Source organism: Acinetobacter sp. WCHAc060006 (genome assembly GCF_004209135.1).
In the GTDB taxonomy this organism is placed as follows: domain Bacteria; phylum Pseudomonadota; class Gammaproteobacteria; order Pseudomonadales; family Moraxellaceae; genus Acinetobacter; species Acinetobacter cumulans.
In genome coordinates this window covers 1-57,671 of record NZ_SGSS01000021.1, presented here as the reverse complement: position 1 = coordinate 57,671, position 57,671 = coordinate 1, and the positions used below count along the sequence as shown (strand labels likewise).

58 protein-coding genes, 3 tRNA genes and 2 pseudogenes (1 of these 63 running past the window's edge) are annotated in these 57,671 nt (G+C 39.9%); 21 read left to right on the top strand and 42 right to left on the bottom strand.

Annotated features, from left to right (window positions below; translation table 11 throughout):
• The 11 genes from EXE29_RS12530 to EXE29_RS12480 form a co-directional block, all read right to left on the bottom strand.
• Positions 1-189: the 5' portion of a hypothetical protein gene (locus EXE29_RS12530; RefSeq protein ID WP_106985315.1), read on the bottom strand. The gene continues 117 nt to the left of window position 1, outside the view; only the first 189 of its 306 coding nucleotides appear in the window; it begins with the start codon at positions 187-189; its stop codon lies off the left edge, out of view.
• 166 nt (positions 190-355) lie between these two features.
• Positions 356-775 (bottom strand): F0F1 ATP synthase subunit epsilon, encoded by a 420-nt coding sequence (locus tag EXE29_RS12525; RefSeq protein ID WP_120364769.1) that lies wholly within the window; start codon positions 773-775, stop codon positions 356-358.
• A gap of 26 nt (positions 776-801) precedes the next feature.
• A complete protein-coding gene (gene atpD, locus EXE29_RS12520; RefSeq protein WP_106985313.1) occupies positions 802-2,196 on the bottom strand; it encodes a F0F1 ATP synthase subunit beta in 1,395 nt (464 codons plus the stop codon).
• Positions 2,197-2,222: 26 nt separating this feature from the next.
• Complete coding sequence (gene atpG / locus EXE29_RS12515) at positions 2,223-3,092, bottom strand: F0F1 ATP synthase subunit gamma (RefSeq protein ID WP_106985312.1); 870 nt, start codon at positions 3,090-3,092, stop codon at positions 2,223-2,225.
• An 89-nt stretch (positions 3,093-3,181) separates the two neighbouring features.
• Positions 3,182-4,726, bottom strand: a complete 1,545-nt coding sequence (gene atpA, locus EXE29_RS12510; protein WP_117007815.1) for a F0F1 ATP synthase subunit alpha — start codon at positions 4,724-4,726, stop codon at positions 3,182-3,184.
• A gap of 60 nt (positions 4,727-4,786) precedes the next feature.
• Entirely contained in the window at positions 4,787-5,323 is a 537-nt protein-coding gene (locus EXE29_RS12505; protein WP_106985310.1) for a F0F1 ATP synthase subunit delta, read from the bottom strand.
• A 12-nt stretch (positions 5,324-5,335) separates the two neighbouring features.
• The gene (locus EXE29_RS12500; protein ID WP_106985309.1) at positions 5,336-5,806 is read right to left on the bottom strand and encodes a F0F1 ATP synthase subunit B; all 471 of its coding nucleotides are present in this window, start codon (positions 5,804-5,806) and stop codon (positions 5,336-5,338) included.
• Between the two features lie 38 nt (positions 5,807-5,844).
• Entirely contained in the window at positions 5,845-6,090 is a 246-nt protein-coding gene (gene atpE / locus EXE29_RS12495; protein ID WP_000424060.1) for a F0F1 ATP synthase subunit C, read from the bottom strand.
• A gap of 83 nt (positions 6,091-6,173) precedes the next feature.
• Positions 6,174-7,049 carry a F0F1 ATP synthase subunit A gene (atpB, locus tag EXE29_RS12490; protein ID WP_106985308.1) on the bottom strand — a complete coding sequence of 292 codons (876 nt, stop codon included), beginning with the start codon at positions 7,047-7,049 and terminating at the stop codon, positions 6,174-6,176.
• Positions 7,050-7,153: 104 nt separating this feature from the next.
• Positions 7,154-7,552, bottom strand: a complete 399-nt coding sequence (locus EXE29_RS12485) for an ATP synthase subunit I (RefSeq protein WP_106985339.1) — start codon at positions 7,550-7,552, stop codon at positions 7,154-7,156.
• Between the two features lie 171 nt (positions 7,553-7,723).
• Positions 7,724-8,563, bottom strand: coding sequence for a metal ABC transporter solute-binding protein, Zn/Mn family (locus EXE29_RS12480; protein ID WP_106985307.1), 840 nt, complete (start codon positions 8,561-8,563; stop codon positions 7,724-7,726).
• 137 nt (positions 8,564-8,700) lie between these two features.
• On the opposite strand from EXE29_RS12480, the gene EXE29_RS12475 reads away from it, so the two are divergent.
• The 4 genes from EXE29_RS12475 to EXE29_RS12460 all read left to right on the top strand — a co-directional run bounded on the left by EXE29_RS12475 (position 8,701) and on the right by EXE29_RS12460 (position 11,371).
• Positions 8,701-9,198, top strand: a complete 498-nt coding sequence (locus tag EXE29_RS12475; protein ID WP_106985306.1) for a transcriptional repressor — start codon at positions 8,701-8,703, stop codon at positions 9,196-9,198.
• Positions 9,180-9,962 carry a zinc ABC transporter ATP-binding protein ZnuC gene (gene znuC / locus EXE29_RS12470; RefSeq protein WP_106985305.1) on the top strand — a complete coding sequence of 261 codons (783 nt, stop codon included), beginning with the start codon at positions 9,180-9,182 and terminating at the stop codon, positions 9,960-9,962. The genes EXE29_RS12475 and znuC overlap by 19 nt, the downstream gene beginning before the upstream one ends.
• 3 nt (positions 9,963-9,965) lie before the next feature.
• Positions 9,966-10,766: a zinc ABC transporter permease subunit ZnuB gene (znuB, locus tag EXE29_RS12465; RefSeq protein ID WP_120364770.1), complete on the top strand. Its 801-nt coding sequence runs from the start codon at positions 9,966-9,968 to the stop codon at positions 10,764-10,766.
• Between the two features lie 92 nt (positions 10,767-10,858).
• Entirely contained in the window at positions 10,859-11,371 is a 513-nt protein-coding gene (locus tag EXE29_RS12460; protein ID WP_117007814.1) for a DinB family protein, read from the top strand.
• Positions 11,372-11,382: 11 nt separating this feature from the next.
• On the opposite strand, the gene EXE29_RS12455 is transcribed toward EXE29_RS12460, so the two are convergent.
• On the bottom strand, positions 11,383-11,637 hold the full coding sequence (locus EXE29_RS12455; RefSeq protein WP_120364771.1) for a hypothetical protein: 255 nt from the start codon (positions 11,635-11,637) through the stop codon (positions 11,383-11,385).
• Positions 11,638-11,731: 94 nt separating this feature from the next.
• The gene (locus EXE29_RS12450; protein WP_117007813.1) at positions 11,732-12,352 is read right to left on the bottom strand and encodes a LysE family transporter; all 621 of its coding nucleotides are present in this window, start codon (positions 12,350-12,352) and stop codon (positions 11,732-11,734) included.
• Between the two features lie 161 nt (positions 12,353-12,513).
• Here EXE29_RS12450 and EXE29_RS12445 point away from each other — a divergent pair, with 161 nt between their 5' ends.
• On the top strand, positions 12,514-13,434 hold the full coding sequence (locus EXE29_RS12445; protein WP_120364772.1) for a Dyp-type peroxidase: 921 nt from the start codon (positions 12,514-12,516) through the stop codon (positions 13,432-13,434).
• 66 nt (positions 13,435-13,500) lie between these two features.
• On the opposite strand, the gene EXE29_RS12440 is transcribed toward EXE29_RS12445, so the two are convergent.
• The 3 genes from EXE29_RS12440 to EXE29_RS12430 all read right to left on the bottom strand — a co-directional run bounded on the left by EXE29_RS12440 (position 13,501) and on the right by EXE29_RS12430 (position 16,138).
• Entirely contained in the window at positions 13,501-14,208 is a 708-nt protein-coding gene (locus tag EXE29_RS12440) for a hypothetical protein (protein ID WP_120364773.1), read from the bottom strand.
• Between the two features lie 603 nt (positions 14,209-14,811).
• The gene (locus EXE29_RS12435; protein ID WP_120364774.1) at positions 14,812-15,711 is read right to left on the bottom strand and encodes a hypothetical protein; all 900 of its coding nucleotides are present in this window, start codon (positions 15,709-15,711) and stop codon (positions 14,812-14,814) included.
• A 1-nt stretch (position 15,712) separates the two neighbouring features.
• Positions 15,713-16,138, bottom strand: a complete 426-nt coding sequence (locus EXE29_RS12430) for a hypothetical protein (protein ID WP_120364775.1) — start codon at positions 16,136-16,138, stop codon at positions 15,713-15,715.
• 76 nt (positions 16,139-16,214) lie between these two features.
• Between EXE29_RS12430 and EXE29_RS12425 the strand changes: the two are divergent.
• A pseudogene (locus EXE29_RS12425) lies at positions 16,215-16,364 on the top strand (Dyp-type peroxidase); the annotation flags it as partial.
• Between the two features lie 38 nt (positions 16,365-16,402).
• On the opposite strand, the gene EXE29_RS12420 reads toward EXE29_RS12425, so the two are convergent.
• From EXE29_RS12420 to EXE29_RS12410, 3 genes are read right to left on the bottom strand one after another with little or no spacing between them, the layout of a single operon-like run.
• Entirely contained in the window at positions 16,403-17,293 is an 891-nt protein-coding gene (locus tag EXE29_RS12420; RefSeq protein WP_120364776.1) for a hypothetical protein, read from the bottom strand.
• 9 nt (positions 17,294-17,302) lie between these two features.
• Positions 17,303-19,489 (bottom strand): LysM peptidoglycan-binding domain-containing protein, encoded by a 2,187-nt coding sequence (locus tag EXE29_RS12415; protein WP_120364777.1) that lies wholly within the window; start codon positions 19,487-19,489, stop codon positions 17,303-17,305.
• Positions 19,490-19,500: 11 nt separating this feature from the next.
• Positions 19,501-22,761, bottom strand: coding sequence for a type VI secretion system Vgr family protein (locus tag EXE29_RS12410; RefSeq protein ID WP_120364792.1), 3,261 nt, complete (start codon positions 22,759-22,761; stop codon positions 19,501-19,503).
• A gap of 200 nt (positions 22,762-22,961) precedes the next feature.
• Here EXE29_RS12410 and EXE29_RS12405 point away from each other — a divergent pair, with 200 nt between their 5' ends.
• The 3 genes from EXE29_RS12405 (at position 22,962) to EXE29_RS12395 (ending at position 27,146) form a co-directional block, all read left to right on the top strand.
• On the top strand, positions 22,962-24,116 hold the full coding sequence (locus tag EXE29_RS12405) for a methionine aminotransferase (protein ID WP_120364778.1): 1,155 nt from the start codon (positions 22,962-22,964) through the stop codon (positions 24,114-24,116).
• 124 nt (positions 24,117-24,240) lie between these two features.
• Positions 24,241-25,608 carry an MATE family efflux transporter gene (locus EXE29_RS12400; protein WP_106985293.1) on the top strand — a complete coding sequence of 456 codons (1,368 nt, stop codon included), beginning with the start codon at positions 24,241-24,243 and terminating at the stop codon, positions 25,606-25,608.
• A 167-nt stretch (positions 25,609-25,775) separates the two neighbouring features.
• Positions 25,776-27,146 carry an LLM class flavin-dependent oxidoreductase gene (locus tag EXE29_RS12395; RefSeq protein WP_120364779.1) on the top strand — a complete coding sequence of 457 codons (1,371 nt, stop codon included), beginning with the start codon at positions 25,776-25,778 and terminating at the stop codon, positions 27,144-27,146.
• Between the two features lie 105 nt (positions 27,147-27,251).
• Here the strand turns inward: EXE29_RS12395 and EXE29_RS12390 are convergent, their stop codons facing one another.
• From EXE29_RS12390 to EXE29_RS12350, 9 genes are all read right to left on the bottom strand, one after another.
• Positions 27,252-28,088 (bottom strand): ABC transporter ATP-binding protein, encoded by an 837-nt coding sequence (locus EXE29_RS12390; protein WP_120364780.1) that lies wholly within the window; start codon positions 28,086-28,088, stop codon positions 27,252-27,254.
• Between the two features lie 18 nt (positions 28,089-28,106).
• Positions 28,107-28,868 (bottom strand): ABC transporter permease, encoded by a 762-nt coding sequence (locus EXE29_RS12385; protein WP_106985290.1) that lies wholly within the window; start codon positions 28,866-28,868, stop codon positions 28,107-28,109.
• Between the two features lie 14 nt (positions 28,869-28,882).
• Entirely contained in the window at positions 28,883-29,734 is an 852-nt protein-coding gene (locus EXE29_RS12380) for an ABC transporter permease (protein WP_228198800.1), read from the bottom strand.
• 25 nt (positions 29,735-29,759) lie between these two features.
• A complete protein-coding gene (locus tag EXE29_RS12375; RefSeq protein ID WP_106985289.1) occupies positions 29,760-30,809 on the bottom strand; it encodes an ABC transporter substrate-binding protein in 1,050 nt (349 codons plus the stop codon).
• Positions 30,810-30,838: 29 nt separating this feature from the next.
• Positions 30,839-32,350, bottom strand: coding sequence for a putative porin (locus EXE29_RS12370; RefSeq protein ID WP_120364781.1), 1,512 nt, complete (start codon positions 32,348-32,350; stop codon positions 30,839-30,841).
• Between the two features lie 13 nt (positions 32,351-32,363).
• Complete coding sequence (locus EXE29_RS12365) at positions 32,364-32,579, bottom strand: TOBE domain-containing protein (protein ID WP_106985287.1); 216 nt, start codon at positions 32,577-32,579, stop codon at positions 32,364-32,366.
• Positions 32,580-32,681: 102 nt separating this feature from the next.
• Positions 32,682-33,386 carry a Crp/Fnr family transcriptional regulator gene (locus EXE29_RS12360; RefSeq protein ID WP_106985286.1) on the bottom strand — a complete coding sequence of 235 codons (705 nt, stop codon included), beginning with the start codon at positions 33,384-33,386 and terminating at the stop codon, positions 32,682-32,684.
• A gap of 120 nt (positions 33,387-33,506) precedes the next feature.
• Positions 33,507-34,448, bottom strand: a complete 942-nt coding sequence (locus EXE29_RS12355) for a TauD/TfdA dioxygenase family protein (RefSeq protein ID WP_106985285.1) — start codon at positions 34,446-34,448, stop codon at positions 33,507-33,509.
• A gap of 219 nt (positions 34,449-34,667) precedes the next feature.
• On the bottom strand, positions 34,668-35,504 hold the full coding sequence (locus EXE29_RS12350) for an SDR family NAD(P)-dependent oxidoreductase (RefSeq protein WP_106985284.1): 837 nt from the start codon (positions 35,502-35,504) through the stop codon (positions 34,668-34,670).
• Between the two features lie 214 nt (positions 35,505-35,718).
• On the opposite strand from EXE29_RS12350, the gene EXE29_RS12345 reads away from it, so the two are divergent.
• The 3 genes from EXE29_RS12345 to phoR all read left to right on the top strand — a co-directional run bounded on the left by EXE29_RS12345 (position 35,719) and on the right by phoR (position 38,724).
• Positions 35,719-36,426 (top strand): TetR/AcrR family transcriptional regulator, encoded by a 708-nt coding sequence (locus tag EXE29_RS12345; RefSeq protein WP_120364794.1) that lies wholly within the window; start codon positions 35,719-35,721, stop codon positions 36,424-36,426.
• A gap of 219 nt (positions 36,427-36,645) precedes the next feature.
• On the top strand, positions 36,646-37,356 hold the full coding sequence (phoB, locus tag EXE29_RS12340) for a phosphate regulon transcriptional regulator PhoB (protein WP_106985283.1): 711 nt from the start codon (positions 36,646-36,648) through the stop codon (positions 37,354-37,356).
• Between the two features lie 9 nt (positions 37,357-37,365).
• Positions 37,366-38,724: a phosphate regulon sensor histidine kinase PhoR gene (phoR, locus tag EXE29_RS12335; protein WP_106985282.1), complete on the top strand. Its 1,359-nt coding sequence runs from the start codon at positions 37,366-37,368 to the stop codon at positions 38,722-38,724.
• Between the two features lie 83 nt (positions 38,725-38,807).
• Here phoR and EXE29_RS12330 read toward each other — a convergent pair whose 3' ends face one another.
• The 3 genes from EXE29_RS12330 to EXE29_RS12320 form a co-directional block, all read right to left on the bottom strand.
• Entirely contained in the window at positions 38,808-39,470 is a 663-nt protein-coding gene (locus EXE29_RS12330; RefSeq protein WP_117007800.1) for a glutathione S-transferase family protein, read from the bottom strand.
• Between the two features lie 97 nt (positions 39,471-39,567).
• Complete coding sequence (locus tag EXE29_RS12325) at positions 39,568-39,966, bottom strand: OsmC family protein (RefSeq protein WP_120364782.1); 399 nt, start codon at positions 39,964-39,966, stop codon at positions 39,568-39,570.
• Between the two features lie 76 nt (positions 39,967-40,042).
• Positions 40,043-40,990, bottom strand: coding sequence for a pirin family protein (locus EXE29_RS12320; RefSeq protein WP_117007799.1), 948 nt, complete (start codon positions 40,988-40,990; stop codon positions 40,043-40,045).
• A 393-nt stretch (positions 40,991-41,383) separates the two neighbouring features.
• On the opposite strand from EXE29_RS12320, the gene EXE29_RS12315 reads away from it, so the two are divergent.
• The 3 genes from EXE29_RS12315 (at position 41,384) to EXE29_RS12305 (ending at position 45,557) form a co-directional block, all read left to right on the top strand.
• Positions 41,384-42,724: a GGDEF domain-containing protein gene (locus EXE29_RS12315; RefSeq protein WP_120364783.1), complete on the top strand. Its 1,341-nt coding sequence runs from the start codon at positions 41,384-41,386 to the stop codon at positions 42,722-42,724.
• A gap of 81 nt (positions 42,725-42,805) precedes the next feature.
• Positions 42,806-43,807 (top strand): DNA cytosine methyltransferase, encoded by a 1,002-nt coding sequence (locus tag EXE29_RS12310; protein ID WP_120364784.1) that lies wholly within the window; start codon positions 42,806-42,808, stop codon positions 43,805-43,807.
• 121 nt (positions 43,808-43,928) lie between these two features.
• Positions 43,929-45,557: a hypothetical protein gene (locus tag EXE29_RS12305; RefSeq protein ID WP_213072633.1), complete on the top strand. Its 1,629-nt coding sequence runs from the start codon at positions 43,929-43,931 to the stop codon at positions 45,555-45,557.
• Between the two features lie 93 nt (positions 45,558-45,650).
• On the opposite strand, the gene guaA is transcribed toward EXE29_RS12305, so the two are convergent.
• The 3 genes from guaA to EXE29_RS12290 all read right to left on the bottom strand — a co-directional run bounded on the left by guaA (position 45,651) and on the right by EXE29_RS12290 (position 48,332).
• Complete coding sequence (gene guaA, locus EXE29_RS12300; RefSeq protein WP_120364786.1) at positions 45,651-47,219, bottom strand: glutamine-hydrolyzing GMP synthase; 1,569 nt, start codon at positions 47,217-47,219, stop codon at positions 45,651-45,653.
• Between the two features lie 185 nt (positions 47,220-47,404).
• Positions 47,405-47,770 (bottom strand): NirD/YgiW/YdeI family stress tolerance protein, encoded by a 366-nt coding sequence (locus EXE29_RS12295; RefSeq protein WP_120364787.1) that lies wholly within the window; start codon positions 47,768-47,770, stop codon positions 47,405-47,407.
• 142 nt (positions 47,771-47,912) lie between these two features.
• Positions 47,913-48,332 carry a DoxX family protein gene (locus EXE29_RS12290; protein WP_120364788.1) on the bottom strand — a complete coding sequence of 140 codons (420 nt, stop codon included), beginning with the start codon at positions 48,330-48,332 and terminating at the stop codon, positions 47,913-47,915.
• A gap of 193 nt (positions 48,333-48,525) precedes the next feature.
• Here EXE29_RS12290 and EXE29_RS12285 point away from each other — a divergent pair, with 193 nt between their 5' ends.
• The gene (locus EXE29_RS12285) at positions 48,526-49,167 is read left to right on the top strand and encodes a DedA family protein (RefSeq protein WP_106985272.1); all 642 of its coding nucleotides are present in this window, start codon (positions 48,526-48,528) and stop codon (positions 49,165-49,167) included.
• Positions 49,168-49,178: 11 nt separating this feature from the next.
• Here the strand turns inward: EXE29_RS12285 and EXE29_RS12280 are convergent, their stop codons facing one another.
• The 5 genes from EXE29_RS12280 to EXE29_RS12260 all read right to left on the bottom strand — a co-directional run bounded on the left by EXE29_RS12280 (position 49,179) and on the right by EXE29_RS12260 (position 52,150).
• Complete coding sequence (locus EXE29_RS12280) at positions 49,179-49,775, bottom strand: LysE family translocator (RefSeq protein WP_106985334.1); 597 nt, start codon at positions 49,773-49,775, stop codon at positions 49,179-49,181.
• Positions 49,776-50,105: 330 nt separating this feature from the next.
• Entirely contained in the window at positions 50,106-50,501 is a 396-nt protein-coding gene (locus tag EXE29_RS12275) for a hypothetical protein (RefSeq protein ID WP_106985271.1), read from the bottom strand.
• 12 nt (positions 50,502-50,513) lie between these two features.
• On the bottom strand, positions 50,514-51,350 hold the full coding sequence (locus EXE29_RS12270; RefSeq protein ID WP_120364789.1) for a ParA family protein: 837 nt from the start codon (positions 51,348-51,350) through the stop codon (positions 50,514-50,516).
• Positions 51,351-51,439: 89 nt separating this feature from the next.
• On the bottom strand, positions 51,440-51,832 hold the full coding sequence (locus EXE29_RS12265; protein WP_117007789.1) for a SirB2 family protein: 393 nt from the start codon (positions 51,830-51,832) through the stop codon (positions 51,440-51,442).
• Between the two features lie 6 nt (positions 51,833-51,838).
• On the bottom strand, positions 51,839-52,150 hold the full coding sequence (locus EXE29_RS12260; protein ID WP_106985333.1) for a BolA family protein: 312 nt from the start codon (positions 52,148-52,150) through the stop codon (positions 51,839-51,841).
• A gap of 203 nt (positions 52,151-52,353) precedes the next feature.
• On the opposite strand from EXE29_RS12260, the gene EXE29_RS12255 reads away from it, so the two are divergent.
• From EXE29_RS12255 to EXE29_RS12240, 4 genes and pseudogenes are all read left to right on the top strand, one after another.
• Positions 52,354-52,426, top strand: a tRNA-Gly gene (locus tag EXE29_RS12255).
• Positions 52,427-52,473: 47 nt separating this feature from the next.
• Positions 52,474-52,549 (top strand) — tRNA-Gly (locus EXE29_RS12250).
• 46 nt (positions 52,550-52,595) lie between these two features.
• A tRNA-Gly gene (locus EXE29_RS12245) sits at positions 52,596-52,671 on the top strand.
• A gap of 84 nt (positions 52,672-52,755) precedes the next feature.
• Positions 52,756-54,831, top strand: a pseudogene (locus tag EXE29_RS12240) (tyrosine-type recombinase/integrase); the annotation flags it as partial.
• 236 nt (positions 54,832-55,067) lie between these two features.
• Here the strand turns inward: EXE29_RS12240 and EXE29_RS12235 are convergent.
• From EXE29_RS12235 to EXE29_RS12225, 3 genes are all read right to left on the bottom strand, one after another.
• A complete protein-coding gene (locus EXE29_RS12235; RefSeq protein WP_117007787.1) occupies positions 55,068-55,382 on the bottom strand; it encodes a BrnA antitoxin family protein in 315 nt (104 codons plus the stop codon).
• A complete protein-coding gene (locus tag EXE29_RS12230) occupies positions 55,369-55,656 on the bottom strand; it encodes a BrnT family toxin (protein WP_117007786.1) in 288 nt (95 codons plus the stop codon). The genes EXE29_RS12235 and EXE29_RS12230 overlap by 14 nt, the downstream gene beginning before the upstream one ends.
• 261 nt (positions 55,657-55,917) lie before the next feature.
• Positions 55,918-57,240: an ISNCY family transposase gene (locus EXE29_RS12225; RefSeq protein WP_120364791.1), complete on the bottom strand. Its 1,323-nt coding sequence runs from the start codon at positions 57,238-57,240 to the stop codon at positions 55,918-55,920.
• Between EXE29_RS12225 and EXE29_RS12220 the strand changes: the two genes are divergently transcribed.
• A partial coding sequence (locus tag EXE29_RS12220) for an IS5 family transposase (protein ID WP_130125660.1) occupies positions 57,239-57,671 on the top strand: 433 nt, incomplete at its 3' end. The two genes, EXE29_RS12225 and EXE29_RS12220, sit on opposite strands and share 2 nt — an antisense overlap.

Genomic DNA, 57,671 nt, shown 5'->3' with positions numbered 1-57,671 from the left:
AATCATTCGCTTTGCCAATTCCTGAATACTGACACGACCACGGTGTTCATAAGCTTGTATTTCATCTTGGTTCAAAACTAAATCCCAACAAGACACTACGGAGCTCATATCCATCGCAATACTGAGATAATAGCGTTCATCATCTCGATACAGTTCCCAACTTTGAGCTTCATACGCAATCAAATTCATACTGTGCTACTTAGATGCTAAATAATTGACCGAACATACTCCAATTATTGCATAAAATATATGCAACTTTAGCCATAAAAAATAACCTTAAAGCTTTAGATAAACATTTAATTTATAGCAAAAAAAACCGCCCTTTCGGACGGTTTCTTCAATCTCAAACTGCGTCTTATTGAGCGCGGTTTTTGATTTTGCGGATTGTTTCCAACTGAGCAGCAGTTTCTGCAAGAGCAGCCAAAGCAGCAGCAGCGTCCAAATCGCTCTTTTGATTTGCTAGCAAGTTTTCAGCGTTTTTACGCGCTTCAAGAATTGCAGCTTCATCTAAGTTGTCGGCACGGATTGCAGTATCTGCAAGAACCGTAACAACGTGCGGTTGAACTTCTAGAACACCACCAGATACATAGATTAACTCTTCTGTACCATTCTCAAGCAGAACGCGGATCGCGCCCGGCTTAAGTAAAGTTACTAGTGGCGCATGGCCAGGCATAATACCTAACTCACCACCAGCACCTTTAGCAATTAGCATCGTTACAGTGCCAGAGTACAAAGACTCTTGAACACTTACAACATCACACTGCATAGTCGCCATGAGAATCTCCTAAATTAGGTCACTAATTAAAGTTTCTCAGCTTTAGCAATAACTTCGTCAATACCACCAACCATGTAGAACGCTTGTTCTGGGATATGGTCGTATTCACCAGCTAAAAGACCTTTAAAGCCACGGATTGTGTCTTTAAGAGATACTAATTTACCAGGCGCGCCAGTAAATACTTCAGCTACGTGGAACGGTTGAGAGAAGAAACGTTGGATCTTACGTGCACGGTATACAGTAAGTTTGTCTTCTTCTGCCAATTCGTCCATACCAAGAATTGCGATAATGTCTTTCAATTCTTTATAACGTTGAAGAACGTTTTGAACTGAACGAGCGATTTCGTAATGCTCTTGGCCAACTACAAGTGGATCTAACTGACGTGAAGTTGAGTCAAGTGGATCGATCGCTGGGTAAATACCAGAAGATGCGATGTCACGGCTCAATACTACAGTTGCGTCCAAGTGAGCGAAGGTAGTCGCAGGCGATGGATCTGTTAAGTCATCGGCAGGTACGTATACCGCTTGAATTGACGTAATAGAACCAGACTTAGTAGAAGTAATACGTTCTTGTAGAACACCCATCTCTTCTGCAAGAGTTGGTTGGTAACCTACAGCAGACGGCATACGACCTAACAATGCTGATACTTCAGTACCCGCAAGTGTATAACGGTAGATGTTGTCTACGAACAATAATACGTCACGGCCTTTACCGTTTTCGTCTTTCTCATCACGGAAGTACTCAGCCATAGTAAGACCAGTCAACGCTACGCGTAAACGGTTACCTGGTGGCTCGTTCATCTGACCGTAGACCATTGCTACTTTGTCTAGAACGTTAGAGTCTTTCATTTCGTGATAGAAGTCATTACCTTCACGAGTACGCTCACCAACACCAGCAAACACAGATAAACCTGAGTGAGCTTTCGCGATGTTGTTGATCAACTCCATCATGTTTACAGTTTTACCAACACCGGCACCACCGAACAGACCAACTTTACCACCTTTAGCGAACGGGCAAAGTAAGTCAATTACTTTAATACCAGTTTCTAAAAGGTCAGTAGAAGCCGCTTGTTCTGCATAAGAAGGCGCTTGACGGTGAATTGGTAAACGCGCTTCAGTCGCAACAGGACCAGCTTCGTCGATCGGGCGACCAAGAACGTCCATGATACGGCCAAGAGTCGCTGTACCAACTGGTACAGAGATAGGCGCGTTAGTATTCGTTACGTTCAAACCACGCTTAAGGCCTTCAGTAGAACCCATTGCAATAGTACGAACTACGCCATCACCAAGTTGTTGCTGAACTTCTAATGTAGTTTCAGTGCCATCAACTTGTAGAGCGTCATAGATCTTAGGAACGCTGTTGCGTTCAAACTCGACGTCGATTACCGCGCCGATGATCTGAATGATACGACCGCCAGTCATTGCTGTCTCCTCAATTCAAAATAATGTTAAACGGCAGCGGCACCACCAACGATCTCAGAAATTTCCTGAGTAATCGCGGCTTGACGCAGCTTGTTATAAATAAGTTGTAGGCTCTTGATGATTTCACCAGCGTTATCAGTTGCAGCTTTCATTGCAACCATACGAGCAGACTGCTCACACGCGATGTTTTCAATCACACCTTGATACACCACAGACTCAATGTAACGAACCAACAAGCCATTTAAAAGCTCTTCAGCTTCTGGCTCGTATAAGTAATCCCAACCGTATTGACGGTTAAGAGTCTTGTCTTCTTCAGCAGCAGCTAAAGGAACAAGTTGTTCGATTTTTTGGTTTTGAGTCATGGCGTTGACAAAGCCGTTAGACACTAGATAAATACGATCTAACTCGCCTTTATCAAATGCATCTAACATCACCTGTACAGAACCAGATAACTGTTCAAGACTCGGTGTATCGCCTACATTCGTAGTCGCACCAAGCACTTTACCGCCGTAGTTTTTAAAAAACGAAACCGCTTTTTGACCAATCAAAGCAAATTGAACTTCAATTGACTGCTCTTGTTGCTGTTGTACGTGTTTTACCACTTTTTTGAACAAGTTAATGTTCAAACCACCAGCAAGGCCGCGATCTGATGACACAATGATATAGCCAACGCGCTTAACTGGGCGTTCAACCATATAACGGTGTTTGTATTCAGGGTTCGCTTGTACCAAATGAGCAATTACACGGTGCATATTTTCGGCATACGGACGGCCTTGAGCCATGCGCTCTTGCGCACGACGCATCTTAGAAGCTGCTACCATTTGCATCGCGCGAGTAATTTTCTGCGTGCTTTTGATACTAGCTACTTTGGCGCGAATTTCTTTTAAATTTGCCATACGCTTAACCTAGTATTCGAAGGCCCTTTCGAGCCCTCGAAGGTTGATTCCGTGAACCAAACCAGAACTAAATCCAACTCAGTTGAATATTAGTAAGTTTGAGTCGCTTTGAACTTCTCAATACCTGCTTTAAATTCAGCTTCGATGTCTTTGTTGTAATCACCAGTTTCATCGATTTTTTGCATTAACGCAGCATGTTCTGAACGGAAGTAAGAAATAAGCGCAGCGTCAAAGTCTACGATTTTCTTAACGTCAACGTCAGTCATATAACCTTCGTTAGATGCATATACTGATACAGCTTGGTCAGCGATTGAGTAAGGAGCATATTGTTTTTGCTTCATTAACTCAGTAACACGTTGACCGTGTTCTAATTGCTTACGAGTTGCTTCGTCAAGGTCAGAAGCGAACTGAGCAAACGCTGCCAATTCACGGTATTGTGCAAGTGCAGTACGGATACCGCCAGACAATTTTTTGATGATCTTAGTTTGCGCAGAACCACCAACACGAGATACAGAGATACCCGCGTTCACAGCAGGACGAATACCTGCGTTGAATAATGATGTTTCAAGGAAGATCTGACCATCAGTAATCGAAATTACGTTCGTTGGTACGAATGCAGATACGTCACCCGCTTGAGTTTCAATGATTGGCAATGCAGTCAAAGAACCAGTTTGGCCTTTAACTTCACCATTCGTGAATTTCTCAACGTAGTCAGCAGAAACGCGCGAAGCACGTTCAAGAAGACGAGAGTGAAGATAGAATACGTCACCTGGGTACGCTTCACGACCTGGTGGACGACGTAATAACAATGAAATTTGACGGTAAGCAACTGCTTGCTTAGACAAATCATCGTAAATGATAAGTGCGTCTTCACCGCGGTCACGGAAGTATTCGCCCATTGTACAGCCTGAGTAAGGAGCAAGGAAAAGCATTGCTGCTGGATCCGCTGCCGCTGCTGCTACAACAGTTGTATACGCCATAGCGCCAGTTTCTTCTAGCTTACGTACAACGTTAGCGATAGTTGATTGTTTTTGACCAACTGCTACGTATACACATTTAATGCCAGAGTTTTTCTGAGCGATGATCGCATCGATCGCCATAGCTGTTTTACCAGTTTGACGGTCACCAATGATCAACTCACGCTGACCACGGCCTACTGGAATCATTGTATCTACTGATTTATAACCAGTTTGTACAGGTTCATCCACTGATTGACGCCAAATTACGCCTGGTGCTACTTTTTCAACAGCATCAGTAAGTTTTGCATCAATTGGGCCTTTACCGTCAATTGGGTTACCCAAAGCATCTACTACACGGCCTAAAAGTTCTGGACCAACCGGAACTTCTAATACACGACCTGTGCAACGAGCTTTTTGACCTTCTTGAAGGCTTAAGTAGTTACCTAAAACAACGACGCCCACTGAATCCTGTTCTAGGTTCAGTGCCATACCGTAAAGGCCGCCGTCGAATTCGATCATTTCACCGTACATTGCATCAGCAAGACCGTGAATGCGCACAATACCGTCAGATACCATAACAATGGTACCTTCGTTTTTAGCGGTTGCGCTGGTGTCCAGATCGCCGATACGCTGTTTAATGAGCGCACTGATCTCGGATGGATTCAGTTGTTGCATTGCGCTATACCTCAATCTTTATGTAAGTTCAGTCTTCTTACGCAGTAATTTTTAAAATAATTACGCTAGAAGACGAGTCCGCATTTTTTCAAGCTTATTAAGCGCAGAATCATCTATCACTTGGTCGCCTGCACGAATAACTACACCAGCAATTAACTCTGGTTTCACTTCAACAGTCACATTTACAGCTGCTTCGAATTTCTTCTCTAATGCATGTGTAAGTAATTGTTCCTGTACAGAAGTCAATGGGAATGCTGATTCAATCACAACATCCACAGTATTGTTATTCTGTGATTTGAGCTGTTCAAATTCCGCAGCAATCTCAGGAAGAAGTACCAAACGGTTGTTTTCAGCAAGCAATGTCAAAAAGTTTGACACTGCTGCAGTTTGGTCTTCACCTAAAACTTTTGCCAAAACAGACACCTGCTGTGCAGGAGTAAGCTCAGGACGATTTAAGTAAGCTGAAAATGCTTCGTCTTGTACTGTAGCACTGAGCAATTCAAGCGCAGTTGACCATGAGTCAGCTGCATTTTGCTCAGATGCGTAAGCAAATGCTGCTTTTGCATATGGGCGTGCCAACGTCAAGAGTTCAGCCATAATCTGCCTCTCTTAAAGTTTAGCAGCCAGCTGAGTCAGCATGGCATTGTGAGCTTCTGCATCAACTTGTTGGTTCAGAATTTTCTCTGCACCAGTAACTGCAAGAGCAGCAACATGTTGACGTAATTCTTCGCGTGCAGCATTGATATCTGTATCAACAGCTTCTTTCGCTTGTTGACGAATACGTTCACCTTCAGCAGATGCTTGAGTGCGAGCTTCTTCTACCAATTGTGCAGCGCGACGGTTCGCTTGTTCGATCAATTGAGCCGCTTGTGCTTTAGCAGCGTCTAATTCAGCTTTCACTTGAGCTTGCGCATCCGCAAGGTCAGCTTTTGCTTTTTCAGCCGCGTTTAAGCCATCAGCGATTTTACGCTGACGCTCACTAATCGCATTGATTAGTGGTGGCCATACAAACTTCATGCAGAATGCGACAAAAATCGCAAATGCAATCGCTTGGCCAATCAATGTGAGGTTGATATTCATTGCTATTCCTCAATAGTTTAATTTAGGAATTAAGCTGATTAACCTACAAATGGATTAGCGAAGATGAAGAACAAGCCAATACCAACACCGATCATAGGCACAGCATCAAGAAGACCCGCGATTAAGAACATACGAGTTTGAAGTTGTGGAGCCAATTCTGGTTGACGAGCAACAGCTTCTAAGAAACGGCCGCCTAGAAGACCAAAACCAATCGCAGTACCTAAAGCACCGAAAGCGATCAAGATAGCAGATGCAATTGCAACTAGACCTAAAGTGAGTTCCATGATAATTCCTCAGAGGTTAGGTTTATACCAAATTAAATTAAAAAATTGTGCGCCCAACTATCTTCGATAGTCAGGCAATACCATTAATGCTTTTCGCTAGCCATACTCATATATACGATAGTCAACATCATGAAAATGAATGCTTGTAACGTAATAACGAGAATATGGAAGATCGCCCAAGGCACAGACAACGCCCACTGGATCCAGAACGGTAGTAATGCGATTAAGATGAAGATTAACTCACCTGCATACATGTTACCGAACAGTCGAAGAGCCAATGAGATTGGACGTGCAATAAAAGTTACCAATTCAAGTAAAATGTTTACTGGAATCAGGATAGCTTTTAAAACTGGGTTACTTGGGTTAAATGGGTTAAGCGCAAATTCTGCACCAAATCCGACTAGACCTTTTTCACGGATACTATAGAAAATAGTTAACGCAAATACTGATAATGCCATACCAAGGGTAATGTTAGGATCAGTAGATGGAACGATTTTGAAGTAAACGTGGTGAGGGTCCATACCAAACACATTCGCGCCGATCAGTTGAGCTGTATAAGGAATCCAGTCAACAGGGATCAAGTCCATCAAGTTCATGAGGAAAATCCACACGAAGATGGTCAAAGCTAAAGGCGCAATCAAACGTGATTTGCCATGGAATGTGTCGCGGACACTTGAGTCAACAAACTCGATAATCATTTCGATTGCAGACTGGAACTTGGTTGGAACACCAGCGTTTGCAGCTTTCGCTACAATCCAGAACAACAAACAGAAAATAATACCAAGGCCGATCGACCAACCCATTGAATCCAAGTGAATAGCAGTGAACCCCATCTGTTGAGCTTCAGCGCCAGTCTCAGCCAACTTCCATGTACCGTCTGGCATTTTGCCATAGGTCATATTGGTCAAGTGGTGCTTGATATACTCGGTCGAAGTAAGGGCATGTTCTTCAGCAGCCATAAATCACACCTGGTCAATGTCAAAAAACTAATGGAAGTAACGAATATCGCGTGCTGCTTGATATCTCGTTAATTCCTGAAAAAACTTTTCAATTTCTACTGCGCTTAAACTCGTTTCTGTAGACGTGACGCCCAAAAAGGCGCAACCCACGACATGGCTTGAACGAGGATAAAACCACAAAACAATGCGGCCGGTGACAGTGGCTTTACATTGCTCAAAATCAAAATGAATCCAACAATCACTATTGCAAACTTGCCCATCATGCCACGATACATGTTGGACAGCACCTGCTTGGTTGCGCGGGCGCCAGCAGCTCTAAAAGACTGCCACGTAAAGTAGCAGCTAGCCAGCCAGCAGACCAGTGCACCCAAGGCTGCACTCAATGCCGCAGTAGAGTCTTTGAGGACCCACCCAATCAAGGCTGAAACAGGAATCATTACTGCTTGTAAGATGACTAAAGCTTTCGCTAATCGTCGATCAATCAAGCGACTAGTTCGGCTCATTTTTTGTACACTCACAGCAATTATGCTTGACAAGTTTAGCTGATGATTATTTTTAATCGCAGGCATTATAGAGTTACACCCTTGAACATGCAATCTTTTCCCGACCTAAGTCTGGTTTTTTTCAATCAATAATCCGCTTTTAATCTAATCAATAACTGATTATTTTTTGCATCATTTTCGTGCATTTAGCACACAATTTTGTGTTTGTTCTGCAAGTTGCTTCCAGGCGAGCAAGAAATCATTCTGACCAGCCATGCTTTCATCTACAGCCTCAAACACTGTCGCACCCAGCTTTTGGTATTGATTTTTACTGGCATGGCCTTCCGCTAGTAAGCACATTTTGCTTTGTGGTCGGCTATCGTTTAGAAATTTGATTTGTGCAAGTGTTGGCGCAATATGTGGATCATCGGTCATTGCACCCGAAAATTTTAAATTGAGTGAACGTTCGAGGTATTGATAAGCATCATGATAGGCCCAATACGGTTGAGCCTTAGCACTTTTGTTTAAACGTTGCGCATTCAAAAGCATTTCATGTGCAAAATTACGGGCATTGGCCCAATATTTTTCACGATTGGCAGGCTTCTGCTGTGAACGTAGTGCCGCAATAAAAAAGCCGATACGTACAGCGTTATTTGGCTCTAACCATACATGCGTATCAACCGTATTCGGCAATGCCTGTCCACGTGGATTTCGTAGCGGAAAAGTGGTGACTATGCCTGAATCGAGTATCGCAATACTTCGATCATTATTGGCAAGTAGTTTTTCTAAGGGCGCTTCATGTGCCTTACCTAACCAAAGCACCAATTCTGCATCTTGTACAATTTTACGGTGTGCTGGCGTTAAGCTGACATCATGACCTGTTTGGTTTTCTAATAATAAGGTTGGCTCCTCTACCCCTTGTGTGACTTCCTTTGCAATCAAATAAATTGGGTGTGTTGATACGACTAGGCCTTGAGCCCAGCTCATCGAACTAAAAAGTGCAACCGCACAAAATGCAAGGAAACGGGACATGAGGGAGACTACATAAAATCAGAAGTGTTATAATATAACAAAATTGTAAAAATACCTACGCCTGATCGTAAGTTGATGCGCTTCATGTTAAGATTTAATGTCTTTTTCAATTTTCAGTTTTGCACTTGAGGGTAGCTATGAGCACTTGTTCACACGAACATCACAATGCACTACATGGCGTTCATGACCACCATAACGTTGCACAACGTCTGGCTGAAGCTGAACAATTATGTGCTTCTACTGGTGCACGCCTCACCCCTTTGCGTAAGGAAGTGTTGGAACTGATTTTAAATGCGACTGCACCAATGGGCGCTTATGATTTATTGGCCAAAATAAAAAGTGAATCAGACCGGCCTGCTGCCCCACCAACGGTTTATCGCACCCTAGATTTTTTATTAGAAAAAGGCTTAATTCACCGTCTTACGTCAATTAATGCCTATATCCCCTGCTGTCATCCACGTGAAGGACATCAAGCTGCTTTTTTAATTTGCACCCAATGTAAAGTCGTTAAAGAAGCATCTGCTCAAGGTCTACTTCACCAATTAGAGCAATTGTCAGCATCGGACGAATTTACTGCTCACCACAGCATTATTGAAATTTCAGGACTTTGTCAGCAGTGTCGTCTTCAACATTAAGCCCAGCTATTCTGGCAGAGCTCAATCAAGTTTCTGTTCGCATTGATGAACGCGATATTTTAAAACATGTCGATTTCACCTTGCATCAGGGTGAAATTGTGACCTTAATTGGTCCCAATGGCGCAGGAAAATCGACCTTAATTAAAGTACTTTTAGGGATTATTCAACCGAACTCAGGCAAGATTCATACACAGCCCAAGTTAAAATTTTCCTATGTACCCCAAAAATTTAACCCCTCTCATAGCCTCCCCTTGCGTGTTTGCGACCTACTTGCTTTAGAAAAATGTGACGCTACCACCAAGCAAGAGATTATTCGGGATACAGGCATCGCCAAGTTACAACAGTCCAAAGTTCAACAGCTCTCAGGTGGTGAACGTCAACGGGTGTTACTCGCACGTGCGCTCTTACGTCGTCCTGATGTATTGGTTTTAGATGAACCGATGCAAGGCTTAGATATTCAATCCGAAGCAGAACTCTATGACTATGTACGGAGTTTACCTGCTAAATATGGCTGTGCAGTGTTAATGGTCTCTCATGACCTACAATGGGTGATGCAAGGAACACATCGAGTTGTATGTTTAAACAAGCATATTTGCTGTAGCGGTCTCCCTGAGAATGTGCAACAACATCCTGAATATCAAGCGATCTTTGGCAACAACCGTGTGTTCTATCAACATCATCATGATCACTGCGCCCATGGTGATGCAGCAACGCCTTGTCAGCATGATGCGCGCCCACATATTCACCCTGAACCTGAGGCATAACCCATGATGGAATGGCTACAACTGCTTTTACCCGCATGGATGATGGGCACGCTTTTGGTGTTTTTAACCGCACCACTCGGATGTTTGATGCTGTGGCGTCGTATGTCCTTTTTTGCAGACACGATGGCGCATGGCACTTTATTAGGTGTTGCCATTGCAGGTGCATTAAGTTTACCCCTTTGGGTTGGTGTGGCTTTATTGGCAATGATGTTGGTCGGAATTTTATGGGTTTTGCATGATCCGCGCTTACCCAATGATGCCCTACTCGCTCTATGTTCTGCGACACTACTTTGTTCGGGGCTTTTGTTCATTCAACACCTGCCGAGCTTACGTCCAGAATTACTCAGCTATTTATTTGGCGACCTACTGACCATTGGCTGGTCAGATTTACCTGTATTTGCAGTTGTGATTAGTTTGGCTTTGGTGGTGTTATTCAAGCATTGGCAAGCACAAATCCAAATTGCGATTGATCCAGACATGGCAGTCAGTGAAGGTGTTAATGCAAAATGGCAACGCCTGATTTTTATGTTGTTACTGGCTTTATTTACCGTATTGGCCTTACGTGCTGTCGGCTCGTTATTAATGGGAGCACTCTTGGTGATCCCTGCCCTTACGGCACGTTTACTCGCACACTCACCTAAACAGATGGTGATTTGGGCATTTGGAATAGCGCAAGTTGGGGTGACTGTCGGCTTATGGTCGAGTGCGGGTTTAAACATCTCAACAGGTCTGAGCATTGTGCTGACCATGTCGATATTATTTGCACTTATTTTTGCGATGCAGAAAATAAAAAAAATCGCCTAAGCTTAAATCTAAAAAAACTGCTTTCGGGCAGTTTTTTTATACCTATATAAAGGCTATAACTCTATTTATTCAAAATACAAACTTCACCGCTCATGGACATTACTGATTTTCAGTTACTTGCTCGCTATAACATTTGGGCCAACCAACGCTTATATGCCTGTTTAAATCACATATCAGATGATGACTTTTATAAAGATTGTGGCTTATTTTTTAAAAGTATTTTGGGAACATTAAATCATTTATTGGTTGGCGAGCACTATTTATGGTTTCCTCGCTTTCAAAATGGTTACTCGACTCAACTAGCGCTTCATCATATTGTGCATACAGAACGTCAGCCTCTTATTGATGAACTCAACTGGCGTGCTGAAAATTGGCTTCATTTTTTAGACCAGTTGGACCCTTTACGCCTGAGTAGTCAATTAAATTACATAAGCTCAGCCGGACATTCGATCTGCCTACCTTTTGCACCCACTTTGCAACATGTGTTTAATCATAGTACACATCACCGTGGACAAATAACTGCCGCGCTTACCAGCATGGGATATGGCTGCCCTGAATTAGATTTGATTTATATGCTACTTGAAGAATCAAAAAATGACGCATGAGCATGATTGTATTAAAGGCTATTTTTTAATTTATAGAAGCGAAATTCTGGATTAAACAACCCAATCAAAAATAAGATGGAAAAGCCTATCCAAAAGAACCATGCCATCATAATCACTTGGTCTTTGCTCCATTCTTCAGATTGAGAGGAGCTAAAGAAAAACCATGTTTTCCAGCCCTGAATATAGGCTGCACCGCCCCACGATATAATCCATTTTGTCAGGATGCAATATAAAATATAAATTAAGATCCAAAGTCCTGTAGACATTGTTTTTTCTACTTATTTTATTCAATAAACCTCAAATATATCAGCTCAATCTATACAGTAACAAGACCTTATCTTTAAAGCATAGGCGTATAAATCATTGATGTACCAAGCTGAGTAAACTAGCTGCGCAGCTAAACAACACAGCAAAAGTCCGATTCATATACTTTTGTTGCTTGGGTGATTTTAAGAGTCTTAATACTTTGGCAGCTAAACCGGTATAGCCAGCCATCACGATCAAATCGATACTAATCATGGTCATGGCCATAATGCTATATTGTGGCCACTGCGGTTGGGTTAAATCGATAAATTGAGGTAAAACTGCCAATAAAAAAACAATCGCTTTAGGATTGCTCATATTGACAAAGAAACCGTATAACACCAATTTACCGCGTGATTTATTGGGTAAATCATTTTGAATATCAATAGACTGTGTAGGTGCAGTCCACTGTAGATAAGCCAAATACAGCAAATATAAAACACCAAACCATTTCACAAGCAAAAATGCCCAAGGTGTAGTTGCAAAAAGTACCCCTGCCCCTGCAGCCACAATGCCTATTTGCACTAATAACGCAACTTGCAAGCCCAGCGCATTCCAATAGCCATGTTTAAAGCCATAGTTTAGACCGCTCGACATAGATGCGATTGCACCCGCGCCAGGAGAAATACTAATCACCCAACATGCCAGCATAAAAGCCAGCCAGATTTGGAAGGACATTGTTGATGTACTGTTTTTAAAAGTGAAACAATTATATGATATTTACAGTTTTATGGGCCGATAATCGAGCAATAAAAATACGTGATTAGGCTACCCACTCTACGGTTGATAGGGCACAATAGAATGAGCTATGCAAAAATTCAAAATTTTAGGAGCCATGCATGACCGCTCAATCTGTTATTTTACCGCTACCCTCAGATCATGCGCGTTTTATCGTTCTTCGTTTAAATGATTTAAGCATTGAAGAATTAAAAGAAAAACTAAACGATTTATTTGATACACGTGACCGCCTGATCACGCAGCATCCTCAAGCAGAAATTAAAACAGCTGTCGCATTTGGTCCTGAGCTTTGGGCAAAGCTTTATACTGAAACACCAGTAGGTTTTAAACAATTAGATCCAATTGCTGGTTCATTTAATATGCCTGCTGCACCAGCAGATGTATTTATCCATATTGCAGCACAGCGTACAGATATTTGCTTTGCGCTGAGCCAAGCATTCTTTGATGGTATTCAAGATAAAGTTGAAGTACTGGATGAACGTGTGTGCTTCCGCAATTTTGATGGCCGTGATTTAACCGGCTTTATTGACGGAACTGAAAATCCGCAATTTCCAGATGATCGTGCTGAAACAGCATTGCTAGCTGAAGATGCTGGCGTATTTGCCAATGGCTCTTTTATTTTTGCACAGCGTTATGCGCATAATTTGGATAAATGGAAAAAGCTGAAAGTCGATGCGCAAGAGCATGTAATTGGCCGTACTAAACTTGAGTCTATTGAGTTAGATGAAGATGAACAGCCTGAAAACTCGCATGTGTCACGTACAGTTGTAGAAGATGGTGAAGGTGAAGAAATGGCAATTTTGCGTCATTCACTCCCTTATGGCGATGGCCGTGGCGATCAAGGCTTGTTCTTTGTGGCATATACCAATGATTTAAGCATTATCGACAGCATGTTGGTCCGCATGTTTGGCACCAGTGGTGATGGCATTCATGACCGCTTACTTCACTTTGTGACACCAATGGATGGCGCTTATTACTTTGCACCGAGTGAAGATTTGCTAGAAGAAGTATTGGAAGGTTAAATAAATAAAGCCGACGAAAGTCGGCTTTATTATACCTCAAAATTTTAAATTTTATTGCATGCTCTTTTATTTATTAACGGTTTCAATTTCAGCTGAAGAAATCCCTATATTATCGCAACCTTGAGATGCTGCAATGCATTTTAAAGAATCATTTAATTCAACTTTGTACACTCCTAATTTCCCACTTCTAGCATATTTTATATTTGCCAAATAGGTATATGTTCCTTTTTTAGAGTTAAATATTAATTGATCACCTTGCAGTAAATCCAATTGTTTCCCAGTTAAATCACTTTCTGAATTCAAAACAGGAATAGTGGAAAATTTATTTAAATTTAAGTTGTAAATATAAGTATTAACCAAAAAACTTTTAAATGGATTTTTTATATAATCAACAGTGCTATTATCTCGAACTCTAAAAACAACAACTTTCTTATCATGATATAGTAAATTAAAATCCACACTCGAATTCAAAGTAGTTGTTGTTTTAAACACATTATAAATATTTGATCCATTTAAGATCTGAACACCATAGTTTTTCAATGTATAATTATATCCTTTTTTGTTCTTCTCAATATCTCCAAAATCAACCAATTTAATTTTTTTATTAACACCGATTACAGTATACCTACCATAGGAATCTATAAAATCAACTGGAGATTTCATCTGAATAGAATCCTGTGATATATCACTCCAGCTATCATTTTTTTTTGCGTATGTATTTGTATAAATAAAACCAAATCCGAGAATTAAAATTAAAATTTTAAGAGCTCTCATAAATCACCTACAATTATTTTGAATATTAATATGTTAAATTTTCTTCAAAATTTAAATGGGCACATTTTACTATCATTAGCATGTTCTCCGTACTTTCTGTTACACCCAACACATCTATAGTATCAACTAGATTACTTGTATCTACATCACTAACTGAAAAATCATTTTAAGAATTATCGATCGTTTATTAAGACATATGTTTGCTATTAGCAGTGATGGCATTCATGACAATTTACTATTCTTCTTCACTCTTCTGAACAGTACTTACTACTTTGCACAGAGTGAATAGTTGCTCAAAAAAGTATTGGAAGATCCAATTAAAAGAAAAGCCGACCAACTTCATAATTCAATTTGCTCTTATATTTTAAATGATGATTAGAAACATCTGCTTTATGCTCAGATTTAATAACTTTTATATCTTTATTTGAGCCGCATGAAATCAAAAAAATAATAAGGATATATATAAATAATTTATTCACAATTTAATGCCTATCATGAGACCAGTGGGGTTTATCACTACTACCAAAACCAAACACATTAAATTCTCTACTAACAGGTACCAAATCTGCCAAAGTATTTACAATAATTTTTTTACTATATTAGCTAATCCAGTTTAAAATTCTTATTTTTTCCAGATTCATCTTTATAAAACAAATTAAAATTTTTATCGATTGAATAAAAACCACCTATGTTTTTAACATCAACATTTGGTTTAATTTTTAATAAATAAAAAAATGTATTAGAACCATTATCTGTATCTTGGTATTTTTCACCAATGAGGTATTGGGAACCACCAATATTTGGAAGAAACTTAACCCCATCTAAATTCAAGTTTTTAATTTTTTGGTTATTAAAAATTCCTACAATTTCAGGTGACATACTTTTTACATCATTTAGCATATAAACGTGATTTTCAATAGAACTCAACTTTTCACACTTACTAATTGAATTCATTTTCGAACATTTTGTAAAATAATCTGAAGATGTTGGCAATATTATTTCTTTAATATCTGTATTTTTATTTTTTGCAGAACCCCTATCTAAGAGCTTCGTAGATTTCAATTTAAAATTACCATTTTCATATTGATAACATACTTTAGATTTTCTATATGAATTTTGAAATTGGTTAATATTTCCACTCAAACAAAGTACATTATTATTGTTTTCAAAATCCACATTTTTTATACTCTTCAGTGACGTTACTGAAACTGGTAATGCATACACCTTATTTTTACTCAATTCAATAACAAAAAAATAAAAATTTCCATTATATTTAAAACTATCAATATATTTATCATTATAAAAATTGAATTTATTTTCTTTTAAAATTTTATTATATAATTCTAAATATTTTTTCTCACAAAAATCCACACTATCAAAATCAAATTTACAATCATTAACATCACTTGCTTTAATAACATTAGCATTACTAATTGAAAAAGCCCCAATTGATGCTATTAATAAAGAGCATATATAGACATTCAGACTTTTAAATAATTTCATTTTACACCTTTTTTTTATTTGCATGATACGATTGAATCTTTGTCAAGATTTCAATTACTTTTTTTGTGGATTCATCAGATGAGGAGTTTTGACCTTTTTTTTCGTAGTAAGATTTCTTACCATTCGAAATAGCTCCACTACCTATTGGCTTTCCTTTTGGGACAGCTACAGATGCCCATTCTTGCGCTGCATCATATTGAGCATCAGTTAAATTACCTTTTGCATTGCGAACAAATTCATATAAACTTTCGCTTGGCATAAACCTGCTCCACCATTGGAATCCACTGACTTCTAATATCGGCTTTTCAGCCTTAATTGAAATTATCTGCTTATTATTTTCTATAATAATACTTTGCTCTGCACTTTGATTTCCATCCAAATATAGATTAACTGGTTTACCACTTTTTCCTTTATGTTTTTTTGTCATATGTCAGCATAGTAAATATAGCATCACCTACATCTACTAGATTACTTGTATCTACATCACTAACTGACAAATGATTTTAAAAATTATCAGCTGTATGTTAAGACGTATGTTTGGCACCAGCGGCGATGGTATTCACAACCGTTTACTTCACTTTGTCACGCCTATGGATAGCGCGTATTACTTTGCGCCGAGTGAGGGGTTATTGGAAGAAGTGCTGGAAGGGTGATTAAATGAAGCCGACGAAAGTCGGCTTTTATATAAAAACTACTTAAACTGATATATGATTTTTTTAGAATTTTGATAATACGTCATTATTGAATTATTATCTATTTCTACTCTATTGTTTAAATATATAAATTTTTCATCAACTAACTTATTATTTTTAACTTGCATAACTCTTAAATTTGGTCCACTTTCATCTTCAAAAGGTGAAATTATTAATTGAAATCGACCTCTATCTAGAACCATACTTGGTCCATCCGATAGGTTTACGAAGTCATACTTTTTAAACAGTTCTTTTGTTTCTATTAAATTTAGACCAGAGCACTCTTTTATCTTTTTTGAAATACATTTCAAATGCACATCAGAATCATATTTTTTTGATACTATATTTTTTTCACCACCTATAATTTCAGGATCTTTTTTTATTTTTTTAAAACTATCATTTTCAAATATATAACATTCATTTTCAACATTTATATTGTTATCATCACTAGCATAAGTAGTTCCAGAAATACAAATTTCATTTGAGGATTTAGAGAACTTAATTTCAGGATTTTCATTACTTAAAACTTCCAACCTAGAATCCACAAAATTACCAACTATTTGTTGCAAAGGGTATATTTTTCCTTTTGATGAATCTATGACAACAATTGCTTTTACATTTCTACTGTCACCTTTACCGGTATATCTATCTTCATTTAATATTATAAGTATTTTGTCATTTGAAAAATTAGCTGTGCTAGCTAATTTTTGATTATAAATTTTTATTTTTTCATTAGTACAAAAATTTACTTTAATTTTTTCTACATTACATGAACTAACATTCTCAGATTTTAGACTATCTTTAATAAATGATGATTCCTCTCTCGAATAAGAACAACTAGAATTTAATAATCCAAAAATTAAGAAAAGGAACAATTTGGTTAATTTCATTTTTAAAACCTATTTTGATGAATGATATGCTTTAATTTTTTCAAAAATTTCTTTTACCTTAGCTGTTGAATGTGAATTAGCTCTATTTGTACCAGATTGGTGATAGCCTACCGAACCATCAGAAATAACGCCAAATTTATTCTTACTACCTTTAGGTAAAGCTATTGAAGCCCATTCTCTAGAGGCATCTATCATAGCTTTTTCAACTGTTGAGCTACCACTGTGTATAAGATTGTAAATTTCAGTTCGTCCTCTTAATAAATGTTCCTTAAAAACTCTTTCCTGCATATTCGCATCGTAAAGTTCATCACCAGTGAGATTCATTCTCTTTCTTGCAGCGTCTAATGTTGATGGAATTGTTTGATATTTTCCGGTTGCAAATCTTCGCCTATTGTCTTGCCAACTATAGTTTTTTGAAGCTAGTAACAATTGATTAATTGTTTTTCCTGTAATTGTGCCTGGTAAATCATTCATTTTCCCATATTTGACTCTTTTCCCTTCAGGTGCTCCTGCATTCCAAGCCTCATAACTTCCTTCACCACTAGCAATTGCATTTCCCAACTCCACAACCAATTCATCAATTGTTTTATCAGAAGTTTTTAAATTATTACTTGTCGCAGTTAATACACCTGAACAACTTAAAATCGATACTAAATTTATTTTTTTTACTAATTCAACTAATGGACCACCATTCAATTCTGCGACACTCTTTTTGAAAAAAAGGTCATTAAAATATGGCTGAGAGAACCTCGTAACATCATAGTGCACCCAAGTTGTTGCTCCAGAACCGCCGTTATTAAAAACTTTAGGTTCAAGATATATTTTATCAGTTTGTCTTTGCTCTGAAGCTCCCATCTTAATTTCCATTATATTTTTTCTAATGAATTCCATATCTAATAATTCTTTGGTTCTTACTCCGTCCTTCTTTATATGTATATCTAGTGCTAGCCCCATATGGTTGACACTCGTTCTTTTATGCTGCTTATTATTTTCAATACATCTATATCCTGATTCGATGTATGCCACTTCTAATCCACTTGATTTAAATTCATTTTTTAAATAAAAGTTTAAAGATTTTAATATCCAAATTAGAGATCTATGTATTCCTGGATATTCATTAGCAACATTACTACCAGAAGTAACTCCTTTACGATTATTACCATAACCAGAACATTTCCCACATTTACATGAAGCTTTTGCCATAAATCCTGCAACTGGATATTCTGTATAGAACTTATCTAAAGCCAATAATAAGCTTCCACAAATTTTCCCCGTTTCAGGAACCCCCATATAATCCCTCTGAAACTGTTTGATACAAGCTTCAGTTAAAGGAGTAAATTTATCAGTAGGTAAAGCACCGCCAAAGCCAGCTAAACGGATATTAATTTCTCGTATTAATTCACTTTGCCCACTTGAAATACATTGAGGCGATGACTTGCATAAATTTGATGTATCAGATTTGGGAGTACCTCCATCCTGACTTCGGTCCTCTTTCATTTCAATTTTAATAACTTCAGTTAAAGCTTTTTTCCCATCCTCATACCATTCATTAAGCTTTTCCAATGCCTTATTTTTATAATCATCTAACTTAGATTCTGATGATTGATTAGCTTTCTTTTCATCATGTTTAGGTGGTGCTGATTTTTGGGACTTGGTCTTCTCTGGCTGCTTTTTAATCGGCTGCGGTTTCTTATCCTGACTGCTTTTATTGCCTGTTGCTGGCGTATTAACTGGCAATTTAATAATTTGGCCTATGCTAATTTTATTTTTATTTTCAAGGTTATTTAGAACGTCTAATGCCCTAACTGTAGTCTGATACTTTTGTGCAATCGAAGTTAAGGTGTCTCCTTTCTGAACTATATGCGTCTTGCGCTTATAACCACCTTGTTTACCATTATTTTCTAAAGTTTTTAAATCTATAAGCAATTTTGGACTAATTACCTTAACTAACATTCGATCTTTTGACAGAGTAAAAGATTTGACTTTTTTCATACCATCATCAAATAGATTTTTCACATATACATCTAAAACCGTTCCTTTGTCCCGCTGAATTTCATAAAAACAGCCCTTTGAATTAGTGATACCTTTTACAACATGCTGATCTGTTTTCTGATTTCTAACTTGATAGTGAATCTTAGGTATTGGGTTACCAAGAGCATCTAGAATTTGTACTGTTACTAAAGCTTTATTAGACATATTTTTATACCTTAATTATTATTTTGATCAATGAGTTCATCTACATCATAACCATCAATACTTAACCCCCATTCATCATCCATACCTACTAAGATTTGAAGCTTTGAAGGATCAGCCGTTGAAATCTTTCCAGTTCGACCATGCTCATCAATCCCACCGCTGATCACTGCGTTCGTCTCAGGTATAAAAGCTTTGAAACTAAGCTGGCTAAAATCACTCTGCCAAAATAAGTCATACACATCTAATCTATTACTATAAATCGAAGCATTCGGCAGCTGAGGCACTTCATAACTGACTTTACTCCCCCCCACAAAACTATGCTGTCCCGCCTTACTCTCAAACTTACCGCCTGTTATAGCAAATATGCCATCGCCATTAATTTTTAACTGTGAACCGCCTGCCGTCAGCACTATTTCTTTTGGACTGGTCAATTCAATTTTATCTTCAGTGGAAATAAGCTTAATCACTTTACGGGCTATCGCCTCAATCGCATCATCCTGTGCCTGCAACTCGACTTTGCCCTTAGCCGCATAAGCACTTAAGCCTTTTTGCGCCGCAAATAGGCTTATTTTATCTTGCGCATGATGCACAATATTTTTTTGTGCACTCACATTCACTGAACCTTGTGCACTCTCAGCAATATCCTGCGAAGCCTGCATGACAATATCTTCAGGTGTAGTCATTGCAATGCCGTTGGGTGAAGCCAACAACATTAAAGCTTGCCTAAACAGCTTGCCCTGTTCCTGCTGTTTGGGGTCTGAAGAACTTTCTAAATTTTGGCTATAGCTCTCCATAAAGCCTTTCACATGCGCTAAGGCCTTTGTTGGCGTAAAAATTTCTGGCTTGCCAAAGCCACCGCCAATGATCATTTCATCTGGATTGATCTTAATGTCTTCAACAATTTTGCCAATTTCTTTCAACGATTTCAGTGGATCATCTTTGAGCTGTTTTTTAATTTGCGCGACCCGATCCTTCAGCTGATCGGCACCATGTTCTTCAAGCTTTTCAATCACGCCCTTCAAGTTATCAAAAGCTTCCTCAGCATCTTCAAAATAGGCTTTGAACTGCTTCACCGTGCCTTTCACATCTTTAGTAATCGCGCCGATATCTTGAATAAAACCTTTGCAATTTTTTAAAGCATTCAGCGGATCTTCTGCCAAGTCATTTTTAAATAAACCGACTGTTGTCATTAAGGCTTCTGAAGTACTTTTAAGTTCTAAGGACTGAATCAGTTTTGGCAAACGACCTATAACATTCAACGCATCTGTTTGCTGCTTCACGGCAATACTGCTGAGCATTTTCATGCTTTCCTGACCTTGACTCAGCAACGTCTGCGCTTTGGCCGCTTCCAAGTGGTCCGCAATGGCATTTTCCTGCGCATAGGTACTAATCAACATACCACGACCCGCTCGAACAGCACCAAAGGCATCCGTGCGTAGTTCAAAACCTTCGCCACGACCATTGCTTTGTTCTTTATCTTTAGGATGACTCAGATTACCTAAATTCAGCTGTGTTGCTGCGTGGCTACTTTGTAACTGCGTACTAATTTGCCCAGTTGTGTCATCAAAGCGCAGTTGATTAAAGCCACTACCGCCCACTTCTTGCGAACGTATACCACTGAGCTTTTTGGTATCTGGTAGCTGACCTTTGACATCAAACATGGTCTGGTGACGCTCAGCTTCATGGATGCGTCCAACCACAAAAGGCCGATCGACATCTCCCTCAAAAAAGTCAATTACCACGATTTCCCCAATCCGCGGGTGAAAACGTGCACCATAACCCTCACCCGCCCATGGCGTTAATACATCCACCCAAGCCGAGTCTGTATCATTGTCATTGCTGCCTGCACCGCCGTCATGACTATGATCATCCGTTCGGGTAAAGTTAAAACGGACTTTAATGCGTCCCCAAGCATCAACATGAATACTTTCGCCTTCAGGTCCAACCACTTTTGCACGTTGTGGATAAGCCATCGGGCGATGTTGTAATGGATCATATTCAGGAACGACCGCAATCGTACGGCGCACCACATACAGTTCATTGGCTTGGCGTTCATGATTTTTCGCTTGCCAACGACTGCGGCTTAATAAGCTTTCAAGCTGGATTGCGATATCTTTAGGTAAGTTGTTTTGGTTATAAAACTGTTTGCCTAAAATTAAAAACTCACAATCTGAGCCCTGATGCTGATCAATTTCGGGATGATCGGTTAAACGAAACCAATATCCCACCTGTGCATCACGCACACTGCTATGCGCAACAAAATATTTGGCCGTTAATGCTTGATATTGATTCAGTTGTACGTTGGTTTGTTCTAATTGTGCTGAGTTTGTTTGCGTGGCCTGATCTTCACCATTTAAATCAGTAGTCCATGCAGAACTCAACGTCCATGCCTGCTCTAAACTGAGGGTTTCATTGTCATGTTGTTCACTATAAACATGCGCACTCAAGAGTGGATGGCTCTGATCTTGTGCTAAAGACTGTGCTTGCCAACGCTGTGTTTGTATGGCTGTCGATTGTAAATAACGCTGTGCGACAAAACTGGTCACCGTATCCATACGCTCTGTCGCATGACTGCGGTGAAAGCGAATTGATTGGCGTGCTAAAGCTGAAAAAATTTGATTATGGTCGATCAAACGTAAGACCTGTGCTTGCATTGGGCTGGCAGAAACTGGCACTGTCAGCTCTTTTTCATCAATGAGCCAATTAATGCCTTCACTACGCCAAAGTCGTGTAAGAAAAGCATAATCGCTTTCATTGGCTTGCATACTAAAAGGTCGTACGGCGTATTCACGACTAAGACCATCTAAATTTAAACTTAGGCTGGATGCAAATAAGGCACTTTTTTGTTGCCATTCACTAAACAAAATTTCCGTAATGTCACGTACGCTTTTATTCATAAACACACGGCTATTACGGCGCTTATGCCATAAAGCTGTCGCATCTTCTATAGTCAACTGATAGACCGTTAGAGCCCCATCACTCTGCCCTTGACTGGCTGCAGTAATCACGCCCGTCGTTCGGTAGAGTTGCCCCAAGTCTGTCACTTGATCTATTGCGACACGACTACCAATAAACTGCTTTAATGGAATTTGTGCATTGGTAGATAGGCAAAGTAAATTCGCACTAAGGCCTTGGTTAATACGATGTTCACCATCAATACGTTGGATAAAAACTTGGCTATTGAGTGTTTCATTCGAAAAATGAATATGGAGCGCTCGCTTTTGTACACTAAGGCCAAAATTCTCAATGAGGGAATAGATTGTTTTTAGCATTTTAATTTTTGAGTTCATTTTATTTATGCGCGCATTCTAAGAAATGTACTTTTTTTAGTCTAGTGATTTTTATATGACTTTGCATTTTTATGCAGTCATTCAACGACATTTCGTTGCATAAGATTATCTTTAATTCCGCTTTTAGCCATAGATGTAGACTGCTAAACTGAGCTATCTCATTATTTATCAATGTCATCGGCATGATCCAGATTGAATCCAAACTCCCTGCGCAGGGCGTTACTATTTTTAGTGTAATGAGTGCTTTGGCACAACGCTTAAATGCGCTCAACCTGTCACAAGGCTTTCCAGACTTTCCAGCACCACCAGCACTCTTAGATGCTTTAAGTCAGGCCACGCAGGATGGATTTAATCAATATGCACCAGGTGACGGCCTTTTGGCCCTACGTGAGCAATTGGTCAACTTATTTCAGCAACGCGATCAAATCAGCTTAGACCCCATGACGGACATCACCATCACACCGGGTGCAACGATAGGCATTTTTAGTGCAATTCAAGCTGTTGTACATGCGGGCGATGAAGTGATTATTTTTGACCCTAGTTATGACAGTTATGCGCCAAGTGTAAAATTAGCAGGTGGTATACCAATTCACATCAACCTAAAAGCGCCAACCTTTGAGGTCGATTGGTCTGCTGTACGGCAAACGATTGGCCCCAAAACTCGTATGATTATTGTAAATACACCGCATAATCCTACAGGTGCAGTTTGGGCAAAGTCTGATTGGCTCGCCTTAATTGATTTGATTCAAGATACACAGATCATTGTGCTGTCGGATGAGGTCTACGAGCACCTGATTTATGATGGGCAACGGCATTATTCTGCACTGTCTTTTGCAGAATTACGTGAACGCAGTTTTGTAGTGGGCTCCTTTGGTAAGACTTTTCATGTCACGGGGTGGAAAACTGGCTATTGTGTTGCCTGCAAGAACTTAATGACTTTGTTTCGTCAGGTTTATCAATTTACCAATTTCTGCGGGGTTACCCCCATACAACTGGCATTGGCCAACTTTATGCAAACGCATCCTGAACATATTGCAGAACTTGCAAACTTTTATCAGGCCAAACGCGATTTATTTAATGCGGGTCTGCAAAACTCACGTTTTCAATGGCATCCCGCTGCGGGCACTTATTTTCAAAACCTCGATTACAGTGCCATTCGACCCGACCTGAATGACAGCGAAATGTGCCAATATTTGGCTGAACAACATAAAATTGTGGCGATTCCTGTTTCCGTGTTTTACCAACAGCCTCCTGAAGACTTACGTTTGATTCGTTTTTGCTTTGCTAAAAAGGATCAAACACTCCGCCAAGCAGGCGAGATTCTGAGCCAAGTATAAGCTTGGCTCCAATACTGCTGGTTGCAAAACAACAAATGAAATTATTTGATCAATAAGCTTTTTTTAATCCAGACCTGTTAAGGTTAGATCCGTAGTTTAAAAAAAATACAGCACAGGATTGCACATGTCCCAACATCGGCCCATCGACAGCCAACAGACCTTATGGAAATCTTTTTTATTTTTCCTAATTCCGCTGATTGCCACCAATATTTTACAAAACCTATCTGGCACAGTGAATACGGTCTTTGTTGGGCAAATGCTGGGCGTGCATGCCATTGCTGCCGTGTCGGTATTTTTCCCAATTTTGTTTTGTCTGATGGCTTTTGTAATTGGTCTTTCTTCTGGTGCGACGGTGTTGGTCGGTCAGGCATGGGGAGCAAATAATCTAGAAAAAGTCCAACGCGTTGTGGGTACCACGCTGTTTATGACTCTGACTGGTGGAACGTTGATTGCTATATTCGGGGTCGTGTGCGCGAAGTATATTTTACTTGCACTCGGTACTGCTCCCGATGTTTTGCATCTGTCGATTCCCTATGTACAGTGGATGCTGGCAGGAAGTCCATTGCTGTTTATTTATATTATTTACAGCTCTATTTTGCGTGGTGTTGGCGACAGTACAACTCCACTGATTGCTTCAGGCATGACCATTGGTACAGGCTTAATCATTACCCCTATTCTGATTGCAGGTAAATTCGGATTTCCTCAACTGGGAATTATCGCCCCTGCCATTGCAACCTCTATCGGCTTTTTGATTGCGCTAATTTTTTTATATATTTATTTAAACAAAAAGCAACATCCGCTACGTTTAGACGCATCCTTATTGCGACATATCCGCTATCAACCAGAACTGAGCAAAATTATTTTACGCTTAGGCATACCTACGGGCATTCAAATGGTCACCACTTCCGTCGCAGGCTTGGTGATTGTTGGTTTGGTCAACCGTTACGGCGCAGATGCCACAGCCGCTTATGGCGCAGTCAATCAGGTGCTCAATTATATTCAGTTCCCAGCGCTGTCTATTTCGATTGCAGCCTCTATATTTGCAGCCCAAGCCATTGGTGCTGGGCATGCCAATTTGCTCAATAAAGTCAAACGCACCGCATTATGGATGAACTTGTTTTTTACTGGCACTTTAGTGATTCTGGCCTATTTATTCTCTAAATATTTGATGGCGCTGTTTATTACCGATCCAAAGGTGGTGGTATTGGGCCAAGAGCTGCTATTTATTGTACTGTGGTCGATTATCTTCTTTGGTGCCAGTGCAATTTTTGCCTCAATCATGCGTGCCAGCGGTACGGTAACTGTTCCTATGATCATTAATATTGTGGCTATTATTGCGATTGAAGTGCCTTGTGCTTACTTATTTAGCGAATGGTGGGGCTTAAAAGGGATTTGGTATGCTTATGCGCTGGCCTTTGTGAGTCTTTGCATTCTACAAGGCCTGTATTATCAGCTGGTCTGGAAAAAGAAAGCGGTACAAAAGCTGGTATAACACGCCTACTCTATATGGATTTATTCTGACTAAAAAACTTGTGAATCCAGTGTTCAGCGCTTCATGCATATTCTTGATAAGGATTGAATTTTATCGTATTTATCACACTATAAATTCCTTGTTATAACCCCTTGTTATCAATAGATAGTAATAATAAGGGAAATCGCATGACGCAACGAAAAATTAAACTGGGTGCTTTTATTCCAGCAACTTCACAACATGCTGCAGGCTGGCGACATCCGCAGTCCCGCCCGCAAGATCACCTCAGTCTTGATTATATAATTGAACTGGCAAAAACCGCAGAACAAGGCTTATTTGACGCTTATTTTCTTGCAGATGGCCTTTCTGTCAACTGGAGCCACGGCGCATCCCAGCATAAAGGTAGCATTGGCTATACCGACAAAGCCGTAGGCTTTGAACCTGTGACTTTATTTGCAGCCTTGGCCGCGGTCACCCAACATATCGGCTTTATTGCCACTGCATCCACCACCTATGAAGAGCCGTATCTACTGGCGCGAAAATATGCCTCTTTAGACCATATTAGCAAAGGCCGCGCCGCATGGAATGTGGTCACCACTTTTTCGCCCGACACTGCCCGTAACTTTGGCACACATGCCCACCCAGATGCAACCATCCGCTATGAACGTGCCGATGAATTTATTCAGGTCACGCAAAAATTATGGGATTCATGGGAAGATGATGCCTTCAAATATGACAAAACCAGCGGACAATTTTTTGATGCCAGTAAACTGCATGAACCTTTGCATAGTGGCAAATTTTTTCAAGTTCAAGGCGCATTAAATGTCCCGCGCCCACCACAAGGCTATCCAGTTATTGTACAAGCTGGGCAGTCTGAAGATGGCCGAGAGCTGGCAGCCAAATATGCCGAAGTGATTTTTACCGCGCAACAAGACTTGAGCGATGCGCAAGCCTTCTACCGCGATGTGAAATCGCGTTTAGCCAAATACGGCCGCCATGCCGATGACTTGAAAATCATGCCAGGGGTTTCAGTATTTGTAGCCAAAACCGAACAGGAAGCGCAGGAAAAATATCAGCTTTTAAACAGTCTGATTCATCCCGATGTAGGCTTGGGACTGCTTTCTGGTCTAGCAGGCCATATTGATTTATCTCAATTCGATTTAGATGCGCCCTTCCCAGAACTCAAGCAAAGTGAAATTAACTTCACCAGCCGTCAGCAAATGATGATTGATATTGCGCATAAGCATCAGTTTAGCATTCGCCAGTTATATGAATACGTTGCCTCGGCACGTGGCCATTGGACTTTAATTGGTACACCTGAACAAGTGGTCGATCAGCTGCAGGAATGGTTTGAAAATGAGGCTGCAGATGGATTTAATGTTTTACCGCCGTCTACACCTGCAGGTTTAATTGATTTTGTGGAACTGATTGTGCCTGAGTTACAACGTCGTGGCTTATTCCGCACCGAATATGAAGGAAGCACCCTGCGAGAAAACTTGGGTTTGAAACGTCCTGAAAACCAACATGCGATACAGCATCAACAAGCGCAGGCATCCTAAGCCAGCGTAAAATATAAAAAACCAATCCTCGCTGTATTACTCGCTGTATTAAAAGCCCGCATATTGCGGGCTTTTAAATGTGCTATCGACGTTTGGAAGAGCTGCTTACCATGCCACTTTAAACTGCTCCAATTCATGTGGCAGATGCTGTGTAACATCTTGAAAGTCCCGTAGGATGTCATTTTTAATGGCCGCCAAACGGAAATCTTCACCTTTACGTGGACGCTCCAAATCGACATTAACAATACGCTTAATACGGCCTGGATGTGGCTCCATCACCACAACACGATCGCCAAGTAAAACCGCTTCTTCAACATCGTGTGTGACCAAAATACTGGTGATCTTTTCAGTCTGCCAAATTCGTTGCAGCTCTTGCTGTAAGTTGGCACGGGTTAATGCATCTAATGCACCAAAAGGCTCATCTAATAGTAAAATTTGCGGTCGATTAACCAGACTCCGTGCAATCGCAACACGTTGACTCATCCCGCCAGAAAGCTGGCTTGGATAGGCCTTTTTAAAGCCACTGAGCTGTACCAATTCCAGATGATAATCGATTAACTCTTGCTTTTCTGCCTTAGATAGAGTGCTCTTTTCTAGGGCCAATGCCACGTTCTGCTCGACATTCAGCCATGGAAATAAACGATGGTCTTGAAACACAATACCGCGTTCTAAGCTGGTGCCCTTAACTGGCTCGCCATCAATCAAAATTTTGCCCTGAAACTCAGCGTCCAGCCCAACCAACAAGCGGAGTAATGTTGATTTACCGCAGCCACTGCTGCCCACAATACTAATAAATTCGCCTGACTGAATATTTAAATTAATTTGTTCTAAAACTTGTAATTGCTCACCCTCTTTAGGGAAAAACTTGTTGAGCTGTTGGATCTGTACCTGACCTTTGACTGAGCTGGCTACTGGGTTGGAAAAATTAACGACTTGATTCATGTGTCTATCCTCATTGTTTTATTTATTGGCATCCTGGCGCCAGCGTAGGTTGTAATTTTCAAAATATTGCGCAGCTTTAGAAAACAGTAGACCGACTGCTCCAATAATCAGCATGCCATACAGCACGACTTCCATTTGAAATAGGTTTTGGCCGTCTAAAATTGGATTCACTACCCCAGGCGCGGCGATAAAAAAGTATTCCGCCCCAACTGTGGCCACCCAAGAGAACACCAAGGCAATATTCAAACCTGCAAAAATACTCGGTGCGGCCGCAGGTAAAATGACTTTTAAAAAGCGTTGTAGAGGGTTAAGTTTAAAAATGAGCGCGACTTCTTTCACTTTAGTAGGCACATTTTTCACCCCATCGTAGGTATTAAAAAACACGGGATAAAACACCACCAATGCAATAAAAATCACTTTCGATTTTTCAGCATTGCCAAACCACATAATCATTAAGGGTATCCATGCAAAAATCGCCACATGCTTAATGGCATTTAAAGTGGGTGAAAATATGCGGTCTAACCAAATATTGAGCCCTAATAACAAACCCAACACAGCTCCGAGCACACCGCCAATCACAAATCCCGCAGTATTACGTAATAAACTCGACCCGACATTTTCATACAGCTCACCCGATTGGACAGCCTCAATCAATACAGCTAACACAGCTTTCGGTGCAGGTAAGAGCGCTGCATCCACCCAATTTAAAGCCGAGACCAATTGCCAAATCAGTAGCAAAGCCAATGGAATGACTGCACCACGATAATCAAACTTTCTCATGCATCATTCTCCATTTAACTTTGTTGATTCCATCCGCTGAACTGACGTTGCAGTAAGCGAATCAAGGCATCAAAAACGAATCCAACCAGACCAATGACAATCACTGTTGCCAATACAACATCTAACTGAAAAATCTGCCGTCCATACACCATTACGTAACCAATGCCTTCACTTGAAGCCAACAGCTCTACGGCCACCAAGGTGCCCCACGCACTGGCAAGGGATAAGCGTAAGCCACCAATAAAACTCAGAAATGCACCAGGTAAAACTAGGTTTTTGAATTTAGACCACGGGCTTAACTGGTACACTTCAGCAACTTCACTCAGCTGTGTCGGTATATTGCGTACGCCTTTAAATACATTAATGGTCATCGGTACGAGGGTAGCTTTGGCAATTAAAATAATTTTTAAGGCTTCATCAATCCCCACCAATAAAATGAGCAAGGGAATCCAACCCACCACAGGGACTAAATTAATAATTTTAAAAGTCGGCCAAATATAAGCTTCCGCTCGACGTGATAGCCCCATGGTTAGGCCTAAGACTAAAGCCACGATAATGCCCGCACTAAAACCATAACCAATACGGCTCAGGCTGACTTTTAAATTGCTCCACAGCTCTCCACTGCTGTATAAATCTTTGAGTGCAGTCCATATCAAATCAGGTGCAGGTAAGAGCAAGGGATTAACCCAGCTTTTTTCCACTGCGATTTGCCATAAAAACAGCAACAGCACAGGGAAAATCAACCCAATCACCCAACGTAAAGCACTACTATTTTTCACAAAACTGTACAGGTTTTTAAATGCAGGTGACGCCACCTGCTCAAGTCCAGTCTTGGATGCATCCAGTTCTATGTCCTTGAGCATCATTTTTTCTCCTTCACCCGCGGGGTGATCATTTACCCCATACGTTTTGCAGATTCAGGCTCTTGATCGCATTATTGACATACTTTGGTTCAACCCATGTATCCACATCAATGTTGCCTCGAATCAGTTTTAAGTCCTGACCCGCTTTGAGTTTTTGCTTAAGCAAGCTAATACTGGCAGCATCAATCACAGGATCGCTATGTTGCTTTAAATCGACACCTTCATTGGCACGTACAAAGGTGCTATAAGACAGACCCGATTTCGACCACAGCTTGAAGAGTGCCTCACGGTTTTTCTGCTCAGACTCCCACGCTGCCTGCTTTACCAGCACATTCACAACTCGTTGCACTGTTTCTGGATATTTTTGTTCGAACTTTGAACTCACCAAAACATAGCCTGAGCTTTGTAAATTGGTCGGCTCTTTTTTAGAGCTATAAATAATTTTGGCAATGCCACGGTCCACCACAGGAAATAAAGACTGATTACTAAAAATAGCGTCTAAATCTCCACTGGCCAAAGCAGCATAGCCCACCGCACCATCCACATTGACAAAGCGAAAGTCTTTTTCGGTCAAGCCATATTTTTTAATAATTTGATACAGCGCCAAATGCAAACTTGTACCACGGAAAAAGCCAATGCGTTTGCCTTTTAAGTCGGCCCAAGTTTTGGCTTGAGAACTTGGCGGCACCGCCAAATAGGTATTGTCATGTGTGCCACCAATCGCGATCAATTTGGTATCTAAACGGCTGGCTTTACCAATTAATGCTGGCAAATCGCCAAGCCAAGTAATATCTACTAAACCATTGGCATAAGATTCATTAATGGCAGGGCCTGCGCCTTTAAAGTTGTTCCACTGGACTTTTATGCCATCTTTTTGGAATTCTTTTTCTAGTAAACCTAAAGTTTGCGTCGTGGCATAGTAACTACCATAACCAACAGGACGGTTGCCTGAGCCTACTAAAGGCGAGGCAAGGCGGATTACCGTCGGTTTTGCTTCAGCAGCAAACACCTGTACTGCAGGCACCAGCGTCGCTACAGCAATCGCACTAGTAAATAAAATTTTAGACCACGTTTTCATAGAGATGATTCCTCATTATTTTTAAAAATTTAGAAGCCGTATTGGAGCTGTGCGACCAACTCGTTATAGGTTTTATTGCTAATTTCGTTATTTACATGATTCAAATTGATTTGGAATTTCGTGGTTTCTGCAAAAAATGCATTTAAACCTAAGCTATGAATATCAATGCTTTGATTGACGGCATTCTTATCACGGTCAATGCTGTCAAAACGGTAAAAGGCTTGATAAGACTTCGGCCACCAGTCGTCATAGCGCCCTTGGTTGCGAAAACCTTTAACAAATTGCTCACCAAAGTTCCAAAACAATGTGCCAGTATGTGATTCACTTTCGCGCTTATACACAGTTGCGGATTGTGGATTAAAGGTTTGATCTTCACCCTGCACATATTCGTAGGTCACCCCAAAAGGATGATGGTTGTAATAAAGATCAAAGCCTTTACGCAGTACATCGCCTTTACCTGCAAAGGCGGCTGAAGCACCTGTGGTGTCAAACAAGTTGCTCTTACCCTGATACCACGACACCCCGAAGCTCAGTTCACGCAACCATGAGTTGTACTCAGCAGGCAAGGTATAGCGCAGACGGCCAATAAAGTTTTTGTCATCGTTATCGTCTGATTTGTTTGCACCATTGCCATTCACTAAGCCAAAGGCATAACTCAACATTGGTGAACGGTAGTTATAGCCATAATCCACGGTTGGAAAGGCATCTCCACGCACAATCAGGCCCACTTCACGCAGTGCTAAACCATAGCCATAGCCCGGCAAGCTAAACAGCGCATTATTAATGGTTGGTTTTAAGTCTTCAGTCGCTTGCACTTCTTGGCCAAATGGCAGAAGTTGCTGGCCCAAAGTCACACTCAAACGACCCGTATCGGCACTTAAAGTCGGAAGCGCGTTATAAATTAACTGTGCATCCAGCAGATTCAGATAACTGTTGTTGGTGCCCGTTTGTGGCGACGTACCAAAGCGCAAATTAAAGTCGAGGTTTTTGCCTTGCTCATAGTCTTTAAACAGATTGCCTGCAAAGCCAATTTGCACCGCACCCAAGTCAAATGACGAACGGCGGTTATTGACCGCAGCGCCGGTATTTTGCCCTTGCGGTTGCACCAGTTGTGCTTCATCGCTATAAGATGCCTTAGCTTGTACAACGCCATTGATTAACAGCTGGCGAGTAGAAAGTGCGGTTTTGGTATCTCGGTCACGTTGCACTTGGTACTTAAAGTTTTCAATATCACTTTGCAGGCCTTGAAGCTCGGCTTGGGTCACAAAATTTTGTCCAGTGGCATCATCTTCTGCATTTGAATCATCTGTTGCACTCAGCTCATCTGCACCATCCGCGGAAACCGCTTTAGGCGTAGTAGCGCTCCCCCCTTGTATACGACCCAATTCTGATTTTAATTGTTTTAAAGATTGCTCTAACTGGGCAACCTGTTGTTGTAATTGACCAATATCAGTTTCGGCATGACTGATGCCAATGCTTGCACTTAAAAGCGTTAAAGCAAATGTACCTAAACGTATCGGTTGAATAATGGACTGGCTCATAAACGATGTTCACCTACAGTTTCGCAAGTGACACATCGGTCGACTTAATCAGCACAATCACTTGGCTACCGACTTGAAGATCTAATTCCGCGACAGAGCGCGTGGTAATTACTGAAGTAAACACACCCGATGCGGTCACCACATCGACTTCAGAAACGACATCTCCTTTTACAATTTCTTGAATCGTCCCTTTAATTTGGTTACGCACATTAATGGATTGAATAGTCATTTTAAATTCCTGTTGTTTTAGTTGGAATTTAATATGACCGATTTATTAAATAATAAAAAATAATTAAAATTGATTTTTATATCTTATTTTATAAAATATAAACTAAATCCAATTTACCTGTGATTTTAAATAACCATCATCTTTCACAATAATATTTTCATACTGCCAAAAAATCACCCCACGCTCAGAAAGTTGTTTAATTTCTTTATTAATCGTTTGCCGAGAAGAAGACAATAAATCGGCCAAATCGTGTTGCGATATTTTTAATTGAATTTCGGTGCCTAAGCGATGCGCCGTACCATACTGCTGCGACAGATCAATGATGATCTTACATACTTTTTGATGTAAATTAGCAACTTGCAAAAACTTCATTTGCTCTAGTAATTGTTGCATGCGCACGCTAATGATGCTCAAAGCATCATGCATTAAGTTATTGTTATTTTTAATTTCTTGTTCAAAAAATGACATTGGAATTTGCAATACTTTCACCTGATTAAAAGCATAAAAATTATAATCGATGGCTTGTTGATTAATGCATACTGCCAAATTCATTGGGCTTTTTTCAGAAAAATAATTAAAGGCATGAAAACGCCCCAATGGGCTTAAATATCCAATTTGGATAATCCCATCGAGTAAAATGTAAATCGATTCCTTACAGTTTTCTTTATTTAAAATCAAATCACCTTTTTGATATTTCTTAATGACTGAATGTCGATTTATTTCATCAATTTTATATTCAGATAATGTTTTGAAATTATTTTTTAAAACATTATTTTTAATATTTTTATTTAAATCAGAATTAAGCATAAATTAATCCATCCAATATATTTTTATTCTATATTAGATGGATAACTTAAGCTTATCGAATCACTAATTCTGTATTGTTTTGCATATTAAATGCAAAGTTTTACATTACAACAGCTTTATTTATGAAGCTTTTTCATAAATGCCGTTTTCACTGCTATAGCGTAGATTTGAAATATCTTCTTTCACATCTTTACGTAGCACTTTACTTGGCTGACCATCTACACCTACTGGCGTATCCCCTTCTAAAGTGACACGGCGCACCACACGATGCTGATCGCCATAATCATTGATTGCACGATGTTGTGTTGCACGGTTATCCCAAATGGCAATATCACCTGCATCCCAACGCCAACTCACAATATTTTCTAATTTTTCCACATAGCTTTGGAACAAATCATATAAACGGCGCGATTCAGACGAACTATAGCCAACAAAGTTTTTAAAGAAACTGCCTAGCAATAGGGTTTTTTCACCTGTTTCAGGATGTACACGTACCAAAGGGTGCTCTGTTTCATATTCTGTCGAATTGAAATAGTTTTTATAACGTGCCAGTACTTCTGGTGGAATGCTGGCTTTTGCTGCATAGTCATAGCTATTACTATGCACCGTTCGTAAACTATCCGCTAAAATTTTCAGCTCTGCTGGCAAATCATCATAAGCGGTCGATGTATTGGCCCATACCGTATTGCCACCCACTTCAGGTGCGACCACACTACGTAAAATTGATGCTTTTGGATAAGCTTCAATAAAGCTGATGTCTGTATGCCATGCATCGGCACGTGCACCACGTGAATCAATTTCTAAAATATGTGCAGAACCATCTTTCACGGGCACAGTCGGATGATTGAGTGGCGTCCCCAAACGCGCTGCAAATGCTTCTTGTGACGCGTCATCTAAATGCTGTTGGCCTTTAAAGAAAATCGCTTTATGTTGCAGTAAAGCCTGATTAATTTCGTGAACAACGGCATCTTCAAGATCAGCCGAAAGTGTCACGCCTTCAATCACCGCGCCTATACGCCCATTAATGGGTTTAACTTGAATGTGTTGAAATTGGTAGCCCATGATCAGTTCCTCATTTATTAAAATTGTTAAGACTGCTTGTCTGTGAACTCATCATGAACAGTTTGCTTATTCCAATCTGTCAATTTTTTGACATTCTTATACTCGATTTCAGATAACTAAATTCCTGTACTGCGAAAGTGGCTACATTTATGCCCTCTTTAAAAACTCAAAAGCCCTGCAATTGCAGGGCTTTTATACAACATAGACTGAAAACTGGGCTTATTTACCCTTGCCTATTTTGGTCGCCAAAGCGGTAATTTTTTGGTATCCCGTTGGTAAAATACGTTGAATTAAATCTAATGTTTTTGCATCGTTACCAATCAATAAACGACGTTTGTCTTTTTGCACCGCTTCTAAAATTTGACGCGCAGCTTCTTCAGGTGGGCAACGCAATAATTTATTAAAAGATTTTGCAGACTTTTCAGGGTTCATGCCCAAGCTCTTCAAGCTGTCATTCATCTTGGCTGCATTGGCGATATTGGTACGAATACCCCCTGGATGTACACACAACGCGCTCACGCCACTGTTTTCCATATCCAACTCTTGACGCAATGACTCAGTAAAACCACGCACTGCAAATTTAGTTGCGTTATATGCCGATTGCGTCGGTTGTGCTGTTAAGCCAAACAAGCTTGAAATATTAATGATGTGACCATCACCGGTTTTTTTGATGAGCGGTAAAAATTCTTTAGTGCCATACACAACGCCCCAAAAGTTAATATCAACAATCCATTCAAGTTCTTCATAACTCGCGCCTTCAACGGTCGAGCCTAAAGCCACGCCTGCATTGTTAAAAATCATGTTGACTGATCCATGATTTTGCACGGTGTCTTGTGCCCAAGCACGAACTTCATCCAGTTTAGCCACATTCACTTTTTTGGTGGTTACACGCACATTGCTGTCTTTAATTAATTCAAGTGTTGTTGCCAAGCCTTGCTCATTCACATCACTTAATGAAAGATGACAGCCCTGCTTTGCCAATAAAACTGCCAGTTGTTGCCCAATACCAGAACCTGCGCCTGTAATTGCTGCCACTTTGTTTTTAAAATTTTTCATGTGTTGTCCTTTTTTTCGTGCATGCGCATAACATGATGGGCCGAATGGCCTGATCTGTACCAATTTAAATCCAATATAGTTTTGACAATTTATATTGTCAATATCATATTAGGACGCGATAGACATTCAGATTGCAATCACCTGACCATAGGTCAAATGCCAATTTGTTGTTAAGATAGCGCCAGAATAGATTGAAAATGGGCGCATGTGGCCGATGACTGAAACAGAAAAACGGGTAGCAACACCAACCATAAAAAAGACCAAAGAACGTCAATTTAAAGGTCTATCCCTATCCGAACGCAAGCAACAGCGCCGTGAAAAACTGATTGAAGCTGGAATTGAAGCCTATGGTACGCAAGGCTTTTTTTCAGTGACGGTCAAAGACATTTGTAATGAAGCCAAGCTGACTGAACGCTATTTTTATGAGTCATTTAAAAAAAGTGAAAATCTATTTCAAACCATTTTTTTACAATTGATTGATCAACTACAACAAAACGTTATGCAAGCGATTGTTCAGGCCTCCACTGATCCCAAAAAAATGATCGAATCTGGACTGACTGCACTGTTAACTACACTGAAAAATGATCCACGTATGGCACGCATTATTTATATCGATGCCATGTTAGTGCAAGAACTCCACAACCAAGCCACCATTCATGAAACCATGGCGCGCTTTGACCAAATGATTCAAGCCTTTGTGATGCTGAGCATGCCACATATTAAAAAAACTGAGGACGAAATTTCCTTAGTGGCCTCAGGCTTAAATGGTTATGTCACACAAATTGCCATTCGCTGGGTCATGAGTGGCTTTAAACAATCGATGGAACAAGTTTTATCATCTTGCAGCATTGTGTTTTTATCTTTACTCGATACTTTTTCTACTGACACAGAAGAAAATAACTCTGAATCCATTGATATTTAAAATATTCATGTGATGTACAGCCCCCATTTCTAGGGGAACAATTGCTTCCTACATCGCGTGAAATCTAGCAAAATTGTATAGAAAATTGTCACAATTCTTTGCAAAAACCAGCATTTTGGGCTTTTCTGCAATGATACTGTCATAATTAATCTTTGTAATAAGCCTGTCATAAATATAAGACGGTCAGCCGTTAACACACATGAAATAGGGTATTGCGCTGTGAAAGATGACTACATTTTAATTGTTGATGATGAACTCCCGATTCGGGAAATGATCCATACCTCTTTGGATATGGCAGGTTTTCAATGTCAGCAAGCTGAAGATGCCCGTCAAGCGCATCAGATGATTGTTGACCAACGTCCTGCACTGATTCTTTTGGATTGGATGATGCCTGGCGGTGTCAGCGGTGTCGACTTATGTCGTCGCTTAAAACGAGATGAAAACCTCTCTGAAATTCCCGTCATTATGCTCACTGCACGCAGTGAAGAAGACCATAAAGTTCAAGGTCTCGATGCAGGTGCAGACGATTACATGACCAAACCATTTTCAACGCGTGAATTGGTCTCACGCATTAAAGCAGTACTGCGTCGCTCGAATGCTTTAGGTGGAGAAAAAACCATTGATGCCAATGGTTTATTATTAGACCCAATGAGCCAGCGTGTAAGCTTTGGCAATAATATTTTAGAAATGGGCCCAACTGAATACCGCTTATTGGCATTTTTCATGACTCATCCAGAGCGCGCCTATACCCGTGCTCAACTTTTAGACCAAGTTTGGGGCGGAAATGTGTATATTGAAGACCGCACCATTGATGTTCATATTCGCCGTTTACGTAAAGTGCTTGAACCGTACAATGCAGACCGTTTTGTACAAACTGTCCGTGGCACAGGCTACCGTTTTTCTACCCGTGCGGATGCTGTTTTAGGTTAATTTAAATATATGTACGAACCCTACCCGGTCCCAGAGCTTGCTCAAGAACACAAAGCGTTTCGCTATAGCAGTCTGTGGACATTTGCCAAGCAAGACATGCGCTTGCTGGCATTTTTTCTGCTTATTGCAGCCTTGATTGGCTTTGGCATCGGATATTTTTGGATTTGTATTTCGCTCGCATTTGCACTGTTTTTTGCCCAGCAAATGCGTTCCTTATATTTAGTCAATGACTGGATTTCAAACCGTCCATACGATGTGCCTCCAAACCTTCATGGAATTTGGGGTGCATTGTTGTTTAATGTCTATCGAGCACAGCGCCAAGAACGGATTGTACAAGCCGAAATGGTGGGCTTGATTGATCGTGCACAATCATCTTTGGTCGCTTTAGCTGAAGCGGTGGTGTTAATTGATGAAATGCACCAAATTGAATGGTGGAATCCCGCAGCCGAAAAACTATTGGGCATTCAAGGACTCGACCGTGGTCGCAATATTTTGACTATTTTGCGCCAGCCTAGCTTTATTGAATATTTTAATAATTTGGACTTGGCACCCGACGGTCTAAAAATGAAATCTTCGGTACTCGAAGATCATTATGTGCAAGTCAAACTCACCCGCTTTGGTGGGGAAAGTCGTTTACTGGTGGCCTATGACGTCACCCGTATGCACAATCTTGAACAAATGCGTAAAGACTTTGTCGACAATATTTCCCACGAGCTACGAACTCCCCTCACAGTGCTCAGTGGCTATATCGAAACCTTTAATGATCAAGAAGATTTAAATCCGCGTTGGAAACGTGCCTTAGATTTAATGCAGGCACAAACCCGTCGTATGAATGCGTTGGTCAATGATTTACTGCTGTTATCACGTTTAGAAAACGAAAAGAAAATTGCTAAAAATCAGATTATTGAAATGCCAAGCTTAATGAGCCAGCTGTATGATGATGCGCATGCGTATAACGTCGATTATGGCCATACACTCAATTTAGACATCGATAGCCACTGCGACTTGATCGGCTCCGACAGTGAACTGGCCAGCGCCTTTAGCAACCTCATTACCAACGCCATTAAGTACACTCCAAAAGGCGGTACGGTGACTATGGGCTGGCATGATGATGGTGAGCATGGTTATTTTACAGTGGAAGATACGGGTATCGGGATTGACCCTAAACACTTACCACGTTTGACTGAACGTTTCTATCGCGTCGACAGTGCACGTAGCCGTCAAAGTGGTGGCACAGGATTAGGCTTAGCGATTGTAAAACACGTACTGATGCAACATCAGGCCTACCTCGAAATTGAATCTAAAGAAAACCAAGGTTCAATATTTAAAGTGGTGTTTCCCAAAGAACGTCTTTATCACGTTTCTTAATCTTTCGGCATCGTATAACACGGGCAGATCTCAACATAAAAAAACGGGCAGATCGCCCGTTTTTTATTTCTAAATATCTACAGTTAAAGCTTGCCTGATTGCTCTAAAGCACGTTCTTTTTGCAGTGCACGCTGATACGCTGGGCGCTGTTTTAAGCGCTCAACATAGGCTTGAATTTGCGGATAACTTCGCCCTGTCCGCTCTTGTAATGCAATCAGCGGAAAGCTCATTTGAATATCGGCAAAGCTAAAATCATCTGCAAAATAATCATGTTGTGCTAAGTGCTGTTCAATAAATTCAATATGTGCAGGCAAACGTGCCCCCACAAAACCGGCTTTCACCCCTTCGCCAATTTTCTTGGCAATTGGTCGAATCGGCCAAGGTACATGCGTCGGCATTTTTTCCATCACCAAGGTCATCACCAATAAAGGCATCAGTGAGCCTTCTGCATAGTGCATCCAATAACGGTACTGTTGCTGTGCGTTAAGTTCTGTAGGCTTGAAATTTGAGGCTGTATCAAACTGCGCTTGCACATGCTCTAAAATGACAGCGGATTCCGCAATCACCACGCCATCGTGCTCTAGCACTGGTGCTTTTCCCAAAGGATGGATTTTTTTTAATTCAGGTGAGCCTGAGTAATCGGCCTGCCGAGGATAATATTTTACTTGATAGTCGAGATTCAGCTCTTCCAAAGCCCACAAAATCCGAAATGAACGTGATTTTTCTAAATGATGCAGCCTCAACATTTCACTTACTCCTCTCTCATTTTTATTGTTATTTAAAGCCGAAAACTGGTTGCACGCACATTGGGTGCAAATACCAGTCTTTTACCCGCCTTCCAGCTTAAAGCAATACGGTGTTGATATCTACACTACGCAGTAAAGTTTTGGTTACAGGCGTTTTCGAGCTAATGGCCAATACTTTTTGCTGTAACTCTTCACTCAATGGTGTTTGAAAATGCAATTTACGTTCAATCCATTCCTTGCCTTCTTTATTGGCATGAAACTCAGCTTCGACACTAAACTCTCCAAGCTCCAATCCCTTATGCTGTGCATACATACGTAAGGTAATCATGGTGCATGAAATAAGGCCACTACAAATAAAATCATAGGGCGCCAAGCCCGTGGCGCCACCACCAAAAGATTCTGGCTTATCTGTGAGTAAAGTATGTTGAGTACTTGTAATTTGACCAGCCCATGGTGCTGTTAAAGTCTGAACTTTGGCGCTCGCAATTAATCCCATTGTTATTCTCCAGCTGTTTTATTTGTACAAAGCGAAAGGTTCAGCCTATAAGCTGAACCTCAACACAATCAATTCATTATTTTGAAGCACGCATTTTATCTGGGAAGACAGGTGCTTCGAGACGTGGGCCTTCATAGTCTGGAATTGTGCCAAAACGAGCATCGGCATTTATCCATTGTTCACGTGCAAGGCTCAGCTCTTCTTGGGTACGACCAACAAAATTCCACCACAGTAAAATAGGTGATTCAAACGGTTCACCACCCAATAGCAACACACGGCTGTTGGCATGAATTTCAATATCCACATGTTCTAAACCTGGCTCAAGCACCACCATGTTGTCTGCAGTTAATTCATGGCCATTAATGTGTGCCGTGCCTTCCAAAGCCATAAAGCCATATTCAAATTTTGGATTTAATGGCAAACGTGTGCGGCTATTGTCTTTGGCTTCTAAATCAACACCCAAAAGCTCTGTATGTACCGCCACAGGCGACTTGGTCTTTAAAAACTCACCCACTAAGACCGTGATCGCAACATCATCATGATGCACAACAGGAAGTTCAGGATAGTGATCAAATTGTGGTGCCATATTGATTTTATCATCAGGCAAAGCAATCCATAACTGTGCGGCATGCATGTGAGTTTCGGTATCGGGCGCCACTTCAGTATGTGAAATGCCGTAGCCTGCTGTCATCAAATTGACCTGACGCGGGCGAATCAACTGCTTCGTTCCTAAACTGTCAGTATGCATCATGGTCCCTTCAATCATCCAAGTGAAGGTCTGTAAGCCAATATGTGGATGTGGCCCAACATCTAAGCCATCGCCTTGTGGAAACACCACTGGGCCAGCATGATCTAAGAAACACCACGCGCCAATCATGCGTTTATGACGACTTGGTAATGCACGCTTAATGACCGTACCTTGTCCAATTTCAGCACGACGTAATGGGAAATTTTGAATAAATTGATTTACATATTTTTCACAATCATCAGAGTGTGAAATTTCATCATAATTGCTATTGCTCATAGTTCTATCCTAAAACTTACCCATTCAGGTTCAAGCGATGGTTGATGTAGCTTATATTAATGACTTATGAATCGCTCAGCTACACTCCCATTAATATGCTGAATTTTATAAATAGGACAATCTTATTTTTGTGACATCACAATCGTCTCTGAGCACAGTTACTCAAGCAAGAAGTACAGCCGTCGCATTCAGTTATTCATATAAAAACATATTTAAATTAATGCTGTATTCGGATTAATGGTCATATTGGCTACTGATTTTTTTCAGTTTTTAGATTAATATTTATGCATATATTGTTAAAAACAAAATATAAATTCCCTATTTCTAGGGATACCTTTTATTTATTATTTTCCATAATAATCAATACATCTTGCCCCACGCAGGAATAATTATATGGTGGCAAAAGCAAGGCCTATGCTGAATGGGGTTTCTCAGCCCTACCCATCAACATTACATTTACTCAAACCAGAAGAACGTAATGCTGAACATCGCAATGTCATTGAAATGGCGTTGAGGGATAAACACGCGCCTATTCCAGACTGCTTTCGCCGTGCATATTTAGACTATCAATATTACCAACAACGCCATTTCCTGATTCAAGCCAATTACATTGCTCAGCTGGTTTTCTTGCTGTATTACTTTGCCGATATGCTGGTGATTGCAGACATGCAACTGTATTCCGCAGGCTTTCGCTTAGGACTGGCATTTTTTGTAATGAGTGCGTGTTTTTATTTAATTCGTGTTCGAAAAAATATTCAAATTGCAGATATGGTACTGCCGATTGGTACAGTGCTCAGTACGGCACTGTGGGTGTATATGTTGCTTCAATCCAATAGCCCGTGGAGCGACAATTACTTATATACCTCGGTAATTTTTGTATTGATTGCCAATATATGTATACAAGTCAGTTTTAAGCCCGCGATTTATTGTTCTATTTTCATTTGCGTGATTGCAGGCTTTGGTGCACTTATGCTGATGTCTGCGCCACAAGCCATTATTTTTGCACTCACCCTTGGTCCGATTTGTCTGTTTAGTCTTTATATTAGCTGGAACAATACGCTCAATGGTCGCCGTACTTTTTTAAGAACCTTATTAGACGAATGGTATCTGAATAATTTAAATGACCTTGCACATACAGATGAGCTGACTCAGCTGTATAACCGTCGCCAATTTGTGTATGCCGCTGAGCACAAAATCCATGAATGGCCTACACCGGCAGGCACCTGCTTACTGATGTTTGATGTCGATCATTTTAAAAAAATCAATGATCAGCATGGCCATGATATTGGTGACCAAGTCCTACAGATTATTGCCAATACAGCGCGTAAAGAAATGCGTCATCATGATATTTTGGCACGCTTTGGCGGTGAGGAATTTATTGCACTGATCCCCGAAACACAAATTGACGACTGTTTAATGATTGCAGAGCGAATCCGTCTCAGCATCTCTCAAGCTCAGTTATATTTAAAACCCGATGTTAAACTTAAGTTCACTGTTTCTGTTGGGGTGGCTGAACTCAGATCACCTGAGCAAAGTTTAGATGAGCTCATTAAACAAGCCGATATTGCTCTCTATCAAGCCAAAGCCAACGGTCGAAATTGTATTGTTCGCTATGATGTATCTATGACTGAAAAACCTGATCAAACCCATAGCTTTCCAAATCCTGAAGCGATAGAACGAATTAAAGCATTGAAGAGTGCAAAACATAACTTTGAATTAGCCGATACAAAATAAACTCAGGGCTTTTGCTTTATATTTTTAATTTTTTAATTACAATGAATGCAAAATTTTCACAAGTTTGTAATTGAGCTGTTCATGCAATCCGATTTACTCCCAACACCTTTTCTTCAACCAGCAAATCCAAAATTCGAATTTATAGATTTGTTTGCAGGTGTCGGTGGTTTCCGTATGGCATTACAAAATCTTGACGGACGTTGTGTTTTTACTAGTGAATGGAATCAACATGCAAAAGAAACATATTTTCAAAATTATGGTGAATATCCTGAGGGTGACATCACTTTAGACGAAACTAAAGCTAAAATTCCTGAACAATTTGACATTTTATGTGGTGGCTTCCCCTGCCAAGCATTTTCTATTGCAGGCAATCAAAAAGGTTTTAATGAAACTCGTGGGACCTTATTTTTTGATATTGTCGATATTGCAAAGAAACATCAGCCTCGTGTTATTTTTTTAGAGAATGTTAAAAATTTAGTTTCTCACGATAAAGGCAATACCTTTGAAGTGATTAAAAATACGTTAAAGGAACTTGGTTATGCAGTCTATTTTCAAGTTTTAAATAGTATGATTCATGCCAATGTACCTCAAAATCGTGAACGTATTTTTATTGTGGCATTTCATGAAACTCTAGTTCCTAATCATGCTGATTTTCAATTTCCTGAAGCGATACCATTAACGAAGACGATTCATGATTTTTTAGAAACTGAGAAAGTAGATCAGAAGTATTATTACAAACAAGATCACATGTATTATCCAATATTAAGTGAAAGCATGACTTCTCGAGACACCTTGTATCAGTGGCGTCGTGTATATGTTCGTGAAAATAAAAGTAATGTTTGCCCGACTTTAACAGCAAATATGGGTGCAGGTGGTCATAACGTACCGTTGTTGATTGATAATAATGGAATCCGTAAACTTACACCAAAAGAGTGCTTTGCGTTTCAAGGCTACCCCGTCAATCAAATGATTTTCCCTGAAAAAATGTCAAATAGTGCTCTGTATATGCAGGCAGGGAATTCTGTCACAATGCCGTTGATTCAACGGATTGGCGAGCAAATCTTGAAGGTAATTAATTCATAATCTTTATCTTTTATATATTTACGGCTCTTAAAAAAATCCAAGAGTCGTAAATAAATTTTATATATTTATGCCCTAAAATTTCTTATATTTCAAATAATATCAACATCAATTTGGAATAATCGTGATGTGGTCTGAACTTCCAACCCAAAAAAAAGAAAAATATAAATTACTGATTACAAACTTTGCCAGTTTGAGTAAAGTTTTTTCCCAAAAATCTGTTGAATCAGATGATAAAAATATTACTCCAATTGTTAACTCAAAATTTCAAGAAACAGCTTTTCAAAGAGCATTTAATGCGCTTAGTGAAGATATATCAAATACTTCATTTGATGCATCTATCAAACTTGATAATGGAAAAAAATATCTAGTAGGGATAAAATCTTTCGGTTATAAAACTGGATATCAAAAAGTCGCCCAATTTAAAAGTGATAGTGCTTCAGATGATTGGACAGACACACTCTCTCAAATTAAAAAAAATAATAAAGATTTGACAGAAAAAGAAGCAAATAGATTAAATGAAGCTCTATATAAACAACTAGCTATCAAAGTTGCAACTTTAAGAAATAATAGAATTGCATCATCTAGAGCACAAATTAAAGGATTTAATGGTTCAGATCAAGATGTCAAAAGTATTTATCATGTCCTAATGCCACTCAAAAACTCAGATAAACCACAGATTAAAGTTGGTGAGACATCATATTTATCAATTGATTCAAATAAAATTAAAATTATTAATAAAAATAAAAAATATCCTCAAAATTTTGACTTTACTGATGGACAACATAATTACCGATATACCTCATCAGATAGTCAATTGTTAATGGATTTCAAAAATAAAGACATTGTTTTAGAAACATGGGATATAAATTATCACGAAGATCCTTTTTTCTTTTTTGAAAATTTGAATCAATTTAATTTTTTAGGTAATCAATCAACCACATTCATTACAAAGCCTGAACCTACAATTGATGAAAAAATCATAGATTCCGTTAGTTGGATGATACCTAATAAGAATGGAGAGTTAGAGTCAAGTTCCGGTTTTAATGCCTTTGATGGAGCCACTAAACTAGCTATAAAACCAAGAAAAAGCAGAATTAATATATTTAAAATAAAATACAAGACTGAGCTTTCAACAGAAGATCTTGATCATATTATTTCATCGTTAGAAAAAATTTTGTTAAATCCATGGATACAATCTGAAGAAAATATTAACAAAAGAAAAACTTTACGCTCAGATCTAATCCATTACATCTCAAAATTTGATAATCAATCTCTTCAAGAAGATATTGAAAAATTAATCTTTCGCTCTCCTACTGAAATGTATATTCCCATTCCTGAATCTAGGGAGTTCCATGAAAATAGACCAAATTTTTTTGGTAAAAATATCGGCACATTTAAAACAAATAGCTCCCAATTAGCGTTACCTAAAGATCAACGCAAATTCAAACTAGAATTTATTCCATCAGGTAATGTAATTGAATCATATATAAATCAAGATTCAGGTAAAGCAATTCAATCTATTAATAATCAAGATATTTTAGGGAAATGGATTTTATGGGAAGTTTTTCAATTAAAGAAAAGAGAATTATTAACTGTAGAGAAACTCAATGAGATTGGTATAAATGGAATCCGATTAATCAAATTTAAAGATAAATCCCGTGGAGTTGGTTTAGAATTTATTTGGATCGATGAAGAGAGCCCACCCGAAGATGCAATAGGCTGGGTAGCTAAAAACAAAAAGGACGCCTAAGCGTCCTTTTTTAAAAAGTAATTTCCGTCACTGGCGCAGGCATAGCCTTTGCCGTAAAACTGGCACGAAGCAGTGCTTCGTGAAACCCCAGTTTTACTCCCATTCAATCGTTGCAGGCGGTTTAGACGAAACGTCATAAACAACACGCGAAACTTCAGCAATTTCATTCATGATACGAGTCGAGATTTTATCTACTAAGTCGTATGGAAGGTGAGCAAAACGCGCTGTCATAAAGTCAACAGTTTCAACTGCACGAAGTGCAATCACCCATGCATAACGGCGACCATCACCTACTACACCAACAGATTTAACAGGTTGGAATACAGCGAATGCTTGCGCAGTTTTGTCATACCAACCGCTTGCACGAAGCTCTTGCATGAAGATGTCATCTGCAAGACGTAAAATGTCAGCATATTCTTTCTTCACTTCACCCAAGATACGTACACCAAGGCCTGGACCTGGGAATGGGTGACGATAAAGCATCTCAAACGGAAGACCTAAAGTTGTACCTAAACGGCGTACTTCGTCTTTGAACAAATCACGGATTGGTTCAACCAATTCAAACGCTAAATCTTCTGGTAAACCACCCACGTTATGGTGTGATTTAATCACGTGCGCTTTACCATTTTTAGTGGCAGCAGATTCAATCACGTCAGGGTAAATTGTACCTTGAGCAAGGAAGTTTACGCCGTCAAGCTTACGTGCTTCTTCAGCAAATACTTCGATAAACTCATGACCAATAATTTTACGCTTTTTCTCAGGATCAACTTCGCCTGCAAGCGCAGTTAAGAAGCGATTTTCAGCATCGGCACGAATCACACGGATACCCATGTTTTTCGCAAACATGTCCATCACTTGTTCGCCTTCGTTCAAACGAAGTAAACCGTTATCTACAAATACACATGTCAATTGATCGCCAATCGCACGGTGTAAAAGTGCAGCCACAACAGATGAGTCAACACCACCTGAAAGACCTAAAAGAACTTTTTGATCGCCAATTTGTGCGCGGAGTTGTTCTACACGTAAATCGATGATGTTTTCAGAATTCCACAAGCTACGGCAACCACAAATACCGTGAACGAAGTTCGACAGTAATTCAGCACCTTTTGCAGTGTGTGTTACTTCTGGGTGGAATTGAATACCGTAGAAACGACGCGCTTCGTCAGACACCATGGCAAATGGGCAGCTTGGTGTGCTTGCAGTGACTTGGAAGCCTTCTGGAATGGCAGTCACTTTATCGCCATGACTCATCCAAACTTTAAGCTTGTCTGCAGAATCTTCAAGATCACCAATCAATTTGTCACGAACTTGAATATCTACTTCTGCATAACCAAATTCATGCACATCACCTGGCTCTACTTTACCGCCAAGTTGTTGTGACATGGTTTGAAGGCCATAGCAAATCCCTAGAACAGGAACACCAAGCTCAAACACAACTTGAGGTGCGCGAGGGCTACCATCAACATAAACGCTTTCTGGGCCACCTGATAAGATGATACCGTTTGGATTAAATGCGCGAATGTCTTCTTCAGACATATCAAAAGCATACATTTCAGAATATACGCCAGCTTCACGTACGCGACGTGCAATTAACTGACTATATTGCGAGCCGAAATCCAAAATGAGGATACGATCTTCGGTAATTTGAGTATTGGTAGTCATGACAAACAACTATGAAAGGCTAACGAAGGATTAGCGCGCCATTCTATCATTTTTCTCAGGCTAACGCACATTATTCGGACAAGCTCTAAAAACAAACAATCTCCTTGCATCACACTGCTTTTATGCTGAGACATACCGACAGTCATGATTTGCAAAAAGGTATGCCCAGCAAACGAAGATTATTTTCAAGTGACTTTTTCAATTTTTAGGACATGCAAACCTGTGGGCTTATAGCTATGCTTAGCAACTTCAGCATCAATATGCACTTGATCTCCAGCATGTATACCTGCTGCTTTCCATGTTTTTTCATTCATTTCTAATAAAATTAACCCTGTCCCATCGTTAAATTCATAATTATCTAAATTCAAATGTTTAACCAAAGTCCCCGTCAGCTGGACGACATCTGCATTGGGCAAATGTTTAATGTCAGCAACGTGTACCGCATGTTGCTCTGCTTGCTGAGTGGTCTGTATCACATCTTGTTGTGCCAAGGCATGTGCAGATAGAGCCAATGAACCAACAAGCACCCATGCTATTCGATATTTATTCATTATTTTGTCTCTATATTTGTATTCATTTGAAATTCTATCTAAACAAAATTCTGCCCGCTTAGATGTGCCTTTTTGTAAATGTTATACGCAAAATTAAAGCGGTCTTATGACCGCCTTATATAGCAATAAGATACTGATGCTATTATGATTTTTCAAATAAAGCATCTAGACTAATTTTGCCTGCACCATGCAGTGCCAAGAAGATAAAACCACCTGCCATCGCCAAGTTTTTCATCAAGTTAATGCTGTCTTCTGCACCTGAATGGAAAATAAGCGCCGTCACTATGCTAAAACCGGCTAAACCCAATGCAACAAGACGTGTTTGTAAGCCCAGTAAAATGGCTATGCCTCCACCCAATTCCATTAAAATAGTCAAAGGTAATAAGCCACCAGGAACACCCATTGCTTCCATATAACCTTGTGTTGCTTGATAAGCCGTTAGCTTACCCCAGCCCGCAATAATAAAAATAAAAGCCAATAGTGCGCGCCCTATTACAGAACTTAATGCACTCACGACAGGATTTTCACTCGCCTTTTTCAACACAGTATTTGGATTTAACATCTTATTCACCTGATTAAAATCTATTCATTTGATGTGGCTATGTTATTTTGTTGCCTTTTCGGAATAAACCTGATTTTTAATAACCTTCGTCCTATAAATAGAACGAATTAATGATAAATTAGTCTGTAATTAATACTGACTTTCTATAAGGGTGCTGATAGCATCAAACCACATTTTTATGTGTTGAATATTCATGGAACTTATTGATTTTATATTGCATGTCGATACCCATTTACTCGAATTCATTCGTAATTATGGGGGATGGATTTATGCCATTCTTTTCCTGATTATTTTTGTAGAAACTGGCCTTGTGGTGATGCCGTTTTTACCTGGCGATAGTCTATTATTTGCTGCAGGGGCATTGGCTGCATCTACTGGTGCTATGAATCCTTGGGTATTGTTTATCTTATTGTTTATGGCGGCTGTGTTGGGCGATACGCTGAACTATCATATTGGTAAATATATTGGCCCACGTGTGTTTGAAATTGAATCGCGCTTTATTAATAAACAGCATTTAATTGCAACACAAAAATTCTTTGAAAAACATGGTGGTAAAACCATTATTTTTGCGCGTTTTATTCCGTTTGCGCGTACCTTTGCACCCTTTGTAGCTGGTGCAGGCAGTATGAATTACAAATTCTTCCTGACTTATAACGTCATTGGTGCGTTCTGCTGGACAGGTTCATTCATTTTATTGGGTTATTTATTTGGCAATATGCCGATTGTAAAAGATAACTTTACTCATCTTATTTTCGGCATCATTATCATCAGTGTTTTACCCGGCATCATTGGTTTTATTCGCCAAAAGCTGAAAAAGTCTAATCCTTCAGCATAAGTGCTTGCCCTTTATGCCGAAAAAAATCGCATAATCACTGGGCACATACATAACACCAATAGCATGGCCGATCCTTTATATAAAAGATCGGCTTTTATTTGCTTTAAATTTCCCGCCAAAATAGCACGACCAAAAGCCATCCAAAACATCGCAACTGGACAGAGCACTAAGCTAAAAACCGCAAATACCAAAATAAAACTGGTCGGATTGTCCCATGTATTGAGTGGAAAAATCCCGGCAGCAAAAAGCAAAGCCTTTGGATTTTTTAAGGTCGAAAAAAATAATTGATGCGGTCGAATGCCATTAAAACGCGCATTATGTTGCTGTAAATGTTTAGCTGTCCACAAATGAAACGCCAGCCAAAATACATAGCCCACGCTAAAAAGATGCAAAATTAAGATTAAATGTGGCCAAGTCGGTGAACTTAAATGAATAAACAAGGCCCACAAGTTAATGGCATAAAAATAACCAAAAAACTGTGCAGGAATAAACAGACTGGTTTTCGCAACACCCTGCTGATGCGCTGAGCTTGCTAGTAAGGCATTCGTCGGTCCTGGTGTCATCAGAACGGCAATCACAGCCAATACAAAAAGCCAACTCTCAATCATAAAACCTAAGAAATTCAACAAAAATCGATCGCCATTATCTGCCAAGATTGACAAAAAACAAGTACGCATCCGATCAAAAAAATGTATTTAAGCCATCACAAAGCGAGACAATGCCCTATTCAAAAATTGAAATGAAGCAGGTGAAGAAAATATCAGAATAATTAAAAGATATTGATTTATAGAAATAATTTAAATTTAAAGCGGGGCTTTTATTTAATACTGAGCTGGCCATAAAGAGGCCAAGAGAATGTAAAGAAAAAGACAAATTTTATTACACTTTTCTCATGCTCAGCCTGTGGCACATGACAGGCCAAGCATCAGATCGAATGATTATTTTGCAGGTGTTGCTGTACGTGGAACCATTGCACAACCTTTAAAATTCGCAGCTTGTAATACCGCTTCTTGCTCCCCTTTTAAACGAGCAATTTCAGTATTTTTGGTATTAGATGATTGACCCATATTCACAGATACACTCGGTCCAATACCCCAGCCACCGCGACTTCCCCAACCACCGCCTAAACCAAGCCCGATCCCCATACCTGTACGTTTTGCAGGTTGTACACCATCATTTAAATGTTGCTGAATTCGGTTGTACTCACTTTGCAATTGGTAGCAACTCAGTGCTTGATACTGCGTTGGTGAGACATAAGTTGGTTTTACCGTCGTTGCACAAGCACCTAAGAGCATTGTACTTGTAACCAAAAGGCTGACATAGATCGCTTTCATTCTGTTCTCAAACTACTTCTTTTCAATTTCATTGAACAATAATTGATAGGCTTGCGTCAATTTATGTTCTGCAGCCAAATGAATCAATGGCTGATTTTTATGATGCGATTCTTTCATAATAATAGACGGTGGCAACATGCTCTCTAAAACAGGTAAACCTTCATCCTTTAATTGCTGTACCACCTCACGCGGTAATTTAGCCTGTGCCTGAAACTGATTGACGACAATGCCTTCAATTTCTAAGCGATCATTATGATCATCTTGAGTTTCAATCACGTTTTCAATCAGGGTTTGTAAGGCACGCTTAGAAAATACATCGCAATCAAAAGGAATTAATACACGATCCGCCGCAATTAAAGCCGATAAGGTAAAAAAGTTAAATGCAGGTGGCGTATCAATAAAGATCCGATCATATTGCCCATTTAGCTGTTGCAATGCATCGCGGAGCTTATAAATTTTATGCTTAGATTCTAATACATGCGCCAAAGCACCTAAACTTGGGCTGGCAGGAATCACATCTAAATTTTTAAATGGTGATTGATGCACATAGCCATCTAGACCTTTGGAACGATTCTTTAACAATGAACCAATGGCATTGCCTAATAGGCCTTTACTTTGAGGTGCGCCTAAAACGTCCTCAAAGTAATTTTCAATATTTGGCTCAAGTGCGGGTTTGTCTGCCGAATAAGTTGCGTCATCGCCTAACAAATATTGACTCGAGTTGGCTTGTGGGTCTAAGTCGATCACCAACGTTTTTAGACCTTGATGAGCACTAATGGCTGCCAAATTTACGGTAATACTGGATTTACCGACCCCACCCTTTTGATTAAATACCACGCGCGTCCGCATGTTGTCCCCTCAAATTTTATTATTGATATTCATCGATGGGTCTTAGTTTAACCAAGACCCAATTTGGCTTGCCCAATCATGTCGGACAATTAACCAAAGTTTGGCTTTAAAATCACTAAACCAATAATTGAAACTAAAGATAGCACCGCCAAAAATAGACCTGCACGGCGTTGTACCAATAAGATCTCATCTCCCTTGCGGTAAGCTTTACCCAAAGAAGACAACAAAACTAAAAACAGCACCACTTTGGCATAAAACCAAGGCTGCACATCAAAGTTTTTCATCCACAATAAAACAATGCCCGTCAATGCAATGAGCGTCATGGCACCATGCTGTAACGCAACAAATAATTTACGTGCTACGGGGTTTGGCTGATTGCCTTGTACCCCTTGGAATAGGGTAAATGCACGTACTAAAACAGCCAAGCATGCCAACGCAGCACCACTCATGTGTACAATTTTAATCAGTAAATGTGTATCCATCGTGACTTATTCCGCTTTCGGTGCATGAGCGCATTCTGGGCTCGGTGTAGCTTGTCCTGCCCATTCTTCAGGCAAAAAAGCATGAATTGCCAAAGCATGGATTTTACCTGCACCTAATAAGTCACCTGCAGCGCTATATACTTTTTGGTGGCGCTGGACTAAACGTAAGCCACTAAAGGCTTCGCTCACAATGATTGCTTTAAAGTGTGACTCTTTACCTGGGAAATAACCACCATGCCCAGCAGATTCGTTCACCACCTCTAAATGACTTGGCGTTAATTGCTGTAAACGCTCAATCAATTGTTGCTCCAAGTTCAAGACCTGACTCCAAAAATCCAAATTTATCGTTTGAGTATACATGCTTCTTTCGTGGCATTGCGCCAGCGCACAGACGAAAAAAACAGCCTGCGCTGAAAAAAACGGCTTAAAATTGCAAAAATTGATTTTATTTTATGCAAACAACACAAGCTTTTGCATAATTCTATTGACCGAAAAAGGCTTTACTGTATTATACGTGGCATGCGGGAATAGCTCAGTTGGTAGAGCATAACCTTGCCAAGGTTGGGGTCGGGAGTTCGAGTCTCCTTTCCCGCTCAAAATTTTTTCATTCGGTTTTTTATTTAAAAAATTGGATAGACTCCGCGGGAATAGCTCAGTTGGTAGAGCATAACCTTGCCAAGGTTGGGGTCGGGAGTTCGAGTCTCCTTTCCCGCTCCAAATTTTTTTCGATTCAGTTTTTTAGTAAAAAAACAGGATAGACTCCGCGGGAATAGCTCAGTTGGTAGAGCATAACCTTGCCAAGGTTGGGGTCGGGAGTTCGAGTCTCCTTTCCCGCTCCAAATTCAAAAAGCCCTCATCGAAAGATGGGGGCTTTTTTATTGTTGATTTAATTAATGTTTTTAATCTAATTAGAATTATTTACTAAACCCACGCCTACCCATACAGTTCAGAATATTTGTGAAAAACCTCAGAAAAAGCCTACGGTCACTATTACGTTAGATGAAGTCGATATTTTAGTAGAAATACGTCAAACTATTCGTGCAAAAAACTATAGCGATCAACTCATAGAATTATATGCTAAAAAACAGTCTCCAGCCTTGGAACGTTTGCTGCTGTGGAGCATTCTACGCTCAAAATTAACGGAACCTCAACTGGACCTTCTCAATCATATTATTCAGCAGCAGCAACGATTTAAGCGCAAGCTTATACGTGCAGATTTTCAGCCGGTCAAGCAAAGTTCTCTGAAGACCATGTTTTCACAGTTTGCAGTCCATTGGCTGCAGGCAACGCAAAACAAAGACATTTCATCATTTTCAAATGCCGATTTTGAAGATATGTATGGAGAAATGCTTTTATTAAAGAAAGAAACAACTAGAGAGACTTTACAAAAACGCCTACAGGAGTTTCATCACAAACAGACCTTATTTTTTAACGCACCCACTATCGATCTAGATAATTTAATCCAGGTAAAAATCTGCAGAACCGCATTGATCTCGCCCCATATTTTTCACCATATGCTAGAGCAACTCGAAAATACTCAAGGTATTTCAGTTCAGGATAAAAATATGTTTAAACTGATTTTTATTCTGGGTTTCAGAGCCGGACTACGGATCAATGAAACATTGAATGTCTTCGTACGTGATCTATTTATTAGTGAAGATGCTGTGATACTCACCATTCGCAACAATCGCAATAAAAATCAAAAAAGCTACTCAGCTTACCGCAAAATTCCCCTGCATCATCTACTTAAAGCCGACGAATTACATGCATTTAAAACATATAGTCAGAATAGAAAACGTCTGCTAAAAGAACAAGGAAAATCAGTTGCACAACCGCTATTTTTAAAACAGTCCTTAGAAGAAACTCATGAAAATGAAGTGAATTCCCTATTTAAACAATTGATCCAACCAGTTTTTGGAGAACACAATTTTACTTATCATAGTCTGCGCCATTCTGCATTTAATCATCTTTACCTGATTTTAAAAAACTCAACACTTGCAGATGCATTTACTGACTATAGCCCACATGAGCAATTACGTATCCGTTATGCATTGTTGCGAAACAGAAATACTCAGCAAACCTGGTATGCACTTTCTCATTTTGCCGGGCACCTAACCCCTGAAACGACCTGTTCAAGCTATCTGCATTTAATGCATCTAGCAATTAGCTACCAGCTGAATCAAATGCATAGCCCGCTTCCTAAAGAAGCCTATTTTAATATTCTAAAACATGATGATGCTATTAAATATCCTGTTCAGCAACGGGCGATCAAACAGTTTTTATTTGATCAACTCACTAAAGATCGTTACAGGCAACATGATCATCAATATCAACAAAGGCAACAGAAATCACCTGATTCACTGATGCTAGGAGCTCATGACTCAGAGATGACTTTTGAACTATTGCATCACATTCTTGCAGTAGAAAAAGAAGAGGATCTGATGCTTCCTGAATCTATTCCACTTCAAATAGCACAAAAATTGCGTGCTCGAGCATTGCATTTAAAAACCTCCTGTGTAAACCAGAAAAAATCATCTAAGCTATTTACCACAGACTTTTTAAGAAAATCTCCTGATGCATTGGTCAGCATGTTGCCGACCAATCAAGAAGAGAAAAAAATCATCCATCACGTCCAAGAACGCTATGTAGCTGTACACAGTAAATATGAAAAACAGCTCAATGCTATCTACCCTGTTTATCTTGAAAGAGTTCAGCCCAATTCACCTCAATTCATTTTTGGACTTAATGAAAAGCGGCAACTGAAAAAATTTCTGTCTTTTATCGGCAGTTTATTTCCTAAAAAATATCTTCATCTCGAACTTTCTCCACAGAACAAAGAACAGCTCAAAAATACATTACAGGATTTGGGATTACGGACAGAAAATTTCAGCCTCAATGAGGATGAAAAACGAATTAAATTCTGTTTCAAATGCAAAAATGCTAAAGCACTCGGTGTTTTCAAGCTACTGATGTATCTAATGATTGTTTTTCATATTTAATAATCAGCTTTTTTAGGGCATATTTCTAATTCTCACTATACTTAAAAAAGCGAAAGTCATTGAAATGGCTTTCGCTTAAAAATGATTGAATATTTTTATTCGTTTTACAAGGATTAGGAATCCTCCATCTAATAGACATACAAAGCAATTTACACCATGAATACGATTGAATCGCTAGACTGTGTATCCATTATGTTATGTGAAGTCATAAAAATGGGAGCCTATTGCTCCCATTTTTATTGATGATTTTTTAATTCTTTCAGCATTGCTTCACGTAAAATTTTGTTCATACGTGTTTGATAACCTTTACCTTGCGATTTCAACCATGCGAGTACATCAGCATCCAGACGAACTGAAGTCTGTTGCTTGACTGGACGATAAAATTGTCCGTGACGAACTGCATTACTCCAGTCGGTGATTTCGGGAATATCAGACAGGTCTAATTGATCATCAGGCACAGCTCCCTTAGCAAGCAAGCGTTTAATTTCAGCATCTTGCTTGTCACTGAAGTTTTCATTCAGCTCTTTGCGTGTATATCTAACCATGCTCATATTGATTTCGCTCCACTTTGGTTACTTGTCTTGCACTAATAATTCGTATGATTTCACAGTCATCTTCATCAAAGATGGTGTGAGCAACTAACAGCATTAGTACGCCTTTTACCCTACCAATGGTTTGCCAACGCTCTTCCCCATTGGTATGTCTGTCTTGAATTGAGATTCGAAGAGGATCTTCAAATACAAGGCTGGCAGTTTCAAAAGAGATATCATGCTTTTTCTGATTCTTTCGATTCTTAACCTCATCCCATTCAAAATACTGTTCCATAAAAAACATTCAAATTTGTATATACAATAATGTATCACAAAATTGTATCACTCAAGTTGAAAAGCGTAATTTCTGGTCAAAATTAGTGGCAAGAAGTATCAAAATCGCTCATAAAAAAGCCGACATGTTTCCAAGCCAGCTTTTCACTGTTTTTAAGGTCGGTTAAAAAATTTTAACTATATGAAAAACAACGTGTTTTTACAATACTGTTATTCCCCAATTAAAATGTCTATGCGAAAAACCATTTAAAATGTCCTGTTTTTAATTACAACAGTCAAGAACAGGATTTAAATTTCTTTGTTCAATCACAGCCTTCTGAGCTTTACGACTTGGCATACTTTTCTTGGCACGAGTACGTTTATTTTGTTTTTCCAACTCTTCATGTTGTTGCTGAATATGGGCCAGAACTGAGCCTAATCTTTTATTCTCAACCACTTCATTCTGCTGTAATCCAGCCAACTTGTTAAAAATACTGTAGTTGAGCTTTCGTCCCTCATGCATGATTGCCACAGTACCATCTGGATATTCCATGAAGGTAATGTATTGCCCAGCGAGCTTATAATTCAGCGCTGTGGGCTCAATCAGATAAATACATTTGTCATAAGTAATGGTCAGGCTCCTCGTGACCTTACGCGGTTCCTGCCAGGTAAACACATCATCCAGCTCAGTATCAGACTCTGTTAGAGGGCGATGTAAGTTCTTGGAATTTCTCGCACACTTGGCAAATTTTAGATTGAACTGCTCAATAAAACAGGGAAGCCAGGCATTTGCTTCCGTAATCGAACTGATGCCTTCCAGACGCATTTCCTTGATCAGACGATCCTGAAGTGTTCTATTGGCACGTTCCACACGCCCTTTGGCTTGTGGTGAATTGGCAAAGATAATATCAATGTTTAACTCGCTGAGAATTCGTCCAAATTGTGTGATCTGGCTGTCCTGACTGGATTTCTGGTTCACTCTGAATACCGAATGTTTGTCGCTATAAAAGGCCAGAGGCTTGCCGTATTGCTCAATGTAGGCTTTGGTCGAAAGCATATAGTCAAAGGTGGTTTCAGCCTCACAAAAGCGCAGATGCAACAGCTTTCCAGTGGCATCATCAATATAAACCAGCAAGCAGCATTTAGCAGCACGACCTTCAAACCAGTCATGATATGAGCCATCAATCTGGATCAGTTCACCGAAGCAATCGCGGTTATATCGAGGCTGATATGGACGTTTCAGGCGCTTGGATCGCGGAATCCACAGGTCATTGGCCGTCATCCAGCGCCGAAGCGTTTCTACTGGGATATTCAGGTCAAACATGCTGCTGAGCTTCTCATGCGCCAAGGTGGGTCCAAAGCCCAGCAGATGTTCAGAAATAATGGAAAGGCATTCAGACTTTACGGCTTCATCATGGCGTCGATGGCCAGGTTGACCACGACTGGCATGTGTCAGGCCTGAAACACCGTCTTGCTTTAGCTTCTGCAATAACCGGGTAATTTGACGGGTGGAAAGATTCAGGATTTCAGCAGCACGGACCTGGGTAATACGATGATCTCGAACGTCTTGCAGAACTGCAAGCCGTTGAATTTCTTTGTCAGACATGAAGCCTACACACAACATCTACCGCACAACCAATTGGCCCGCATATAACCGAGCACTCATGAGTCGCGGAAATATTGCCATTTGGTTTGATCCTGCTACGCAATGGTATGCGCCATCAAAAGGCAAACAAGGGCGAAATCAAACCTACTCCGACGCAGCCATCCAATGCTGCTTAATGATTAAATCCTTATTCCGTCTGTCTTTACGTATGGTTACTGGCTTTGTGCAAAGTCTGATTATACTTTGCAGATTAAATTGGACAGCACCAGATTACAGTACGCTTTGTAGAAGACAAAAGCATATTGATATTGCAATCAGCTACCAAAAAAGTAGCGATGGGCTGCATCTACTCATGGACTCTACAGGCATGAAGTTTCTAGGTGAGAGCGAATGGAAGCGCAAGAAACATGGACCTGAATATCGTCGCCAAG

Bases quoted from the DNA above. Each gene is read 5' to 3' on its own strand.
- EXE29_RS12320 (WP_117007799.1), bottom strand. From the start codon at position 40,990: ATGAGCAATAGCAATTATGATGAAATTTCACACTCTGATGATTGTGAA.
- EXE29_RS12505 (WP_106985310.1), bottom strand. From the start codon at position 5,323: ATGGCTGAACTCTTGACGTTGGCACGCCCATATGCAAAAGCAGCATTT.
- EXE29_RS12455 (WP_120364771.1), bottom strand. From the start codon at position 11,637: ATGTCTACAGGACTTTGGATCTTAATTTATATTTTATATTGCATCCTG.
- EXE29_RS12385 (WP_106985290.1), bottom strand. From the start codon at position 28,868: ATGAGAAAGTTTGATTATCGTGGTGCAGTCATTCCATTGGCTTTGCTA.
- EXE29_RS12225 (WP_120364791.1), bottom strand. From the start codon at position 57,240: ATGTCTGACAAAGAAATTCAACGGCTTGCAGTTCTGCAAGACGTTCGA.
- EXE29_RS12330 (WP_117007800.1), bottom strand. From the start codon at position 39,470: ATGTTGAGGCTGCATCATTTAGAAAAATCACGTTCATTTCGGATTTTG.
- EXE29_RS12270 (WP_120364789.1), bottom strand. From the start codon at position 51,350: ATGCGGACGCGCGTGGTATTTAATCAAAAGGGTGGGGTCGGTAAATCC.
- EXE29_RS12445 (WP_120364772.1), top strand. From the start codon at position 12,514: ATGACCGCTCAATCTGTTATTTTACCGCTACCCTCAGATCATGCGCGT.
- EXE29_RS12315 (WP_120364783.1), top strand. From the start codon at position 41,384: ATGGTGGCAAAAGCAAGGCCTATGCTGAATGGGGTTTCTCAGCCCTAC.
- EXE29_RS12275 (WP_106985271.1), bottom strand. From the start codon at position 50,501: ATGAAAGCGATCTATGTCAGCCTTTTGGTTACAAGTACAATGCTCTTA.
- znuB (WP_120364770.1), top strand. From the start codon at position 9,966: ATGATGGAATGGCTACAACTGCTTTTACCCGCATGGATGATGGGCACG.
- EXE29_RS12450 (WP_117007813.1), bottom strand. From the start codon at position 12,352: ATGTCCTTCCAAATCTGGCTGGCTTTTATGCTGGCATGTTGGGTGATT.
- EXE29_RS12310 (WP_120364784.1), top strand. From the start codon at position 42,806: ATGCAATCCGATTTACTCCCAACACCTTTTCTTCAACCAGCAAATCCA.
- EXE29_RS12355 (WP_106985285.1), bottom strand. From the start codon at position 34,448: ATGGGCTACCAATTTCAACACATTCAAGTTAAACCCATTAATGGGCGT.
- EXE29_RS12395 (WP_120364779.1), top strand. From the start codon at position 25,776: ATGACGCAACGAAAAATTAAACTGGGTGCTTTTATTCCAGCAACTTCA.
- EXE29_RS12380 (WP_228198800.1), bottom strand. From the start codon at position 29,734: ATGATGCTCAAGGACATAGAACTGGATGCATCCAAGACTGGACTTGAG.
- EXE29_RS12235 (WP_117007787.1), bottom strand. From the start codon at position 55,382: ATGAGCATGGTTAGATATACACGCAAAGAGCTGAATGAAAACTTCAGT.
- atpB (WP_106985308.1), bottom strand. From the start codon at position 7,049: ATGGCTGCTGAAGAACATGCCCTTACTTCGACCGAGTATATCAAGCAC.
- EXE29_RS12370 (WP_120364781.1), bottom strand. From the start codon at position 32,350: ATGAGCCAGTCCATTATTCAACCGATACGTTTAGGTACATTTGCTTTA.
- EXE29_RS12415 (WP_120364777.1), bottom strand. From the start codon at position 19,489: ATGTCTAATAAAGCTTTAGTAACAGTACAAATTCTAGATGCTCTTGGT.
- EXE29_RS12325 (WP_120364782.1), bottom strand. From the start codon at position 39,966: ATGGGATTAATTGCGAGCGCCAAAGTTCAGACTTTAACAGCACCATGG.
- atpE (WP_000424060.1), bottom strand. From the start codon at position 6,090: ATGGAACTCACTTTAGGTCTAGTTGCAATTGCATCTGCTATCTTGATC.
- EXE29_RS12430 (WP_120364775.1), bottom strand. From the start codon at position 16,138: ATGACAAAAAAACATAAAGGAAAAAGTGGTAAACCAGTTAATCTATAT.
- EXE29_RS12360 (WP_106985286.1), bottom strand. From the start codon at position 33,386: ATGCTTAATTCTGATTTAAATAAAAATATTAAAAATAATGTTTTAAAA.
- EXE29_RS12435 (WP_120364774.1), bottom strand. From the start codon at position 15,711: ATGAAATTATTTAAAAGTCTGAATGTCTATATATGCTCTTTATTAATA.
- EXE29_RS12230 (WP_117007786.1), bottom strand. From the start codon at position 55,656: ATGGAACAGTATTTTGAATGGGATGAGGTTAAGAATCGAAAGAATCAG.
- atpD (WP_106985313.1), bottom strand. From the start codon at position 2,196: ATGACTGGCGGTCGTATCATTCAGATCATCGGCGCGGTAATCGACGTC.
- EXE29_RS12280 (WP_106985334.1), bottom strand. From the start codon at position 49,775: ATGATTGAGAGTTGGCTTTTTGTATTGGCTGTGATTGCCGTTCTGATG.
- EXE29_RS12350 (WP_106985284.1), bottom strand. From the start codon at position 35,504: ATGAAAAATTTTAAAAACAAAGTGGCAGCAATTACAGGCGCAGGTTCT.
- EXE29_RS12285 (WP_106985272.1), top strand. From the start codon at position 48,526: ATGGAACTTATTGATTTTATATTGCATGTCGATACCCATTTACTCGAA.
- guaA (WP_120364786.1), bottom strand. From the start codon at position 47,219: ATGACTACCAATACTCAAATTACCGAAGATCGTATCCTCATTTTGGAT.
- EXE29_RS12480 (WP_106985307.1), bottom strand. From the start codon at position 8,563: ATGTCCCGTTTCCTTGCATTTTGTGCGGTTGCACTTTTTAGTTCGATG.
- EXE29_RS12475 (WP_106985306.1), top strand. From the start codon at position 8,701: ATGAGCACTTGTTCACACGAACATCACAATGCACTACATGGCGTTCAT.
- EXE29_RS12405 (WP_120364778.1), top strand. From the start codon at position 22,962: ATGATCCAGATTGAATCCAAACTCCCTGCGCAGGGCGTTACTATTTTT.
- EXE29_RS12460 (WP_117007814.1), top strand. From the start codon at position 10,859: ATGGACATTACTGATTTTCAGTTACTTGCTCGCTATAACATTTGGGCC.
- phoR (WP_106985282.1), top strand. From the start codon at position 37,366: ATGTACGAACCCTACCCGGTCCCAGAGCTTGCTCAAGAACACAAAGCG.
- EXE29_RS12420 (WP_120364776.1), bottom strand. From the start codon at position 17,293: ATGAAATTAACCAAATTGTTCCTTTTCTTAATTTTTGGATTATTAAAT.
- EXE29_RS12440 (WP_120364773.1), bottom strand. From the start codon at position 14,208: ATGAGAGCTCTTAAAATTTTAATTTTAATTCTCGGATTTGGTTTTATT.
- EXE29_RS12265 (WP_117007789.1), bottom strand. From the start codon at position 51,832: ATGGATACACATTTACTGATTAAAATTGTACACATGAGTGGTGCTGCG.
- EXE29_RS12295 (WP_120364787.1), bottom strand. From the start codon at position 47,770: ATGAATAAATATCGAATAGCATGGGTGCTTGTTGGTTCATTGGCTCTA.
- EXE29_RS12525 (WP_120364769.1), bottom strand. From the start codon at position 775: ATGGCGACTATGCAGTGTGATGTTGTAAGTGTTCAAGAGTCTTTGTAC.
- EXE29_RS12375 (WP_106985289.1), bottom strand. From the start codon at position 30,809: ATGAAAACGTGGTCTAAAATTTTATTTACTAGTGCGATTGCTGTAGCG.
- atpG (WP_106985312.1), bottom strand. From the start codon at position 3,092: ATGGCAAATTTAAAAGAAATTCGCGCCAAAGTAGCTAGTATCAAAAGC.
- EXE29_RS12485 (WP_106985339.1), bottom strand. From the start codon at position 7,552: ATGAGCCGAACTAGTCGCTTGATTGATCGACGATTAGCGAAAGCTTTA.
- EXE29_RS12390 (WP_120364780.1), bottom strand. From the start codon at position 28,088: ATGAATCAAGTCGTTAATTTTTCCAACCCAGTAGCCAGCTCAGTCAAA.
- EXE29_RS12400 (WP_106985293.1), top strand. From the start codon at position 24,241: ATGTCCCAACATCGGCCCATCGACAGCCAACAGACCTTATGGAAATCT.
- EXE29_RS12365 (WP_106985287.1), bottom strand. From the start codon at position 32,579: ATGACTATTCAATCCATTAATGTGCGTAACCAAATTAAAGGGACGATT.
- atpA (WP_117007815.1), bottom strand. From the start codon at position 4,726: ATGCAACAACTGAATCCATCCGAGATCAGTGCGCTCATTAAACAGCGT.
- EXE29_RS12410 (WP_120364792.1), bottom strand. From the start codon at position 22,761: ATGCTAAAAACAATCTATTCCCTCATTGAGAATTTTGGCCTTAGTGTA.
- EXE29_RS12345 (WP_120364794.1), top strand. From the start codon at position 35,719: ATGACTGAAACAGAAAAACGGGTAGCAACACCAACCATAAAAAAGACC.
- EXE29_RS12290 (WP_120364788.1), bottom strand. From the start codon at position 48,332: ATGTTAAATCCAAATACTGTGTTGAAAAAGGCGAGTGAAAATCCTGTC.
- EXE29_RS12500 (WP_106985309.1), bottom strand. From the start codon at position 5,806: ATGAATATCAACCTCACATTGATTGGCCAAGCGATTGCATTTGCGATT.